This is a genomic window from Mycolicibacterium neoaurum ATCC 25795 (assembly GCF_000691525.1).
GTDB classification, from domain to species: domain Bacteria; phylum Actinomycetota; class Actinomycetes; order Mycobacteriales; family Mycobacteriaceae; genus Mycobacterium; species Mycobacterium neoaurum.
The window spans coordinates 223415-280485 of sequence record NZ_JMDW01000010.1 but is presented as its reverse complement, the minus strand read 5'-3'; the positions used below and the strand labels follow the sequence as shown (position 1 = coordinate 280485).

General features: G+C 67.4%; 54 protein-coding genes, 1 tRNA gene and 1 riboswitch (2 of these 56 running past the window's edge). Of the genes, 37 read left to right on the top strand and 18 right to left on the bottom strand.

Translation table 11 applies throughout. The features are described from left to right. Both IC40_RS0115260 and nadC read left to right on the top strand, forming a co-directional pair. Positions 1-80, top strand: the 3' end of a protein-coding gene (locus tag IC40_RS0115260; RefSeq protein ID WP_030135572.1) for an L-aspartate oxidase. The gene continues 1531 nt to the left of window position 1, outside the view; only the last 80 of its 1611 coding nucleotides appear in the window; its start codon lies beyond the left edge, outside the window; its stop codon occupies positions 78-80. Further along, positions 80-955 (top strand): carboxylating nicotinate-nucleotide diphosphorylase, encoded by an 876-nt coding sequence (gene nadC, locus IC40_RS0115255; RefSeq protein WP_030135571.1) that lies wholly within the window; start codon positions 80-82, stop codon positions 953-955. The genes IC40_RS0115260 and nadC overlap by 1 nt, the downstream gene beginning before the upstream one ends. On the opposite strand, the gene IC40_RS0115250 is transcribed toward nadC, so the two are convergent. From IC40_RS0115250 to IC40_RS0115235, 4 genes are all read right to left on the bottom strand, one after another. After that, positions 952-2049 carry a PrsW family intramembrane metalloprotease gene (locus IC40_RS0115250; RefSeq protein ID WP_090559059.1) on the bottom strand — a complete coding sequence of 366 codons (1098 nt, stop codon included), beginning with the start codon at positions 2047-2049 and terminating at the stop codon, positions 952-954. The two genes, nadC and IC40_RS0115250, sit on opposite strands and share 4 nt — an antisense overlap. After that, positions 2046-2615, bottom strand: coding sequence for a hypothetical protein (locus IC40_RS0115245; RefSeq protein ID WP_051936848.1), 570 nt, complete (start codon positions 2613-2615; stop codon positions 2046-2048). The genes IC40_RS0115250 and IC40_RS0115245 overlap by 4 nt, the downstream gene beginning before the upstream one ends. A gap of 162 nt (positions 2616-2777) precedes the next feature. After that, a complete protein-coding gene (locus IC40_RS0115240; protein WP_030135568.1) occupies positions 2778-3413 on the bottom strand; it encodes a LysE family transporter in 636 nt (211 codons plus the stop codon). Positions 3414-3461: 48 nt separating this feature from the next. Next, on the bottom strand, positions 3462-3884 hold the full coding sequence (locus IC40_RS0115235; protein ID WP_030135567.1) for a nitroreductase family deazaflavin-dependent oxidoreductase: 423 nt from the start codon (positions 3882-3884) through the stop codon (positions 3462-3464). A gap of 66 nt (positions 3885-3950) precedes the next feature. Between IC40_RS0115235 and hisD the strand changes: the two genes are divergently transcribed. From hisD to IC40_RS0115185, 10 genes are read left to right on the top strand one after another with little or no spacing between them, the layout of a single operon-like run. Next, on the top strand, positions 3951-5306 hold the full coding sequence (hisD, locus tag IC40_RS0115230) for a histidinol dehydrogenase (protein ID WP_030135566.1): 1356 nt from the start codon (positions 3951-3953) through the stop codon (positions 5304-5306). Then, positions 5303-6433, top strand: coding sequence for a histidinol-phosphate transaminase (locus IC40_RS0115225; RefSeq protein ID WP_030135565.1), 1131 nt, complete (start codon positions 5303-5305; stop codon positions 6431-6433). Before hisD ends, IC40_RS0115225 begins: the two co-directional genes overlap by 4 nt. Next, on the top strand, positions 6430-7050 hold the full coding sequence (gene hisB, locus IC40_RS0115220) for an imidazoleglycerol-phosphate dehydratase HisB (protein WP_030135564.1): 621 nt from the start codon (positions 6430-6432) through the stop codon (positions 7048-7050). The genes IC40_RS0115225 and hisB overlap by 4 nt, the downstream gene beginning before the upstream one ends. Before the next feature lie 2 nt (positions 7051-7052). Then, the gene (gene hisH / locus IC40_RS0115215) at positions 7053-7679 is read left to right on the top strand and encodes an imidazole glycerol phosphate synthase subunit HisH (protein ID WP_036460680.1); all 627 of its coding nucleotides are present in this window, start codon (positions 7053-7055) and stop codon (positions 7677-7679) included. 23 nt (positions 7680-7702) lie between these two features. Next, entirely contained in the window at positions 7703-8437 is a 735-nt protein-coding gene (gene priA / locus IC40_RS0115210; protein WP_030135562.1) for a bifunctional 1-(5-phosphoribosyl)-5-((5-phosphoribosylamino)methylideneamino)imidazole-4-carboxamide isomerase/phosphoribosylanthranilate isomerase PriA, read from the top strand. Then, on the top strand, positions 8437-9249 hold the full coding sequence (locus IC40_RS0115205; protein WP_030135561.1) for an inositol monophosphatase family protein: 813 nt from the start codon (positions 8437-8439) through the stop codon (positions 9247-9249). Before priA ends, IC40_RS0115205 begins: the two co-directional genes overlap by 1 nt. A gap of 1 nt (position 9250) precedes the next feature. Next, positions 9251-10024 carry an imidazole glycerol phosphate synthase subunit HisF gene (hisF, locus tag IC40_RS0115200; protein WP_030135560.1) on the top strand — a complete coding sequence of 258 codons (774 nt, stop codon included), beginning with the start codon at positions 9251-9253 and terminating at the stop codon, positions 10022-10024. Positions 10025-10055: 31 nt separating this feature from the next. Next, a complete protein-coding gene (hisI, locus tag IC40_RS0115195) occupies positions 10056-10400 on the top strand; it encodes a phosphoribosyl-AMP cyclohydrolase (RefSeq protein ID WP_030135559.1) in 345 nt (114 codons plus the stop codon). A gap of 35 nt (positions 10401-10435) precedes the next feature. Further along, complete coding sequence (locus IC40_RS0115190; RefSeq protein ID WP_191293424.1) at positions 10436-12055, top strand: N-6 DNA methylase; 1620 nt, start codon at positions 10436-10438, stop codon at positions 12053-12055. Further along, positions 12045-13049: a hypothetical protein gene (locus IC40_RS0115185; protein WP_030135557.1), complete on the top strand. Its 1005-nt coding sequence runs from the start codon at positions 12045-12047 to the stop codon at positions 13047-13049. Before IC40_RS0115190 ends, IC40_RS0115185 begins: the two co-directional genes overlap by 11 nt. On the opposite strand, the gene IC40_RS0115180 is transcribed toward IC40_RS0115185, so the two are convergent. Together IC40_RS0115180 and IC40_RS0115175 are read right to left on the bottom strand one after the other, a co-directional pair. Beyond that, complete coding sequence (locus IC40_RS0115180) at positions 13046-13843, bottom strand: ABC transporter ATP-binding protein (protein ID WP_030135556.1); 798 nt, start codon at positions 13841-13843, stop codon at positions 13046-13048. The genes IC40_RS0115185 and IC40_RS0115180 overlap by 4 nt on opposite strands. Then, a complete protein-coding gene (locus IC40_RS0115175; protein ID WP_030135555.1) occupies positions 13840-14511 on the bottom strand; it encodes a FadR/GntR family transcriptional regulator in 672 nt (223 codons plus the stop codon). The genes IC40_RS0115180 and IC40_RS0115175 overlap by 4 nt, the downstream gene beginning before the upstream one ends. Positions 14512-14704: 193 nt before the next feature. On the opposite strand from IC40_RS0115175, the gene IC40_RS0115170 reads away from it, so the two are divergent. Then, the gene (locus tag IC40_RS0115170; RefSeq protein WP_030135554.1) at positions 14705-16342 is read left to right on the top strand and encodes a 2-isopropylmalate synthase; all 1638 of its coding nucleotides are present in this window, start codon (positions 14705-14707) and stop codon (positions 16340-16342) included. Here IC40_RS0115170 and IC40_RS0115165 read toward each other — a convergent pair. Next, the gene (locus IC40_RS0115165; protein ID WP_030135553.1) at positions 16329-16793 is read right to left on the bottom strand and encodes a peroxiredoxin; all 465 of its coding nucleotides are present in this window, start codon (positions 16791-16793) and stop codon (positions 16329-16331) included. The genes IC40_RS0115170 and IC40_RS0115165 overlap by 14 nt on opposite strands. Before the next feature lie 52 nt (positions 16794-16845). Here IC40_RS0115165 and IC40_RS0115160 point away from each other — a divergent pair, with 52 nt between their 5' ends. The 6 genes from IC40_RS0115160 (at position 16846) to lgt (ending at position 24177) form a co-directional block, all read left to right on the top strand. Further along, on the top strand, positions 16846-18399 hold the full coding sequence (locus IC40_RS0115160; RefSeq protein WP_030135552.1) for an anthranilate synthase component I: 1554 nt from the start codon (positions 16846-16848) through the stop codon (positions 18397-18399). Beyond that, positions 18396-19043: a TIGR02234 family membrane protein gene (locus tag IC40_RS0115155; protein ID WP_030135551.1), complete on the top strand. Its 648-nt coding sequence runs from the start codon at positions 18396-18398 to the stop codon at positions 19041-19043. Before IC40_RS0115160 ends, IC40_RS0115155 begins: the two co-directional genes overlap by 4 nt. A gap of 68 nt (positions 19044-19111) precedes the next feature. Further along, positions 19112-19927: an indole-3-glycerol phosphate synthase TrpC gene (trpC, locus tag IC40_RS0115150; RefSeq protein WP_030135550.1), complete on the top strand. Its 816-nt coding sequence runs from the start codon at positions 19112-19114 to the stop codon at positions 19925-19927. 40 nt (positions 19928-19967) lie between these two features. Further along, complete coding sequence (trpB, locus tag IC40_RS0115145; protein ID WP_030135549.1) at positions 19968-21221, top strand: tryptophan synthase subunit beta; 1254 nt, start codon at positions 19968-19970, stop codon at positions 21219-21221. Then, complete coding sequence (gene trpA / locus IC40_RS0115140) at positions 21218-22006, top strand: tryptophan synthase subunit alpha (RefSeq protein ID WP_030135548.1); 789 nt, start codon at positions 21218-21220, stop codon at positions 22004-22006. The genes trpB and trpA overlap by 4 nt, the downstream gene beginning before the upstream one ends. Beyond that, a complete protein-coding gene (lgt, locus tag IC40_RS0115135; protein WP_030135547.1) occupies positions 22003-24177 on the top strand; it encodes a prolipoprotein diacylglyceryl transferase in 2175 nt (724 codons plus the stop codon). Before trpA ends, lgt begins: the two co-directional genes overlap by 4 nt. A 6-nt stretch (positions 24178-24183) precedes the next feature. Here lgt and IC40_RS26550 read toward each other — a convergent pair whose 3' ends face one another. Continuing rightward, the gene (locus tag IC40_RS26550; protein WP_042509709.1) at positions 24184-25773 is read right to left on the bottom strand and encodes a DUF222 domain-containing protein; all 1590 of its coding nucleotides are present in this window, start codon (positions 25771-25773) and stop codon (positions 24184-24186) included. A gap of 348 nt (positions 25774-26121) precedes the next feature. On the opposite strand from IC40_RS26550, the gene IC40_RS0115120 reads away from it, so the two are divergent. From IC40_RS0115120 to IC40_RS0115110, 3 genes are all read left to right on the top strand, one after another. Next, positions 26122-27540, top strand: coding sequence for a nitrate/nitrite transporter (locus IC40_RS0115120; RefSeq protein WP_030135546.1), 1419 nt, complete (start codon positions 26122-26124; stop codon positions 27538-27540). A gap of 120 nt (positions 27541-27660) precedes the next feature. After that, a complete protein-coding gene (locus IC40_RS0115115; protein WP_030135545.1) occupies positions 27661-31620 on the top strand; it encodes a bifunctional nitrate reductase/sulfite reductase flavoprotein subunit alpha in 3960 nt (1319 codons plus the stop codon). Between the two features lie 80 nt (positions 31621-31700). Further along, positions 31701-31910, top strand: coding sequence for a hypothetical protein (locus IC40_RS0115110; protein WP_019512056.1), 210 nt, complete (start codon positions 31701-31703; stop codon positions 31908-31910). 7 nt (positions 31911-31917) lie between these two features. On the opposite strand, the gene IC40_RS0115105 is transcribed toward IC40_RS0115110, so the two are convergent. From IC40_RS0115105 to ilvD, 3 genes are all read right to left on the bottom strand, one after another. Continuing rightward, the gene (locus IC40_RS0115105) at positions 31918-32925 is read right to left on the bottom strand and encodes an ABC transporter substrate-binding protein (RefSeq protein ID WP_030135544.1); all 1008 of its coding nucleotides are present in this window, start codon (positions 32923-32925) and stop codon (positions 31918-31920) included. Then, positions 32925-33707 (bottom strand): methyltransferase domain-containing protein, encoded by a 783-nt coding sequence (locus IC40_RS0115100; RefSeq protein WP_030135543.1) that lies wholly within the window; start codon positions 33705-33707, stop codon positions 32925-32927. Before IC40_RS0115100 ends, IC40_RS0115105 begins: the two co-directional genes overlap by 1 nt. A 57-nt stretch (positions 33708-33764) precedes the next feature. Then, a riboswitch (cobalamin riboswitch) is annotated at positions 33765-33950 on the bottom strand. A 7-nt stretch (positions 33951-33957) separates the two neighbouring features. Further along, positions 33958-35802 carry a dihydroxy-acid dehydratase gene (ilvD, locus tag IC40_RS0115095; protein ID WP_030135542.1) on the bottom strand — a complete coding sequence of 615 codons (1845 nt, stop codon included), beginning with the start codon at positions 35800-35802 and terminating at the stop codon, positions 33958-33960. Between the two features lie 78 nt (positions 35803-35880). Here ilvD and IC40_RS0115090 point away from each other — a divergent pair, with 78 nt between their 5' ends. Further along, the gene (locus tag IC40_RS0115090; RefSeq protein WP_030135541.1) at positions 35881-36714 is read left to right on the top strand and encodes a helix-turn-helix transcriptional regulator; all 834 of its coding nucleotides are present in this window, start codon (positions 35881-35883) and stop codon (positions 36712-36714) included. Between the two features lie 46 nt (positions 36715-36760). On the opposite strand, the gene IC40_RS0115085 is transcribed toward IC40_RS0115090, so the two are convergent. Beyond that, positions 36761-36846: transfer RNA gene (locus tag IC40_RS0115085), tRNA-Leu, on the bottom strand. Positions 36847-36948: 102 nt separating this feature from the next. On the opposite strand from IC40_RS0115085, the gene IC40_RS0115080 reads away from it, so the two are divergent. Together IC40_RS0115080 and IC40_RS0115075 are read left to right on the top strand one after the other, a co-directional pair. Then, the gene (locus IC40_RS0115080; protein ID WP_030135540.1) at positions 36949-38304 is read left to right on the top strand and encodes a M20/M25/M40 family metallo-hydrolase; all 1356 of its coding nucleotides are present in this window, start codon (positions 36949-36951) and stop codon (positions 38302-38304) included. Between the two features lie 16 nt (positions 38305-38320). After that, positions 38321-38854, top strand: a complete 534-nt coding sequence (locus IC40_RS0115075) for a YbhB/YbcL family Raf kinase inhibitor-like protein (protein ID WP_030135539.1) — start codon at positions 38321-38323, stop codon at positions 38852-38854. On the opposite strand, the gene IC40_RS0115070 is transcribed toward IC40_RS0115075, so the two are convergent. Genes IC40_RS0115070 through IC40_RS0115060 form a run of 3 tightly spaced genes read right to left on the bottom strand, consistent with a single transcriptional unit; the run spans position 38851 to position 41167 of the window. Next, a complete protein-coding gene (locus IC40_RS0115070) occupies positions 38851-39903 on the bottom strand; it encodes a quinone-dependent dihydroorotate dehydrogenase (RefSeq protein WP_042509811.1) in 1053 nt (350 codons plus the stop codon). The two genes, IC40_RS0115075 and IC40_RS0115070, sit on opposite strands and share 4 nt — an antisense overlap. An 11-nt stretch (positions 39904-39914) precedes the next feature. Then, positions 39915-40157 carry a DUF5703 family protein gene (locus IC40_RS0115065; protein ID WP_019512048.1) on the bottom strand — a complete coding sequence of 81 codons (243 nt, stop codon included), beginning with the start codon at positions 40155-40157 and terminating at the stop codon, positions 39915-39917. Then, a complete protein-coding gene (locus tag IC40_RS0115060) occupies positions 40154-41167 on the bottom strand; it encodes a YncE family protein (RefSeq protein ID WP_030135537.1) in 1014 nt (337 codons plus the stop codon). The genes IC40_RS0115065 and IC40_RS0115060 overlap by 4 nt, the downstream gene beginning before the upstream one ends. 108 nt (positions 41168-41275) lie before the next feature. Here IC40_RS0115060 and IC40_RS0115055 point away from each other — a divergent pair, with 108 nt between their 5' ends. From IC40_RS0115055 to IC40_RS0115020, 8 genes are all read left to right on the top strand, one after another. Next, a complete protein-coding gene (locus tag IC40_RS0115055) occupies positions 41276-41587 on the top strand; it encodes a hypothetical protein (protein ID WP_090559061.1) in 312 nt (103 codons plus the stop codon). Positions 41588-41639: 52 nt separating this feature from the next. Beyond that, positions 41640-42470 carry an undecaprenyl-diphosphate phosphatase gene (locus IC40_RS0115050; protein WP_030135535.1) on the top strand — a complete coding sequence of 277 codons (831 nt, stop codon included), beginning with the start codon at positions 41640-41642 and terminating at the stop codon, positions 42468-42470. A 25-nt stretch (positions 42471-42495) separates the two neighbouring features. Continuing rightward, positions 42496-43179, top strand: a complete 684-nt coding sequence (locus IC40_RS0115045; RefSeq protein ID WP_030135534.1) for a histidine phosphatase family protein — start codon at positions 42496-42498, stop codon at positions 43177-43179. Between the two features lie 33 nt (positions 43180-43212). Further along, complete coding sequence (locus tag IC40_RS0115040) at positions 43213-43800, top strand: Rv2134c family protein (RefSeq protein ID WP_030135533.1); 588 nt, start codon at positions 43213-43215, stop codon at positions 43798-43800. Next, on the top strand, positions 43784-44620 hold the full coding sequence (locus IC40_RS0115035) for an Rv2133c family protein (RefSeq protein ID WP_030135532.1): 837 nt from the start codon (positions 43784-43786) through the stop codon (positions 44618-44620). The genes IC40_RS0115040 and IC40_RS0115035 overlap by 17 nt, the downstream gene beginning before the upstream one ends. A gap of 90 nt (positions 44621-44710) precedes the next feature. Continuing rightward, a complete protein-coding gene (locus IC40_RS0115030; RefSeq protein WP_036460882.1) occupies positions 44711-45442 on the top strand; it encodes a 3'(2'),5'-bisphosphate nucleotidase CysQ in 732 nt (243 codons plus the stop codon). Between the two features lie 102 nt (positions 45443-45544). Then, positions 45545-46783, top strand: coding sequence for a cysteine--1-D-myo-inosityl 2-amino-2-deoxy-alpha-D-glucopyranoside ligase (mshC, locus tag IC40_RS0115025; RefSeq protein ID WP_030135530.1), 1239 nt, complete (start codon positions 45545-45547; stop codon positions 46781-46783). A 21-nt stretch (positions 46784-46804) separates the two neighbouring features. Continuing rightward, on the top strand, positions 46805-47683 hold the full coding sequence (locus IC40_RS0115020; protein WP_030135529.1) for an SDR family oxidoreductase: 879 nt from the start codon (positions 46805-46807) through the stop codon (positions 47681-47683). A gap of 74 nt (positions 47684-47757) precedes the next feature. On the opposite strand, the gene IC40_RS0115015 is transcribed toward IC40_RS0115020, so the two are convergent. Beyond that, the gene (locus IC40_RS0115015) at positions 47758-48627 is read right to left on the bottom strand and encodes a PAC2 family protein (RefSeq protein WP_030135528.1); all 870 of its coding nucleotides are present in this window, start codon (positions 48625-48627) and stop codon (positions 47758-47760) included. Positions 48628-49006: 379 nt separating this feature from the next. Between IC40_RS0115015 and metH the strand changes: the two genes are divergently transcribed. Further along, positions 49007-52819 carry a methionine synthase gene (gene metH, locus IC40_RS0115010; protein ID WP_081843448.1) on the top strand — a complete coding sequence of 1271 codons (3813 nt, stop codon included), beginning with the start codon at positions 49007-49009 and terminating at the stop codon, positions 52817-52819. Positions 52820-52853: 34 nt separating this feature from the next. Here the strand turns inward: metH and IC40_RS0115005 are convergent, their stop codons facing one another. Next, complete coding sequence (locus tag IC40_RS0115005) at positions 52854-53696, bottom strand: SDR family oxidoreductase (protein ID WP_030135526.1); 843 nt, start codon at positions 53694-53696, stop codon at positions 52854-52856. Positions 53697-53761: 65 nt separating this feature from the next. Between IC40_RS0115005 and IC40_RS0115000 the strand changes: the two genes are divergently transcribed. Next, positions 53762-54445, top strand: coding sequence for an HAD family hydrolase (locus tag IC40_RS0115000; RefSeq protein ID WP_030135525.1), 684 nt, complete (start codon positions 53762-53764; stop codon positions 54443-54445). Here the strand turns inward: IC40_RS0115000 and IC40_RS0114995 are convergent, their stop codons facing one another. Continuing rightward, positions 54446-55249 (bottom strand): serine hydrolase, encoded by an 804-nt coding sequence (locus IC40_RS0114995; RefSeq protein ID WP_036460704.1) that lies wholly within the window; start codon positions 55247-55249, stop codon positions 54446-54448. It abuts the gene before it with no gap. Positions 55250-55462: 213 nt separating this feature from the next. On the opposite strand from IC40_RS0114995, the gene IC40_RS0114990 reads away from it, so the two are divergent. After that, positions 55463-56932, top strand: coding sequence for a sugar porter family MFS transporter (locus IC40_RS0114990; protein ID WP_030135523.1), 1470 nt, complete (start codon positions 55463-55465; stop codon positions 56930-56932). Between the two features lie 71 nt (positions 56933-57003). Then, a protein-coding gene (locus tag IC40_RS0114985; protein WP_030135522.1) for a phosphoribosyl-ATP diphosphatase crosses the window boundary here: on the top strand, positions 57004-57071 show its start. It continues 214 nt past the right edge of the window; only the first 68 of its 282 coding nucleotides appear in the window; its start codon is at positions 57004-57006; its stop codon lies beyond the right edge, outside the window.

The window sequence follows — 57071 nt, the reverse complement described above, 5'->3', positions numbered from 1 at the left end:
ATGCCCAGGCGCACAGCGCCACCGTGCGGCTCGATGATTCCGGTGCGCCGAAAGTGGTCGCACCGCTGGCGGCAAGCTGATGAACGGAGTGCAGGTGCACGGACTGACCGATACCGAACGCGCCGAGGCGCGTGCCCTCATCGAGCGCGCGCTGGACGAGGACCTGCGCTACGGACCGGATGTCACCACCGAGGCAACGGTGCCCGCGGACGCCGTCACCACCGCGGTCATGGCCTCGCGTGAGCACGGTGTCGCCGCCGGTATAGACGTGGCCGTCCTGGTGCTCGACGCCGTGCTGGGTGCCGATGGCTACACCGTGCTCGAGCGGCTGGCCGATGGCACCCGGGTGCAGCCAGGTCAGGCGCTGCTGCGGGTGCAGGCACCCACCAGGGGACTGTTGACGGCCGAGCGCACGATGCTCAATCTGGTCTGCCATCTGTCCGGAATCGCCACCGCGACAGCCCGATGGGTCGACGCGGTGAACGGGACCGCTGCGCGAATCCGGGACACCCGCAAGACCCTGCCCGGTATGCGCGCCCTGCAGAAGTACGCCGTGCGGGTCGGTGGTGGCGTCAACCATCGGATGGGGCTCGGTGATGCCGCGTTGATCAAGGACAACCATGTCGCCGCGGCCGGTTCGGTGCTCGCCGCCCTTGCGGCGGTGCGGGCGACCGCGCCGGATATCGCGTGCGAGGTCGAGGTCGATTCGCTCGAGCAGCTCGACGACATCCTCGGTGCCGACGTCGAATTGGTGCTGTTGGACAACTTTCCGGTGTGGCAGACCCAGATCGCGGTGCAACGCCGCGACAGCCGCTCGCCGGCCACCAAACTGGAGTCCTCGGGCGGCCTTTCGCTGGAGTCGGCGGCGGCGTATGCCGCCACCGGGGTCGACTATCTTGCCGTGGGCGCGCTCACCCATTCGGTCCGGGTGCTCGACATCGGGTTGGACAGTTAGCCCGCGGACTGCACCAGTTCCAGCGCATCGTTCTGCGCCTGCCGCATCGCCTTCTTGGCGCGCCGTCCGCCGCTACGCCGAGCCTGCTTGCGCAGCCGGCGCCGCGCCTTGCCCGTCTGCAGTGAGTCGAGAACCTCATCGGGCACCGCGGCAAGTGTCCCGTCGGAGCGTCCGGCGGCGATGCGTTCGGTCACCCACTGACGTTCGAAACGCAGCAACCACAACACCGGGATCAGGAACACCACCAGGGTGACGCCGATCTTGACGAATCCGCCGCCGATGGGTGAGTCCCAGAAGAAATGCATGAAGGACGCGGTGGCCATCAGCGGTAGGGCCAGCAGCACCCGGCGGGCATAGGACCACTGCGGCGGACCGGTGAAGGTGGGCAGCAGCAGCATGACGCCCACCGCGAACAACCCCGTGTAGGCCCAGTGCGCAGGAACGGCGGTCAGCACCCGCTGGATCAGGTTCGGCATGGCACCGGCGAGATCGGAGTCCAGGCTGTAGATCGCCTCGCGGGTCGCGTAGGTCAGATCCTCCATGACATCGAAGCCGAACCCGACGAACATCCCGACCAACAGGGCGTGCGAAATCCGGTGGAACACCGACGAGCACAGCACCAGGATGACCGCGGCGCACATACCCTTGGAAGCTTCCTCGATGATCGGCGCGGTGAGAGAGGCTTCCCAGGCGGCCATCGTCTCCGGCGACAGATACCGCGACCAGACGCCGGCGAGTGCGGCGTTGCCGTTGACGGCCATCACCAATGCGGTGGTGCCCCCGAGTGCGGTTCCGGCGAGCAGCGCCTGCGGGTAGCGCCGCGCACTGCGGTACGGGTCGAATTTGAACATCAACCAGAACAGCACGACGATGAAGGCGATCCACAGGGGCGCCAGCCAGAGCTGCGCATCCAGCACCATGCCGAAGGCGCTGCCGTCGGCGCTCAGCAGCAGGTAGGTGCTCAGCACCAGGGTGATCACGTACAGCCAGAACACCGCCGACCGCGGCCGGTACACCACCGGTACCCGGGCCGGTCCGATGGGTCCCGGGGCGACGTTCGGTGCGGACGTGGCGGGGGCCTCGGTCTGGGTCACTGCTGCGTCTCCCTGCTGATCAGGCCGGCGATGGTTTTGATGTCGGGGCCCTGGCTGTCCGGGCCGGTGAGGGCGATCACCGATACGACGACATCGTCGTCGTACAGGAAGGCGCACGTCCCGGTGGTGTCGGTGGTCACCGCGACGCAGGTATCGCCGGAGAGTGTGGAGTCGGTGCCGCTGATCACCCCGCCGTCGAGTGCGGCGCTGACCCCTTCGAGACGGTTGGCCCGCATCAGGCGCTGGGCCACCGCTGCGGGGTCGCGGTCCATCCGGTCATAGGCCTGGATCATGACGACGCTGCCGTCAGCGTGCATCACCACCGACGATCCGCTGTCGATGATCTGCCAGCCGTCCATGACGTCGACCGCGACCTGTTCACCGCCGTCGGTGGTCAACTCCACCGGCGTGACCTCCTCGGCATCGGCCGACCAGTCCCGTTCTGGGAGGACCGCATTAGCTGTCACCGGTATCAGAGGCACCGCGAGGATGCCGAGCCCAAGCGCAAAGGCGGCTGGTTTCTGGGTCAATCGGCGCCGGCGAGGCGGCGCAGTGGGATCGGCCATGCGCCAGAAGTTACGGCACACCAGCGGTTTCTGCGTGTATTTACGGTGTTGTCAGTTTAGAGCGTGCGGAGTCCATGGAGTGGGTGTCATCGCTGTCGCGATTCATCGGCGCGGAAAAGGCTTCCTCGGACAAGAAAATGCGCCCAAATGGGATTTGCTGACTCAGGCGGGCGTGGCCCGGCGGACCAGTGACAGCACGACGGCGGCCAGGGCGAACATCGTCGAGATGGCGCGGTTGAGGAGGGTCTGCTGCCGAGCGTTGTGCAGCCAGCCGACCATCCGCCCGGCCAGACCGGTATAGATGCCCATGACCACGATGTCGACGGCGAGCATCGTCATCCCGATCGTCAGATACTGCGGCAGTAGCGGCATGCCCGGGTCGACGAACTGCGGGAGTGCGGCCAGGAAGAACACCAGCCCCTTCGGGTTGGTCGCGTTGACCAGAAATCCGCGCAGTAGCAGACCGCGCCGGCTGCCCGGCGCCGCGGCCTCCATCTCGTCGCGCAGATCCCTTGGTGCTGTGCGCCATTGCCGGATCGCCAGGTAGGCCAGGTAGGCCACGCCGAGCCATCTGACGATCGTGAACGCGACCGCCGAACCCGCGACGACGGCACCGACACCGGCGGCGACCAACACCAGTTGCAGCATCAGGCCGATCTGCAACCCGAGCACGCTGTACCAGCCGCGCCGCAGCCCCTCGGACATCCCGGTGGCCATCGACTGCACCGCGCCGGGGCCGGGAACGATGCTGATCGCGATTGCTGCGCCCAGGAACGCCAGCCATACCTGCCAGGTCATGACCTGGAATTGTCCCAGGCGGGTGCAACCGGGTTCGGCCGACCGGACTCAGGCGATATCGGCGACGAACACCCCGGTCTTGCGCAGCATCACCCGGGCGAGGAACGGCAGCGATCGGTCGACCGTGCCTGCGGGCAGGACCCGTGGGTTGACCACGTGCAGATCCTTGCCGGATACCTTGATGTCCGCCGAGCCGGCGGCCAGCACGTTCTTGACCCAGTTGGTCTTGCCGTGGATCAGTCCGATGGCCAGGACATCGCCCTTGCGATAGGCGGTGACCGGCGTCTCATAGGCGGTGCCGGAGGTGCGGCCGGTATGCCGGATGACGCTCATCCCGGGCAGCTTGCGGCTCAGCGGTGTCATCAGCGGGTTGATGTACTTGATCTGGAAGTTCTCCAGCGCGGGCGGCACCAGCATCGGCACGCCGACGGCATTGTTGGGATGTTCTTTTCGTGACGGTGACGCGGACATGACGGCTCCCGAATTCGATTTGGCCTGCTCTGGGACAATAGTCCTGTGACGTCATCAGGATCGCTCATGTCCCGCATCGACCTGCGTGGTGCGGACCTTTCCGTGGCCCGGCTGCGCAGCACCCTGCCGCGCGGTGGGGTCGACGTCGACGCCGTGGTGCCCACGGTTCGTCCGATCGTCGACGATGTCATGGCCCGCGGCGCCGTGGCCGCGCTGGAATACGGTCAGTCGTTCGACGGCGTACGCCCCGACACCGTCCGGGTGCCCGCCGAGAAATTGGACGAGGCGCTCCGGCTCCTGGATGCCGATGTGCGGGCCGCCCTCGAGGTCGCCATCGAGCGCACCAGGGTCGTGCACGCCGATCAGCGCCGCACCGACACGACGACGACGCTCGGTCCCGGTGCCGTCGTCACCGAACGCTGGGTGCCCGTCGAGCGTGTGGGGCTCTATGTGCCCGGTGGTAACGCCGTCTACCCGTCGAGCGTGGTGATGAACGTCGTGCCGGCGCAGACCGCCGGTGTCGACTCGCTGGTGATCGCGAGCCCGCCGCAGGCGTCGAACCCGCCGGCCTTCCAGGGTCTGCCGCACCCGACCATCCTGGCCGCGGCCGCGCTGCTGGGCGTCGACGAGGTGTGGGCGGTCGGTGGCGCGCAGGCGGTGGCGCTGCTGGCCTACGGCGGCGCTGGGGCGAGCGGAGCGACGGGGACTGGTATCGACACCTCGGGTGAAGAGCTGGCCCCGGTGGACATGATCACCGGGCCCGGCAACATCTACGTCACCGCGGCCAAACGGATCTGCCGCTCCCAGGTCGGTATCGACGCCGAGGCCGGCCCCACCGAGATCGCGATCCTTGCCGATCACACCGCCGACCCGCGGCACATCGCGGCGGATCTGATCAGCCAGGCCGAGCATGACGAGATGGCCGCCAGCGTGTTGGTCACCGACAGCGTCGCCCTGGCCGACGCCGCCGATGCCGAGGTGCGGGCGCAACTGGAGACCACCGTGCATCGCGAGCGCGTCACCGTCGCGCTGACCGGAAAGCAGTCGGCCATCGTGCTGGTCGATGACGTCGAGGCCGGGTTGAAGGTCGTCAACGCTTACGCCGCCGAGCATCTGGAGATCCAGACCGAGGATGCCGCGGCGGTCGCTGCCCGGGTGCGCTCGGCCGGTGCGATCTTCGTCGGGGCGTGGTCCCCGGTGAGCCTCGGTGACTACTGTGCCGGATCGAATCACGTGCTGCCCACCGCGGGGTGTGCCCGGCACTCCAGCGGATTGTCGGTGCAGACGTTCCTGCGCGGTATCCACGTCGTCGAATACGACGAGGCCGCACTCAAAGATGTGGCCGGTCATGTGATCACGTTGTCCAAGGCGGAAAATCTGCCCGCTCACGGCGAGGCCGTCCGGCGGAGGTTCGAACAGTGAGTGCGGCCAAGATCACCCTCGACGACCTGCCGTTGCGCGACAGCCTGCGCGGCAAATCCCCCTACGGCGCACCACAACTGGCGGTGCCGGTGCGGCTGAACACCAACGAGAACCCGCATCCGCCGACCCAGGCGCTCGTCGACGATGTCGCCGAGTCCGTGCGTGATGCGGCTGCCGAACTGCACCGCTACCCCGATCGCGACGCGGTGGCCCTGCGCACCGATCTGGCGGAGTACCTGCGCACCCAGACCGGCGTCGAGGTCGGCGTCGACAACGTCTGGGCGGCAAATGGTTCGAATGAGATCCTGCAGCAGTTGCTGCAGGCGTTCGGCGGTCCTGGCCGGCGCGCCATCGGTTTCGTGCCGTCCTATTCCATGCACCCCATCATCTCCGACGGCACGCAGACCCAGTGGCTGGAGGCGGCCCGCGCCGAGGACTTCGGCCTGGACACCGACCGTGCCGTCGCGGCGATCACCGAGCACCGGCCCGATGTGGTGTTCTTGGCCAGCCCGAACAATCCCTCGGGTCAGAGCGTCACACCGGACGAGCTGCGCCGGGTGCTCGACGCCGCGCCGGGTGTGGTCATAGTCGACGAGGCATATGGCGAATTCTCTTCCCAGCCCAGCGCCGTCGGGCTGATCGCGGACCATCCGGCCAAGCTCATCGTCACCCGCACCATGAGCAAGGCGTTCGCCTTCGCCGGCGGCCGGCTGGGTTACCTGATCGCCGATCCCGCTGTGATCGACGCGATCCTGTTGGTCCGGCTGCCGTATCACCTGTCCGCGCTGACGCAGGCCGGAGCGCGCGCGGCGCTGCGTCATGCCGACGAAACCCTGGGCAGTGTGCAGACACTGATCGCCGAGCGCGGCCGGATCGCGTCGGCGTTGACGGACATGGGGTATCGCGTCATCCCCAGTGACGCCAACTTCGTGCTCTTCGGCGGCTTCGCCGATGCCCCGGCCGTCTGGCAGCGCTATCTCGATGCCGGCGTGCTGATCCGCGATGTCGGCGTGCCCGGCCACCTGCGGACCACCGTCGGCCTCGCCGAAGAGAACGATGTCTTCCTCGATGTGAGTGCCACGATCGCCGAATCCGGCGTCCTAACGCAGAACCAAGGAGTCTCATGAGCCGCCGGGCCAAGGTCGAACGCAAGACCCGCGAATCGGACATCGTCGTCGAGATCGACCTGGACGGCACCGGCCAGGTCGACATCACCACCGGCGTGCCGTTCTTCGACCACATGCTGACCGCGCTGGGCAGCCATGCCAGCTTCGATCTCACCGTGCACGCAAAGGGCGACACCGAGATCGAGGGGCATCACACCATCGAGGACACCGCCATCGTGCTGGGCCAGGCGCTCGGTCAGGCCCTAGGCGACAAGCGGGGTATCCGCCGCTTCGGGGACGCCTTCATCCCGATGGATGAGACGCTGGCCCATGCCGCGGTGGACGTGTCGGGCCGACCGTATTTCGTGCACACCGGCGAGCCGGATTACATGGTGGAGTTCACCATCGCCGGATCCGGCGCCGGTTCGACCGCGCCGTATCACACCGTCATCAACCGGCACGTGTTCGAGTCGCTGGCCTTCAACGCGCGCATTGCGCTGCACGTGCGCACCCTCTACGGTCGCGATCCGCACCACATCACCGAGGCCGAGTACAAGGCCGTCGCCCGCGCGCTGCGCCAGGCGGTCGAATTCGATCCGCGGGTCACCGGTGTGCCCTCGACCAAGGGCACGTTGTAATCGTGGGACTTTCGAAGAAGGTCACCGTTCTCGACTACGGTTCGGGGAACCTGCGCTCGGCGCAGCGTGCCCTGGAGCGCACCGGCGCCGAGGTCGAGGTCACCGCCGATCCGGCCGCGGCGCTGGAGGCCGACGGTCTGGTGGTACCGGGTGTGGGCGCGTACGAGGCATGCATGGCCGGCCTACGCGCGATCGACGGTGAGCGACTGATCGCCGAGCGCGTGTCGGCCGGGCGGCCGGTACTGGGGATCTGCGTGGGAATGCAGATCATGTTCACCGAGGGCGTCGAGTTCGGGGTGCAGACCCGCGGGTGCGCTCAGTGGCCGGGTGCGGTGACGCGCCTGGATGCTCCCGTCATCCCGCACATGGGGTGGAACACCGTCGCCGCGCCATCGGACAGCACGCTGTTCAAGGGCCTCGACACCGATACTCGGTTCTATTTCGTGCACTCGTATGCGGCACAGAGCTGGACCGGCGCCGCCGACGCGACGCTGACCTGGGCAACGCATGAGGTGCCTTTCCTGGCCGCCGTCGAGAACGGCGCGCTCTCTGCCACCCAATTCCATCCGGAGAAGAGCGGCGACGCCGGTGCAACGCTGTTGCGCAACTGGGTCGACAGCCTCGTTTGAGACGACAAGTAAGGTAACCGCACGTGTCATTGATTCTTCTTCCCGCCGTCGATGTCGTCGAGGGCCGGGCGGTACGCCTCGTGCAGGGCGTGGCCGGCAGCGAGACCGAGTACGGATCGGCCCTGGATGCGGCATTGGGCTGGCAGCGCGACGGTGCCGAGTGGATCCATCTGGTCGATCTGGACGCGGCCTTCGGCCGCGGTTCCAATCGTGAACTGCTCGCCGAGGTCGTCGGAAAGCTCGACGTTGCGGTGGAACTGTCCGGTGGTATCCGGGACGACGAGTCGCTGCGGGCCGCGTTGGACACCGGGTGCCGACGGGTGAACCTCGGGACCGCCGCGCTGGAGAACCCGCAGTGGTGCGCCGCGGCGATCGCCGAGCACGGTGACAAGGTCGCCGTCGGTCTCGACGTGAAGCTGGAGAACGGTGAGTACCGGTTGCGCGGACGCGGCTGGGAAACCGACGGCGGCGACCTGTGGCCGGTTCTGGATCGCCTTGTCGGCGAGGGCTGTTCGCGCTTCGTCGTCACCGATGTCACCAAGGACGGCACCCTCAACGGCCCCAATCTCGAGCTGCTGGCATCGGTGACCGAGCGTACCGATGCGCCGGTGATCGCCTCCGGCGGCGTGTCCAGCCTCGATGATCTCCGGGCCATCGCCACCCTGACCGATCGTGGGGTCGAGGGCGCCATCGTCGGAAAGGCGCTCTACGCCGGGCGATTCACCCTTCCCGAGGCACTCAGCGCGGTCAGCGGCTGATGCTCGAACCCGGTCAGCTGGCGGGCCTGGTCACGATGGCCGCCGAGATCCTCGACGAGGCGTCGGGCCCGTTCGTGGCAGGCCACCGTGCCGACTCGGCGGTGCGCAAGCAGGGCAACGATTTCGCCACCGAGGTGGACCTGGCCATCGAGCGGCAGGTGGTGGCCGCGCTGACCGAGCGCACCGGCATCGGGGTTCATGGCGAGGAATTCGGCGGGGAATCATTGGATTCCGAGCTCGTCTGGGTGCTCGACCCGATCGACGGCACGTTCAACTACGCGGCAGGCTCACCGATGGCCGCGATCCTGCTCGGGCTGCTCCATGAGGGAACTCCGGTTGCCGGGCTGACCTGGCTGCCGTTCGTCGGCAACCGGTACACCGCCATGGTCGGAGCGCCGTTGCGCGACAACGGCATCGAGCTGCCCGCCCTGGGCAACACCGGGCTGGCCGAATCCATCATCGGTATCCAGACCTTCAACATCGACTCGCACGGCCGGTTTCCCGGCCGCTACCGCGTCGAGGTGCTTGCCAACCTGAGTCGGGTGTCCTCGCGGATCCGCATGCACGGCGCCACCGGGGTCGATCTGGCCTATGTGGCGGCCGGAATTCTGGGCGGGGCAATCAGTTTCGGTCACCATGTCTGGGACCACGCGGCCGGTGTCGCGTTGGTGCGGGCGGCCGGTGGGATCGTGACCGACCTGGCCGGACAACCCTGGACCATCGAATCGAAATCGGCGTTGGCCGCCGCGCCCGGTATCCATCAGGACATCCTGGAGTTGGTGGCCGCCGCCGGGGCACCGGAGGATTACTGACATGGCCATCGCAGTCAGGGTGATCCCGTGCCTGGACGTCGATGACGGCCGCGTGGTCAAGGGTGTCAACTTCGAGAACCTCCGGGATGCCGGTGATCCGGTTGAGCTGGCTTCCGCCTACGACGCCGCCGGGGCCGATGAGCTGACCTTCCTTGACGTCACCGCCTCCTCGTCGGGACGTAGCACCATGCTCGAGGTGGTGCGTCGTACCGCCGAGCAGGTCTTCATCCCGCTGACCGTCGGTGGCGGCGTCCGGTCGGTCGCCGATGTCGACATCCTGCTGCGCGCCGGTGCGGACAAGGTCTCGGTCAACACCGCCGCGATCGCACGCCCGGAACTGCTTGCCGAGTTGTCCCGCCAGTTCGGTTCGCAGTGCATCGTGCTGAGCGTGGATGCCCGCACGGTGCCCGAGGGCGAACCGCCGACTCCGTCTGGCTGGGAGGTGACCACCCACGGTGGACGCCGGGGCACCGGTATCGACGCCGTCGAATGGGCCCGCCGCGGCGCCGAGTTGGGGGTGGGGGAGATCCTGCTGAACTCGATGGACGCCGACGGCACCAAGGCCGGTTTCGACCTGCCGATGTTGCACGCGGTCCGCGAGGCCGTCTCGGTGCCGGTGATCGCCAGCGGTGGCGCGGGAGCGGTGGATCATTTCGCGCCCGCGGTGCACGCCGGTGCCGACGCGGTGCTCGCCGCCAGCGTCTTCCATTTCGGCGAGCTGACCATCGGTGAGGTGAAGGCCGCGATGGCCGCCGACGGCATCGAGGTGCGATGAGCGCTTGCGCGAAGAGCCGAGGACTGAGCTGATGGCTCTCGACCCCGCGATCGCATCGCGGCTCAAACGCAACGATGCCGGATTGTTCACCGCCGTCGTCCAGGAGCGTGGCAGCGGTGACGTCCTGATGGTGGCCTGGATGGACGACGATGCGTTGGCCCGCACGCTGGAAACCCGCGAGGCGACCTACTTCTCCCGCTCGCGCGGCGAGCAGTGGGTCAAGGGTGCCACGTCCGGTCACACCCAGTACGTGCACTCGGTGCGGCTGGATTGTGACGGCGACAGTGTGCTGCTGGAGGTCGACCAGGTGGGCGGCGCGTGCCACACCGGTGACCACAGTTGTTTCGACGCCGACCAACTGCTCGGGGACGGCTGACCGGTTTTGTCGGTGCCATCGTTGAGAATGACGGGGTGACCGAAGACAGCGCTGCCGCACGTAAGGCGCGCGGTGCGTTCTTCACCCCGCCGTCGATCACCCGCTACCTGGCCGACTGGGCCGTCCGTGAGCCCGCGGACACGGTGTTCGAACCTTCCGCCGGTGATGCGGCCTTCCTGGTCGCGGCCACCGAACGGCTGCGCAGCCTGGGGGTCGAAACCCCCGAGCTGCACGGTGTCGAGATCCACGCCGCCAGCGCGGCCACCGCCCGCCGCCGGGTGGCCCAGGCCGGGGGCAGGGCGACGGTTCGCACCGCTGATTTCTTCGATGTCGCCCCGCGGCCCACCTACACCGCGGTGCTGGGCAATCCGCCCTATATCCGTTATCAAGACTTCCGCGGTAAGCAGCGGGCCCAGTCGCGCCGCGCGGCGCTGCATGCGGGGGTGACCCTCTCGGCTTTGGCGTCCAGCTGGGCCGCATTCACCGTGCATTCCGCGCTGTTCCTGACCCCCGGCGGCCGGATGGCGTTGGTGCTGCCCGCCGAACTGCTCAGCGTCAACTATGCCGCCGCGGTCCGCAAGTTCCTGTTCGACCGGTTCGCCAGCGTCGAGCTGGTGATGTTCGACGAGCAGGTCTTCCCGGGGGCCGAGGCCGATGTGGTGCTGCTGCTGGCCGACGGGTTCGACGCGGGTCCCTCCGGGCATGCCGTCATCCACCGTGCCCGCAACGCGGATTCGCTGGATGCCGAACTGGTACAACGGCACTGGTCGCCCTCCGATCCATCGGACAAATGGGTCAGCGGGTTGATAGGGCAACGCCCGGTCGAGGTCCTGCACGGCCTGCAGGCCGCGGGTCGGTTCGACGTGCTGGAACGCTGGGGTGAGACCACGCTCGGCATGGTCACCGGTAACAACGGCTATTTTGCGTTGTCGCCGGAGCGTGTCGCCGAACTCGGTCTCGACGACGGTGACCTGCTGACGTTGTCGCCGCCGGGCAGCGCCCATCTGCGCGGGCTGGCACTCTCGGCCCAGCAACTCGGCGCCCTCGGCGCCGAAGGACGTGCGGTGCACCTGTTCCGGCCCGGTGATCGTCCCTCGTCCGCCGCGCGGCGGTACATCGCGGCGGGCCAGGCCGCCGGGGTGCACCTGGCCTACAAATGTCGCGTCCGCACACCGTGGTACCGGGTTCCGTTGCTGGCCCCGGCGGACCTGCTGCTGACCTGTATGAACGCCGATACACCGCGACTGGTCACCAATCGCGCGCACGCCCATCACCTGAATTCGGTGCACGGGGTGTACCTGCGCGCCGAGCACGCCGCGCTCGGCCGTGACCTGTTACCGCTGGCCGCGCTGAACTCGGTGACGGTGTTGCACGCAGAGATGGTGGGGCGTGCCTACGGCGGCGGGGTGCTGAAAATCGAACCGCGGGAAGCGGATCGCTGGCTGGTACCCGCACCCGAGGTGGTGGCCGACCGGGCGCCCGCGTTGCGCGCGACACGGCGCGGTGTGGCCGGTCTGCTCTCGCGTGGCCGACTGCTCGATGCGGTGGCGCTCGTCGATGATGCGCTGGGTCTGGACGCCGATCTGGAATCCGTTCGGGCGGCTCGTCATTCGCTGGCATCGCGGCGGGCGGTAAGGTCGCGCCGTGCCCGCTGAACCGTCCACGAAGGCCACCGCGTGGGCCATCTTCGACCGGATCGTCGCCGATGCGGCACCCGGCGGCCAGCACACCAACCCGTGGGTCCGCACCGGTGATGTGCTGAGCTTCGAGCCGGATTTTCGGGTGTTGCGCAAGCTGCTGGGCGTGCCGCTGTATCTGGGTGCACCCTCGACCACCGGCGTACCCGCCCTGGCGCTCGACGTGTGGATGTCCTACGAGCTGCGCCGTGCCGGTTTCGATCCCGACGCGGTGTGGCCGCGTCCGACCGACCCGCGCATCATGCCCGGTGCAATCTCCCATCTACTTCAAGCGCTGCCGGTGCGAGAGCGCCAGCTGATCGAGCAGCGGCTCCGGCGCTCGATGAAGGGTGTATCCGCTTCCAGCGCCAGTGTCTTGGGCAAGCACTATATGAAGCAGGTCGACGTCATCATGTCCGACTGGGACACCGGTCCCGAACTGCTGATCAGCACCAAGCGGATGGATTCCAGCTTCGGCAAGAACGCCGCGAACCGCGTCGAGGAGAGCTACGGCGATGCCAAGAACCTGCGGCTGCGCCACCCGCTTGCCGCCCTCGGGTTCGTCTACGGTTTGCGCTCGACCATCCTGACCTCCGAACCGGACAAGGCGGAATGGATGGTCGACCTGCTCGGCAAGCTCGGTACCGAGGATGACGCGTACCACGCGGTCGCGTTGGTGATGATCGACTATGACGACGGCGTGGCCGATATCGGGGAGATCGCCGACGACGAGGTCGACAGCGTCGAGAAGGCGGACCCGGACACCTTGTTCGAGATCGTCGATGTCGAAACGGCGGCCGTCGATCAGGCCTTGGCGGCGCTACCCAATGTGGTGATCCGCCATGACGCCGTGCCTGCCAACCTGCAGCCCGCGCGCTTCCTGGCGACGATGGCCCATCGGGTCATCGACACCGCGCCCGTGACGCGGCACCGTGAGGCGCGGCGCCGCCGCAATGCGGCGGCGCAGAACTAGCTTCGCGCCTGTCCGCGGGTGGCCCGCGCGCTCCACCGGCCGTCCTCGAACCCGACGGTCACCGGATGCCGGAATGCCGCGCTGACGTGCTCGGTGGTCACCGTCGTGACGGCAGGCCCGCTGGCCACGGTGCGACCCTGACCGATCAGCACGGCGTGGGTGGTGCTGATCGGCAGTTCCTCGAGGTGGTGGGTGACGAGGATCGACGCCATCTCCGGATGCGTGTGGGCCAGTGTGTCGATGGTGTCCAGCAGCTGTTCGCGCGCCGCGACGTCCAGTCCGGTGCTGGGTTCGTCGAGCAGCAGGAGCTTCGGATCGGCGATCAGGGCACGTGCGATCAAGGTGCGGCCGCGCTCACCGTGGGACAGCGTGGGCCACACCGCGTCGGCGCGAGCGGTGAGCCCGACGGTATCGATCAGCTCATCGGCGCGCCGGATCTGTTCGGCACTCGGGGTCCAGCGCGCCGCGGTGTCGACGGTGGCGGTGACACCGGTCAGCACCACCTCACGCACGGTCAGCGGGTACTGCAGCCGGTGCCGGGGGTTGACGTGACCGATCGAGCGGCGCAGCACCGTCAGATCGGTCGTGCCCATCCGCGCGCCCAGGATGGTGACCGTGCCGCTGCTCGGAAACGTCACTGCCGCACAGAAACCCAGCAGGGTGCTCTTACCGGCCCCATTCGGACCGAGCAGTGCCCACTGCTCGCCGGCCTGCACCGTCAGCGAGATGCCGTCGATGATCTGCTTGCCGTCCCGGCGGAACGTGACATCGGCGAGCTCGAGGACGGGCGTCATGAGAAGGTCTCCTGCAGTGTGCTCAGGTGGGTTCGGCTGGCCGCGGACGCGGCAGCGGGGGAGCGTGCGGTGATGGCGTCGGCCAGTTCGCGGTGGCAATCGTGGTCGGCGGCCGCACTGGCCACGGGTGCGATCCTGAGCATGTCGATCATGGCGGCACGCAAGCGCGGCAGGAAGGCGTCGAACAGGCCCAGGAGCACCTCGTTGTGTGCGGCCGCGATCACCGCGCGGTGAAACGCCATATCGGCGTCGACGTGGTCGGGGATCGAGCGGCCTTCCACGCCGCGAGCGGCCAGCGTGCGGCGGATCTCCCGCAGATCCGCCGGTGTCCGACGACCGGCGGCCAGCGCAGCCGCCTCGGACTCGATCGCGATGCGCGCCTCCACGACTGTCGCGATGGTGGCGCGGCGCAGGACGACGTCCCAGTCCTCGGCGGTGTCCAGTGCGGTGACGAACACACCGGCACCCTGCCTGCTTTCGAGGACACCACGGCCGGCGAGTTCTCGGATGGCCTCGCGCACGGTTGAGCGCCCCACGCCCAATTGGGCGGCAAGCGTTGTCTCACCGGGTATCCGATGCCCGAGCGGCCATTCACCGTCGCGGATCCGGTTCAACAGCAGTTCGGCGGCTTGTGCCGCCAGCGGGTGTCGTTGCACCTGAATCACCATCTGTGGCGACCTCTCTACTTGTCTGAGGAGTCGTGTACAGTCTAGCCATCATGACGCGCCAGCTTCTCCTTCGTCGCCTCGACAGGGTCTGACTGACCGGCCCCCTGTCGTGGGGCTTCGTCGCGCCGGTCGGAACTCTGACCGACCGACAAGGAAAACGCTCGTGAACTGGAACCGTCAACAACCGTCTCCGATGCCGTGGCACCGCTACACCGATATCTACGATCGTGTGGAAGTTCCATTGCGGCAACGTCACTGGCCCGATGCCAGACTCGTCGAAGCGCCGCTGTGGGTGCCGGTCGATCTGCGCGACGGCAATCAGGCGCTCGCCGAACCCATGGACCCCGCGCGCAAGAAACGGTTCTTCGAACTGCTGGTCGCCATGGGGTACAAGGAAATCGAGGTGGGGTATCCGTCCGCGTCGCAGACCGATTACGACTTCGTCCGACTCATCGCCGAATCCGATATCGCACCGTCGGACGTCACCATCGTGGTGTTCACCCCGGCCAGGCGTGACCTCATCGAGCGCACCGTGGAATCGGTACGCGGTATCGGCAACGATGTGGTCATCCACCTGTACACCGCGACCGCCCCGACGTGGCGGACCGCAGTGCTGGGCAAGGACCGTGCCGAGCTGCGTGAGCTGATCCTCGCCGGCGGTCGCGATGTGCTCGAGCTGGTCGGAGAGCGCCCCGGTATCCGCTTCGAGTTCTCCCCTGAGGTCTTCAACCTGACCGAACCGGACTACGTCCTGGAGATCTGCGATGCCATGACGCAGCTGTGGTCGGCGACTCCCGATCGACCGGTGATCCTGAACCTGCCGGCGACCGTCGAGGTTGCCTCGCCCAATGTCTATGCCGATCAGATCGAATACATGCACCGCAACATGGCCCGCCGGGACAGCGTCATCCTCTCGGTGCACCCGCACAACGATCGCGGAACCGGGATTGCCTGTGCCGAACTCGCGGTACTGGCCGGCGCGCAGCGGGTCGAGGGCTGCGTTTTCGGCAACGGCGAACGGACCGGCAATGTCGACATCGCCACGCTGGCGCTGAACCTTTATGCCCAGGGCGTCGACCCGAAGATCGACTTCTCCGATATCGACGAGGTTGCCCGCACGGTCGTCCACTGCACCCGGATGCCGATTCACGAGCGACACCCATATGTGGGCGATCTGGTGCACACGGCGTTCTCCGGCACCCACCAGGACGCCATCAAGAAGGGGCTGGCCGAGCATCGGGCCAGGGCTGCGGCGACCGGCCGTCCAGAAAGCGAAATCGACTGGCGGGTCCCATATCTGCCGATAGACCCGGCCGATATCGGGCGCACCTACGAGGCCGTGATCCGGGTCAACTCACAGTCCGGCAAGGGCGGTATCGCCTATCTGCTGCAGGCAGACCACGGGCTGGACCTGCCGCGCCCGCTGCAGATGGATTTCGCTCGACGCGTGCAGGCACGCACCGAACAGAGCGGGGTCGAGATCGACTCCACTGAACTGCTGGCGCTGTTCGAAGGTGCCTACCTGGCTGCGGACGGTCCGGTACAGCTCAAGGATTGGCACACCGGCGCCGACGGGACCACCGAGATCACCCTCGTCGTCGACGGGTGCATCCACACCGGCGCGCACCATGGCATCGGGCCGGTCGAGGCGCTCACCCGGACGCTGGCCACCGCCGGGCGTCCCGTCGAGATCTTGAGTCTCACCCAGCAGTCGGTCGGTGCCACCGCCGTCAGCTATCTGGAGCACCGGGCCGGCTGGTCGTGTGGGCGCAGCGATTCGGTGCTCGGTGCGTCGATGGCGGCGGTTCTGCACGCGGTCAACGCGACCTGAGGACCTCGAGTGCCTTGTCGGCGTGGGTGTCCATGCTGAGCTCGCTGGAGATGACGTCGAGGATCCGGCGGTCGGTGTCGATCACGAACGTCGTGCGCTTGACCGGCATGAACTTGCCGAGCAGGCCGCGCTTGACGCCGAAGGCGCCGGCGACGGCGCCGTCGGCATCAGAGAGCAGCGGGTAGTCGAAACGCTGCTGCTCGGCGAACTTGGCCTGCTTGTCTACCGGATCGGTGCTGATGCCGACCCGGGAGGCGCCGACGGCGGCGAACTCACCCGCCAGGTCGCGGAAGTGACAGGCCTCCTTGGTGCACCCCGGTGTCATGGCCGCGGGGTAGAAGAACAGCACGATCGGACCGTCCGCCAGCAACGCGGTCAGGCTGCGGGGTGTGCCGGTCTGGTCGGGCAGTTCGAACTCGGCCACCTGGTCGCCGGTCTTCAGAAGAGTCACGGCTGCCCACGCTACGCCCGGCACGGGTTCGGCGTCTGGGAGGATTGGCCGCGTGCAACGACCAACGCCCGCCGACACCCTGGCCGTCACGACCGCGCGCGCGGACTTCCGGGACCTCGCCGCCGGCCATCGTGTGGTGCCGGTGACCCGCAAGGTGCTCGCCGACAGCGAAACCCCGCTGTCGGCCTACCGGAAGCTGGCCGCCAACCGGCCGGGCACGTTCCTGCTCGAATCGGCGGAGAACGGCCGCTCCTGGTCGCGCTGGTCGTTCATCGGTGCCGGCGCACCGTCGGCGCTGACGGTGCGCGACGGCGAGGCAGTCTGGCTGGGCACCACACCGCAGGGGGCGCCGTCGGGCGGCGACCCGCTGGCCGCGCTGCGGACGACGCTGGACCTACTCGCCACCGCCGCGCTGCCCGGCTTGCCGCCGCTGTCCTCCGGCCTGGTCGGGTTCTTCGCCTATGACCTGGTGCGGCGGTTGGAACGGCTACCCGAGTACGCCACCGACGACCTCGGCCTGCCGGACATGCTGCTGTTGCTGGCCACCGATATCGCCGCCGTCGACCACCACGAGGGCACCATCACCCTGATCGCCAACGCGGTGAACTGGAACGGCACCGACGAACGCGTCGACGATGCCTATGACGATGCGGTGCGGCGCCTCGACGTGATGACCGCCGCGCTGGCCGAGCCGCTGGGATCCAGCGTCGCCACCTTCAGCAGGCCGGTCCCGCAGTACCGGGCGCAACGCAGCGTCGAGGAGTACACCGCCATCGTCGAGAAGCTGGTCGGCGATATCGAGGCCGGTGAGGCCTTCCAGGTGGTGCCCTCGCAGCGTTTCGAGATGACCACCACCGCAGACCCGCTCGACGTCTACCGGATGCTGCGCGCCACCAACCCCAGCCCGTACATGTACCTGCTCAATGTGCCCGACGCCCAAGGCGGACTTGACTTTTCGGTGGTCGGGTCCAGTCCGGAGGCGCTGGTCACCGTCGTCGACGGCAAGGCGACCACCCATCCGATCGCCGGTACCCGGTGGCGCGGGGACACCGAGGAAGAGGATCTGCTGCTGGAAAAGGAACTGCTCGCCGACGAGAAGGAACGCGCCGAGCACCTGATGCTGGTGGACCTTGGCCGCAATGACCTGGGGCGGGTGTCGGAACCCGGCACGGTCCGCGTCGAGGACTACAGCCATATCGAGCGCTACAGCCACGTCATGCACCTGGTGTCCACGGTCACCGGGCAGCTCGCCGAGGGCAGCACCGCGCTCGACGCCGTCACCGCGTGCTTCCCGGCGGGCACCCTGTCCGGTGCGCCCAAGGTGCGGGCCATGGAGCTCATCGAGGAGGTCGAGCTGACCAGACGCGGCCTTTACGGCGGGGTACTCGGATATCTCGATTTCGCCGGCAACGCCGATTTCGCCATCGCCATCCGGACCGCGCTGATGCGCAACGGCACCGCCTATGTCCAGGCCGGCGGGGGAGTCGTCGCCGACTCCAACGGCCCTTATGAGTACAACGAGGCCACCAACAAGGCCAAGGCGGTGCTGGCCGCCGTTGCCGCTGCCGAGACGCTGCGCGAGCCGCTGCAGACCGAGACGTCATGATCAGGGCCGCGCAGGGGTTGCTGGTTCTCGGCGCTCTCGCACTCTGGGTGGCCTCCCGGTTGCCGTGGGTGCAGATCAATTCGGCCGACGGTCTCGGCCAGCCGAAGACCACGACGCTCAATGGCGCCGCCTGGTCGACCGCACTGGTGCCACTTGCACTGGTGCTGCTGGCCGCCGCCGTCGTCGCACTGGCGGTGCGGGGACGGTTGCTGCGGGCGGTGGCCGTGTTGGTGGCCGCGTGCAGTGCCGGGATCGGATATCTGGGTGTCAGTCAGTGGGTGGTTCACGACATCGCGGTGCGCGCCGCAGGGCTGGCGGGGGTGCAGGTCGCGGACCTGGTGGGCTCGCAGCGGTTCCATGCCGGCGCGGGCACAGCGCTGCTCGCGGCGGTGATCACGCTGGTCGCAGCGGTGATCTTGATGCGTTCGGCGGGTACCGGCACGACGGCCGGGGCGCGCTACGCGGCGCCGGCAGCGCGCCGTGAGGCGGTACGCGGTGAGACTGCCGACGTTACGGCGGGCATGTCGGAGCGGACCATGTGGGATGCCATCGACGAGGGGGCCGATCCCACGGTGGAACCGGCACCGGCGTCGGCGGATGAGCAGAGGGAACCGGGTGGCGAACCGGACAACAAGGGTCGGTGATGGCAGGTGCAGCGATGGCGACTAACCTTCATGGGAACGCTCCGACCGATCGCAAAGGACCAAGGCCAATGACGGCGACCGTGCTCGACTCCATCATCGAAGGAGTCCGCGCCGACGTTGCCACCCGGGAAGCCGCGGTCAGCTTCGCCGATATCAAGCAGCGGGCCAAGGATGCGCGCCCCGCGCTGGATGTGATGGCGGCCCTGCGGGCTCCCGGCATCGCAGTGATCGCCGAGGTCAAGCGGGCCAGCCCTTCGCGCGGCGAGCTCGCCTCGATCGCGGATCCGGCGCAGCTGGCGACGGCCTATGAGGACGGTGGCGCCCGCATCATCAGCGTGTTGACCGAGGAGCGACGTTTCCACGGATCGCTCGATGATCTGGACGCGGTCCGTGCCGCGGTGTCGATCCCCGTGTTGCGCAAGGATTTCATCGTCGGGCCGTATCAGATCCATGAGGCGCGCGCCCACGGTGCGGACATGCTGCTGCTGATCGTCGCGGCGTTGGAACAGCGGGCGCTGGAGTCGATGCTCGATCGCACCGAATCGCTCGGGATGACCGCCCTTGTCGAGGTGCACACCGAGGACGAGGCCAACCGAGCGCTCGACGCCGGGGCAACCGTCATCGGTGTCAATGCCCGCGACCTGAAGACCCTCGAGGTCGACAGGGATTGCTTCGCCCGGATCGCCCCCGGTCTGCCGACCGACGTGATCCGGATCGCCGAATCAGGTGTCCGCGGTACCGCCGATCTGCTGGCCTATGCCGGTGCGGGTGCCGATGCGGTCCTGGTCGGCGAGGGCCTGGTGACCAGTGGCGACCCGCGCGGGGCGGTATCAGAGCTGGTCACCGCGGGTGCGCACCCGTCATGCCCGAAACCTGCCCGCTGACTCAACCGATGAGCCGCGCACTCGAAGAGGCGATGTGAACATGGGCGATATCTCCGGATTGCCGAACACCAGTGCTGCACTGGCCGAACCGACCAGCCACGATCCCGATGCCAGAGGGCATTTCGGTGCCTACGGGGGCCGGCTGGTACCCGAGGCGCTGATGGCCGTCATCGAGGAGGTCACCGCCGCGTATGAGAAGGCGCGCAGCGATCAGACCTTCCTCGATGAGCTGGACCGGTTGCAGCGTCATTACAGCGGACGTCCCTCGCCGATGTACGAAGCGGAGAACCTGAGCCGCCACGTCGGTGGTGCGCGGATCTTCCTGAAGCGAGAAGACCTCAACCACACCGGATCTCACAAGATCAACAATGTGCTCGGGCAGGCACTGCTGGCCCGTCAGATGGGCAAGACCCGGGTGATCGCCGAGACCGGAGCCGGTCAGCACGGTGTCGCGACCGCGACGGCATGTGCGCTGCTGGGGTTGGAGTGCGTCATCTACATGGGCGCGGTTGACACCGCTCGGCAGGCACTCAACGTGGCTCGGATGCGATTACTGGGTGCGCGAGTGGTGGCGGTGGAGTCGGGTTCGGCCACGCTCAAGGACGCCATCAACGAGACGTTCCGTGACTGGGTGGCCAACGCCGACAACACCTACTACGCGTTCGGCACCGCCGCCGGACCGCACCCGTTCCCGCTCATGGTTCGCGATTTCCAGCGGATCATCGGTTTGGAGTCCCGGGTCCAGATCCAGGAGCAGGCCGGCAGGTTGCCCGACGCGATCGCCGCGTGCGTCGGCGGCGGGTCCAACGCCATCGGCATCTTCCACGCCTTCATCGATGATCCGGGTGTCCGGTTGATCGGTTTCGAGGCCGCCGGTGACGGTGTGGAGACCGGTCGGCATGCGGCGACCTTCACCGGCGGTTCACCCGGTGCGTTCCAGGGATCGTTCTCCTACCTGCTGCAGGACGAGGACGGTCAGACCATCGAGTCGCACTCGATCTCCGCGGGCCTGGACTATCCGGGCGTGGGGCCCGAGCACGCGCTGCTCAAGGATGTCGGACGCGCCGAATACCGGCCGATCACCGATACCGAAGCGATGGACGCCTTTTCGCTGTTGTGTCGCACCGAGGGGATCATCCCGGCCATCGAATCGGCCCACGCGGTGGCCGGTGCGGTCAAGCTTGCCGCCGAGCTGGGTCCGTCGGCGATCATCCTGGTGAATGTGTCGGGCCGCGGTGACAAGGATGTCGAGACGGCCGCCAAATGGTTCGGGTTGCTGGGGGATGACGCGTGAGCCGATTGTCGTCGGTGTTCGAGACCTGCCGCACCGAGGGTCGTGCGGCACTGATCGGTTATCTCCCGACGGGATTCCCCGATGTGGACACCTCGATCGAGGCGATGACGGCGCTGGTCGAATCCGGTTGTGACATCGTCGAAGTCGGCGTGGCGTACTCGGATCCAGGGATGGACGGACCGACGATCGCCCGCGCCACCGAGGTGGCCTTGGCCGGCGGCGTGCGTGTGCACGATGCGTTGCGGGCCGTCGAGGCGATCAGCAGTGCCGGTGGTGCCGCGGTGGTGATGACCTATTGGAATCCGGTGCTGCGCAAGGGCGTCGACGCATTTGCCCGCGATCTGGCCAACGCCGGCGGGCTCGGTTTGATCACCCCGGACCTGATTCCTGACGAGGCCGATGACTGGATCGCGGCATCGGAGTCCAACGGTTTGGACCGTATCTTTCTCGTGGCGCCGTCCTCGACCCCGGAGCGGCTGGCCGCGACCGTGCAGGCCTCGAGTGGATTCGTCTACGCCGCCTCGACGATGGGCGTCACCGGCGCGCGTGACGCGGTGTCCAACGCCGCACCGGAGCTCGTGAGTCGGGTCAAGGCCATCTCGGATATCCCGGTGGGGGTCGGGCTCGGCGTGCGGTCGGGACAGCAGGCGGCCGAGATCGCGTCCTACGCCGACGGTGTCATCGTCGGCTCGGCCCTGGTGTCGGCATTGGACGACGGTGTCGATGCGCTGCGGACACTGACCACCGAATTGGCCGATGGCGTGCGGCAGGCGGTTCGCGCATGACGGTGACCACGCTGGCCTATATCCCCAGTCCGGATCAGGGTGTGTGGTTCATCGGCAGCGTGCCGCTGCGGGCGTATGCGCTGTGCATCATCGCCGGCATCGTCGCCGCGCTGGTGATCGGTGATCGCCGGTGGGCGGCCCGCGGTGGTGAACGTGGAGTGATCTACGACATCGCGCTCTGGGCGGTGCCGTTCGGTCTGGTCGGTGGGCGGCTCTATCACGTGATGACCGACTGGCCCACGTACTTCGGTGAGGGTGGCGCCGGTCTGGTCGCCGCCTTCCGCATCTGGGACGGCGGCCTGGGTATCTGGGGTGCGGTCGCGTTGGGTGCGGTGGGCGCGTGGATCGGCTGCCGGCAGCGCGGGATCCCGTTGCCGGCGTTCGGTGATGCGATCGCACCGGGCATCATCCTGGCCCAGGCCATCGGCCGGCTCGGCAACTACTTCAACCAGGAGCTGTACGGCCGCGCGACGACCGTGCCGTGGGGCCTGGAGATCTACGAACGCCGTGATGCGGCCGGGTTCCGCGACACGCTGAACGGTGTCTCGACCGGGCAGGTCATCGGTGTTGTGCACCCGACGTTCCTCTACGAACTGTTGTGGAACCTGTTGGTGTTTGCGCTGCTCATCTGGGCAGACCGGCGGTTCAACCTCGGCCATGGCAGGCTGTTCGCACTGTATGTGGCCGGGTACTGCGTCGGACGGTTCTGCGTCGAGTTGTTGCGCAGCGATACCGCGACGTTGATCGCCGGGATCCGGATCAATTCGTTCACCTCGACGTTCGTCTTCATCGGTGCGGTGGTCTACATCATGGTCGCGCCCAAGGGCCGCGAGGCGCCCGAGACTTTGGCCGGTAAACAGGCACAGCAGGTCAGCGTGGACGATTTGGATACCGCGGTGATCGCGACGACCGGTGCCGCGAGCGGTGCCGCCGCCGCGGGGGCGGTGGCGGTGGCAGATCCGCCGGACACGAAGGTGAACCTCGACGAGCAAGAGGCCGAGGTCGCCGAAGCGGCCGATCGTGCCGATGTCGATGAGGTGGCCGTCGAGACCGCGGTGTTGGAGATGGCCGAGTCCGACGGTGAGCCGGAACCGACCGGTGACGAGGTCGAGGGCGAAGAGGTCGAGGGCGAAGAGGTCGAGGGTTCTGCCGAGGCTGAAGCGGCCGATGAGTTCGAGGCCGAGGCTGCCGCCGAGCCGGTTTCCGAGCCCGCCGACGAGGGCGATTCCGCGGCCGAGGCAGCTGCCGATGATGACGCAGCTGCCGATGAAGGCGATGCGTTGGCGTCCGGTCCGGAGGCCGAGCTGCTGGCGGTGACCGATGTCGAGCCCGATGCTGCGGGTGAGGGCGAGGTTGGCGACGAGGCTGAGGGAGCCGAGGACGGTGAGTCTGAGGCGGAGGCGGCTGCCGATAAAGTCGCGGCTGCCGATGAAGGCGATGCGTTGGCGTCCGGTCCGGAGGCCGAGCTGCTGGCGGTGACCGATGTCGAGCCCGATGCTGCGGGTAAGGGCGAGATTGGTGAGGTCGAGGGTGCCGACGAGGCTGAGGCTGAGGCGGTCCAGTCCGATTCCGCGGTTGAGCCGGCTTCCGAGCCCGCCGACGAGGGCGATTCCGCGGTCGAGGCAGAGGCCGATGACGACGCAGCCGCCGATGAAGGCGATGCGTTGCCGTCCGGTCCGGAGGCCGAGCTGCTGGCGGTGACCGATGTCGAGCCCGATGCTGCGGGTGAGGGCGAGATTGGTGAGGTCGAGGGTGCCGACGAGGCTGAGGCTGAGTCGGTCGAGACTGCTGAGGACGAGGAGTCGGAGTCCTCGGAGTCCGAGTCGGCGGAGTCTGATTCCACCGCTGAACCGACTTCCGAGGCTGTGCAGGACAGCGAGCCCGCCGATGACGACGCAGCCGCCGACGAAGACGACGCGTTGCCGACCGGTCCGGAGGCCGAGCTGCTGGCGGTCCAAGGGATCGAACCGGCTGCTGAGTCCGAGGAATCGGTTGAAGCCGAGGAAAGCGAACAGCCGGAATCCGAGGAAACTGCCGAAACCGAGGACACTGCCGAGGCCGACGACAGCGCTGAAACCGAAGCTGCCGCAGCGTCGGAGCACACTCCTTTTTCGACAACTCCACTCACAGCTCGCGAACCCCGCAAGAGGTTCTGGCAGCGGCGGCGCTGAGAGCACCTAACGCTGCTCGCCGGAGTCGTCCTCTCGACGTCGGAGGAGTTCTTCGGGATGGTGGTAGTGGTTGACGGTGTCCTGTCCGGTGTCGAGTAGCGGTGGCGGGTGCCAGTGCACGCGACCGTCCGGGCCGATGCTGGTGGTCCACCCGGTATCGAAGGCCAACTGATTATCTGCCGCACAACCCAATCCGAGTCCGGTGATATCGGTCTGCCCGCCTGCGCTCCAGTCTTGTTCGGCGTGCATGCCCTGGCAACCGGCTCCACTGACCGGGCAGTTGGGCATGGTGCACCCTCGGTCGCGGCTGATCATGACCAGGCGTTGAGCTTTGGAGGCCACGCGTTTGGAACGGGCGAGGTAGAGCGGTTCGGCGGTGTGCTCGCGGTAGATCAGCAGGTAGTGGTGCGCATGCGCGGCGAGGCGGATGAGGTCGCGCATCGGCATCGTGGTGCCGACCGAGGTGTGCGCGATCCCCGCCGCGGCGTGTAGCTCGGCCAAGGTGGTGGACACCACCACCGTGACCGGTAACCCGTTGTGCTGGCCCAATTCTCTGGACATCAACGCGTTGCGGACGACTGCCTTGAGTGCATCGTGATAGCGCTGGGAGGCGCCACGGGTATCGCGACCGGCCGCGCTGCGGGGGTCGACATCCAGAGCGGCGCGGCGCCCCTGCAATTCCTCGAACGGTACCGGCGCGGGGTTCGGATCGGCCAACGCTGCATCCAGTGCGGTGCGGCGATGCTCGAACGGTTCGGCCGTGGGCGCAACGGCCGGCGTCTCGGGCTGAACGGGCACAGCAGGTGCCGGTGCGGGCAGACCGTCTGCATGGTCCAACGGGTTCGGCGAGGGATTGGACACCGGCGCTTCGTCGGCGGGATTGTTGATCCCCGGAGCGCCCCACACCTGATTCACCGTCTTGAGGTATGCGCCCAGTTCCGGATCGACCCACCCGGAGATGCGGATCAGCCCGTCGGGGTCCTGGCGTCCCAACGTGATTCCGCGCTCATGCGCGGCGATATCAGGACTATCGCCATCGGGGTTGAGCACAGACAGCGCGTAGTCGGCGACCTCGCGCAAGGTACGCGGAGTGATCCGGGTGGCCGCCTCGACCAAATCGGCCTCCAGTTGGCCGCACCGCTGTGGCTCGGCGTAGCGGCCCGCCCGCTCCACCGCGGTGCGGATCTCGTGCACATGCTCGAGGTTGATGGTGCCCTCGGCCAATGCCGCGGCACATGCGGGCAGTGTCGGATCCAACACCTGCCCGTCGAGGCTCTGGCGTGGACCCAGATCGGCAGCATCGCGCAACCGGCGGGCGGCTTCGGCCTCCGAGATCCGCAGCCGGATGGTCAGGATCTGGGCCCAGGTGCGGGCACCGATCTCTTTGGGCGTGCTCTGGGCCTGTAGCGCGGCCAGGATGCGGTGGTCGAGCACGGCGGTGGTGCGGGCGTGGTGCTCGCGCTGAGATTGCAGCGTCAACAGATCAGCCGGCGACAGGCGGGTGACGTCGAGGGCGGCCAGCTGCTCACAGGCGGAGTCGTAGGCATCGAAGACCGCCAACACGGCCTCTCGATCCGCCACTCCGTTCGCCAACATGTTCGAATTCTAGCGCCGTGGTCTGACATGACAGGGCGTTGTCCACAGGCCGCGACGCCATCCACAGATTCAAAAAAACTATTGGTGCCCAATCGGTTTCAGGGGTACAAGCAAACCTTTCGGCGCGTCAATCGCGCCGGCGGCATCGCGTGCGACAGGTCACCGAGAACACACGTCGATTGTTACCGCTCCGTTTCGTCGATGCTGCGGTCGTGAATCTCCGGGCGCACCAGCACCATCGGACCCGATGTGAGTAGGTGTTGACAGCCCCGACATGGTGGGGCAACCGGTGCGGAATGGCCGAGCCATAACTTCTGTCTCAACCGTTTCCATTGCTGGGAGGAATCCGTGCTCAACACACGCCGCAATCGCGATATCGCGCACTGGGATGCCGAAGACGCCGACGCCTGGGAATCCGGCGGGAAAGACATCGCCAAGCGCAACCTGATCTGGTCGATCTTCGCTGAGCACGTGGGCTTTTCGGTGTGGTCGATCTGGTCGGTGATGGTGTTGTTCATGCCGCAGGATGTCTACGGCATCGACGCCGCGGGCAAGTTCTATCTGGTGGCGATGCCGACACTGGTCGGCGCCTTCATGCGCATCCCGTACACCATCGCCCCGGCCCGCTTCGGCGGGCGCAACTGGACCATCGTCAGCGCCCTGCTGTTGCTGATCCCGCTGACGCTGACGCTGTGGGTGATGTCGCAGCCCGGCACATCCTACACCACGTTCATGCTGGTGGCGGCGTTCGCCGGCCTGGGCGGTGGCAACTTCGCCTCCTCGATGACGAATATCAACGCGTTCTATCCGCAGCGTCTCAAGGGATGGGCGCTCGGACTCAACGCCGGCGGCGGCAACATCGGCGTACCGGTCATCCAGCTGATCGGCCTGTTGATCATCGCCACCGTGAGCAACACGGCGCCCTACCTGGTCTGCGCGATCTATCTGGTGCTCGTCGGCCTCGCGGCCCTCGGTGCCGCGTTCTTCATGGACAACCTCGGCAACCAGCGTTCCAATCTGGGCGCGATGGTCGAGGCCATGCGATTCAAGCACTCCTGGGTGATGAGCTTCCTCTACATCGGCACGTTCGGCTCGTTCATCGGATTCAGCTTCGCATTCGGCCAGGTGCTGCAGATCAACTTCCTGGCCGGTGGTGACACTCCCGCCCAGGCATCGCTGCACGCCGCGCAGATCGCCTTCCTCGGCCCGCTGCTCGGATCCATCTCGCGCCCGTTCGGCGGCAAGCTCGCCGACAAGATCGGCGGGGGAAAGATCACGCTGTACGTGTTCGTCGCCATGATCTTCGCCGCCGGGATCCTGGTCGCCGCAGGCGTTCTCGACGACAGCACGGCCGGTGCACCCACCGGTGGCCAGATGATCGCCTATGTGGCCGGATTCATCCTGCTGTTCATCCTGTCGGGACTGGGCAACGGTTCGACGTACAAGATGATCCCGTCGATCTTCGAGGCGAAGGCCCAGGGCCACGACGAGTGGAGCCGTGAGGAGAAGGCGGCCTGGTCGCGGAGCATGTCCGGTGCCCTCATCGGCTTCGCCGGCGCGGTCGGCGCACTGGGTGGGGTGTTCATCAACATCGTGCTGCGGATGTCCTATGTCAGTGATGCGAAGTCGGCGACCAACGCCTTCTGGGTCTTCCTTGGCTTCTACGTGATCTGCGCCATCGTCACCTGGTTCGTGTTCTTGCGGTTGTCCTCGTCGAAGGCCGCGGCCAGTCCGGCGGCGCTACCGGAATCGGTGGCCACCGCGTAATCGGACGAACTCGGCCTCACGAGGCGCTCACCGCGGGGATGGGCGTCTTGTGAGGTCGAGTTTTCCTTGCCATAACGTCGCCTCAAAGGAGCCGGAACAGTGCCAGCACACGATGGTGGCATGTCGGTGACCACGCGGACCGCCTGCTCGTACTGCGGTGTGGGCTGCGGTATCGAGGTCACCACCGAGACCGATCAGGTCACCGGGCTGCCGGTGATCGCCAAGGTCAGCGGCGACAAGCTGCATCCGACCAACCGCGGCAGATTGTGCACCAAGGGCGCCACCCACGCCGAGCTGATGGCCGCAACCGAGGGCAGGATGACCACCGCGCTGGTGCGCCCCGAGCGCGGTACGCAGCCGGTGGAAACGCCGGTCGAAGAGGCCGTGGCGCAGGCTGGGAACCGGCTGCGGGCCATCGTCGAGGAACACGGGCCCGACGCGGTCGCGTTGTACGTATCGGGCCAGATGTCGCTGGAGGCGCAGTATCTGGCGACCAAGCTGGCCAAGGGTTACCTGCGTACCGTGCACATCGAATCGAACTCTCGGCTGTGCATGGCCAGCGCGGGCACCGGCTACAAACAATCCCTCGGCGCGGACGGTCCGCCCGGCTCGTACACCGATTTCGATTCGGCCGACCTGTTCTTCGTCATCGGCGCGAACATGGCCGATTGCCATCCGATCTTGTTTCTGCGCATGGCCGACCGTCTCAAGGCCGGCGCCAAGATGATCGTGGTGGACCCGCGGCGCACCGCCACCGCCGACAAGGCCGACCTGTACCTGCCGATCGCACCGGGTACCGACCTCGCACTGCTCAACGGGCTGTTGCATCTGCTCGTCGTCAACGGCGACATCGACGAGGAGTTCATCGCCGAACACACCGAGGGCTGGCAGGACATGCCGGCGTTCCTCGCCGACTATCCGCCGGCCCGGGTGGCCGCCATCACCGGATTGGACGAGGCCGACATCCGCACCGCGGCATCCATGATCGCCGCGGCAGGGGAGTGGGTGACGTGTTGGACCATGGGCCTGAACCAGAGCACCCACGGCACCTGGAACACCAACGCGATCTGCAACCTGCATCTGGCCACCGGTGCGATCTGCCGGCCGGGTAGTGGGCCGATGTCGTTGACCGGACAGCCCAACGCGATGGGTGGCCGCGAAATGGGGTACATGGGACCGGGTTTGCCCGGCCAGCGGGTGGTGCTCTCCGCCGAGGACCGGGCGTTCTGTGAGGAACAGTGGGGCCTGGAGCCGGGCAGCATCCGTTCCGAGGTCGGCCCGGGCACGGTGGCCATGTTCGAACAGGCCGCCGCCGGTGAGATCAAGGCCTGCTGGATAATCTGCACCAATCCCGTTGTCTCCGTGCCGAACCGAGCAACCGTCATCGCCGCTCTCGAAGCGGCCGACCTCGTCATCACCCAGGACGCCTACGTCGACACGGCGACGAACCGTTACGCCGATATCGTGCTGCCGGCCGCACTGTGGTCCGAGAGTGATTCGGTGATGGTCAACTCCGAACGCAACATCACCCTGCTGCAACAGTCCGTCGCGCCGGTGGGTCAGGCGCGGCCGGACTGGGAGTTGATCTGCGGTGTCGCCGAGCACTTGGGTTTCGGTGACGATTTCGCCTACAAGTCCAGCGCGCAGATCTTCGACGAGATCCGTCGCTTCGCCAATCCCCGCACGGGATACGACCTGCGCGGGGTCAGCTATGACCGGCTGCGCGAGACGCCTGTGCAGTGGCCCTGTCCGCCCGCCGATCCCGACGACCGCCACCCCATCCGGTACGTGAACGACGGTGTGTCGCAGACCCTGCACGTCGACGCCGACGGGCACCGGCCCCGGCTGGCATTTCCGACACCGTCGCGGCGGGCGCAGTTCCTGGCCCGTCCGCACATGGACCCGCACGAACTGCCCGACGACGATTATCCGATGGTGCTCAACACCGGTCGGCTGCAACATCAGTGGCACACCATGACCAAGACCGGTCGGGTCGCCAAACTCAACAAACTCGACAGCTCGCCGTTCGTCGAGATCCACCCCGATGATGCGGCGGCGCTCGGCATCACCGCCGCCCACCATGTCGAGCTCACTTCCCGCCGCGGTCGTGCCGTGCTGCCCGCAGCCATCGCCGACCGGGTGCGTAGGGGCAGCGTGTGGGCGCCGTTCCACTGGAACGACGAGCACGGTGAGTACCTCGCCGTCAACGCCGTCACCAACGACGCCGTCGACCCGGACTCCCTGCAACCCGAACTGAAAGTCTGTGCCGTACGGCTACGTCCCATCGAGGTGGCCGCTCCCGATCCGCTCGATCTGCGCACGGCCGCACCGCAGTTCACCGAGGACGAGAAGCTCTACCTGTCCGGGTTCTTCACCGGATTGGACGCGACACCGGGCGGGGTCCCGGTCCTGCCGCCCTCGGCGCCGGTCCGCCCGGCGGTCCGTCTGTGGGTCGACGGTCTGCTGGCGGGCACCTACTCACGTACCCGCGAGCAACCCGCCACCGGACCACTGGTGCTGTGGGCCTCCCAGACCGGCAACGCCGAGGAGTTCGCAACCGGGCTGGCCGCACGGATCACCGGCGCCCGATCGGTCACCATGGACGAGGCATCGTTGGACGATGTCGCCGCGGCAACCGAGGTGTTGGTGATCACCAGCACATTCGGTGACGGCGGGCCACCGGACAACGGCGCGGACTTCTGGGACCGGCTGTGCAGCGCCGACGCGCCGCCGCTGACCGGGGTGCGTTATGCGGTGCTCGGGATCGGGGACAAGGCGTACGCCAACTTCTGTGGTCACGCCAAATCCCTGGATGCCCGTTTGGCGGAGCTGGGTGCGGTCCGGGCACACGAACTGGTCGAATGCGAGTCGCACGACGCGGCACCGATGGCCGCCTGGGCTGACGCGGTCACCACGGCATCAACCGACACCGCACCCGAACACACGCGAACAACCACACCCGCGCCACCGCTGACCCGCGGCAATCCACTGGTGGCCGCGGTGGGCCGCAATATTCGCCTGACCCCGGTGGCGGCCGCCAAGGAGGTGCGCCAGATCGGGTTCGACATCACCGAACACGTCGCCGAACACGGCGTGAGCTATGCCGCCGGGGATTCCCTAGGGGTGTTCGTCGGCAACGCTGCCGACTCGGTGCGGGCCTGGCTGTCGGCCACGGCGCTGTCCGGAGACGAGATCGTCGAGGTCGACGGCGCCGAGGTCGATCTGCGCACCGCCCTGACGCATTCCTATGACCTGTGCAAGGTGACCCCGAACCTGCTCGGGTTCGTCACCGAGCGGTGCCCGCAGGCGAAGGTGTTGCGACGGTCCGGTGCAAAACTCGACAGCTGGCTGGCCGACCGCAACGGGTTGGACATCGTCGAGGAGTTCGCCGTCCGGGCCGACCCCGCCGAATGGCTGGATGCGCTCGTCCGGCTGACACCGCGGCAATACTCCATCTCGTCGAGTCCGTTGGTGAGCCCACACGAGGTGCAGCTGACGGTCTCGGTGCTGCGTTACCGCACTACGCGGGGCAGCGCGCGCGGCGGCGTCGCGTCCACATTCCTGGCCGATCGGGCGCAGGCCGCCCCGGTGTTCGTGCAACGCTCGCCCAACTTCCGCCCGCCCGAGGACTCGGCCACACCGATGATCATGGTCGGCCCGGGTACCGGGATCGCACCGTTCCGGGCGTTCCTGCAGGAACGTCGCGCCCTGGGCCACCGCGGCCGCAACTGGTTGTTCTTCGGTGACCAGCACCGCGACCAGAACTTCTACTACCGCGAGGAGGTGCAGGCCATGGTCGACGACGGTTTCCTCAGCCGGCTGGACCTCGCCTTCTCGCGCGATCAGTCACGGCGGGTTTATGTGCAGCACAAGATGACCGAACGCGGTGCCGACCTGTGGCGCTGGCTACAGGACGGTGCGCATTTCTACGTCTGTGGTGATGCGACCCGGATGGCCGCCGATGTCGACGCGGCGCTGCTGGCGATCATCCGCAAGCACGGATCGCTGTCCGCCGAAGCCGCCAACGACTACAAGAAGGAGCTCGTCGCCACCAAGCGATACGTGCGAGACGTGTATTGATCGATCACCGTGAATAAAAATCCACTCACCGGCGTTGCATCTGGCGTACGAACCAGAACTTGGATCAGGAGACACGCAACATGAGTTGGCAGACCGGTGACTTTGTGACCGCCAGCCGCGAGATCGACGAGATGGATGTTCAGACGGTGCCGGAAGGTGCCGTCGGCACGGTGGCCGAGACCACGGTCTTCGGGAAGCCCAAGGTGGTCTGCTTCACAGTGCCCACGGTGTGGGGGCCCAAGCGGGCCTGCGTGCATGTGCACCGCGGCGATGTGGAACTGGCAGGCTGACGCCCGGTCAGCTGTCCTGACGCAGGGCGCCGGCGATCATCTCGACGGCGTCGACATTGCGCAGTGACGGGTCCAAGGCAGTACCGGGCACCACGACATAACGCTGTTCGCGGACGGCGGTGAGCTGGCGGGCCAACGGATCGCTCTCCAGGAACGCGATCTTGGCGGCCGCAGTATCACCGTCGTCACCGCGGGTCAGATCCGCGAGCACCAGCACGTCGGGATCACGGTCCAGAATCGCCTCCCACGAGGTTTCCGGCCAGAGCTGGCGGCTGTCGGCGAACGCGTTACGTGCGCCAACGGCATCGGTGATCATCCCCGGGGCGCCGCAGCACCCGGCGATATAGGGCGCCCGGGTGGCCGAGTACCAGTACATCAGGCTGGTGTCGGAGGTGCTCAGGCCGGCGGTCGCGGACCGTACTCGATCCTTCAGGGACCTGGTGAGTCGGGCCGCTTCGTCGTCGACCCCGAATATCCGCGCTATATCCCCGATTTCGGTATAGATGTCCTCGAACGTCAAGGCGCGGTGCTGATCTGCCTGCTGCCCGCTGCACTCGCTCGATGACAGGTAGGTGGGAATGCCCAACTCGGCGAAACGCTCGCGTGACGCAATGCCCTGGTCGGAGAACGTGTAGGCGAACGTGGCATAGACGAAGTCGGGTTCGGTGTCCAGAACGGTTTCCAGCGACGGGAAATCGGCCGCCAGTTCGGGAACCTTCGCATTGGCCTCCACCAGGTGCGCAGGCACCGGTTCGTTCCACGATGCGGTGCCGACCATCCGATCGGCCAAGCCCAGAGTGAGCATCAGCTCGGTCGCGGGTTGATTGACCGAGATGGCGCGTGCCGGCGCGGCGGCCATCTCGACGTCGATACCGCAGTTCTGCAGTGCGACCGGGAATCCCGCGCCGGCGGGCGGTGTCGCCGAGGTGCCGACCGGGTCGGGAGTCCGGGTGCCACATCCTGCGACCAACATCGACACCGCGCCCAGAGCGCCGATGACACGCTGCCACGGCATCACTTGACCCCCATGACCACGTAGTCGTCGAGCAGTTGCCAGACCGTGCCCACCTCGGAAAAGCCGGCCTGTGCCAATGCGGCGAGATGGAAGTCCACCGCGGTGGTGGGCGGCGGGTTTCGATGCGTGAACCGCTGATCACGCAGCGCCGCAAGGTCCGCGACGCCGTCGCGGGCCGTCGCCGCGGCCCACCACTGATCCCAGGTGGGCGATCCCGCGGCGTATGCCCGCGACTGGGTGGCGGCGTCGTGTGCGGCGGACAGTCTGCGCAGGGTCGGCTGCCGCCCGTCGAATCGGAAATGGTCGCCATTGAGCAGGAGGCCGTTGTCGGACAGCATCTCTGCCGCAGCGGTGTACACGCCCAACAAGGTCTGCGGGGTCAGCCAGTGCAGCGCGGTGGTGGAGACGAAGGCCGATATCGGCGTCCCTGCCGTGGCGGCTGCTACCGCATCCGGCCACGTGTCCTCGGCAAGGTCGGCCTCGACCACACCGAACCGGTGGTGGGCGCCGAGCGTTCGGCCGGCCAGGTCGAGCAGCAGCGGGTCGAAATCGAGGGCGATCACCCGGGCACCGGGAAGTGCGTCGAGGATGCGGGCGCTCAACGATCCCGGCCCGCAGGCAAGATCGACGACCACGGGCTCGTCGCCGCAGGCCAGTCCGATGATGTCGGTGATGGCGCGAAAGCGGGATTCACGGCCCGCGATATAGGCCGATTGTTGTTCGTCCCACGCCCGTACGAGGGCGTCGGGATCGGCGAGATCGCCTTGCAGAGATGCGGACATGAGGGATTCCTTCGGCATCAGGGGCCTGATCAGCGAGACCCGGTGACAAGCCGCGACACACCGTCGCGGATGCCAGCAGGTATTCGGACTCGGGGGTCGTCCTCGGCGGGCCGCCTTCCCGGGAGCATGCGCTCCCAGTGGCACGTGGCCCGCCTCGTCATCCCCTCACCGCTGCGCGTCAGTCCCGGATTCACACCGGGTTCCCTACTCCCTGCGGAGGTGACTGGCCCGCACAGGCTAGCAGGGTGAGTTACACCGCATCGATGTCTCGGGCCGCACCCTTGTCTGCCGAGAGCGCCAACGCGGCGTACGCACGCAATGCCGCCGACACCGTGCGCCGCCGATCCGTGGGCCGGTATCCGCCGGCTGCCTCCAATGCCGCGCGTCGGCGCTCCAGTTCTTCGAGCGGCACATCGACCTCGATGCTGCGGCGCGGGATGTCGATGGTGATCAGGTCACCTTCGGCCACCAGCGCGATGGTGCCACCGGCGGCCGCCTCGGGGGAGACGTGGCCGATGGACAGACCCGACGTACCGCCGGAGAACCGACCGTCGGTCACCAGCGCGCATTGCGTGCCCAGCCCACGGCCCTTCAAATAGGCAGTCGGATAGAGCATTTCCTGCATGCCCGGCCCGCCCCTCGGTCCCTCGTAACGGATCACCACCACATCGCCGGGCTGCACCCGGCCGGACAGGATGGCGTCCACCGCGTCCTCCTGCGATTCCAGCACCACGGCCGGACCGGAGAACGTCCAGATGGACTCGTCGACGCCGGCGGTCTTGACGATGCAACCGTCCACCGACAGGTTGCCGCGCAACACCGCCAGCCCGCCGTCGGCGGAATAGGCGTGGGCCACATCGCGGATGCAGCCGTTCTCGGCGTCGGTGTCCAGGCTGTCCCAACGCTCGGACTGCGAGAACGCGGTCGCCGAGCGCACACATCCCGGTGCCGCGTGGAACAACTCGACGGCCTCATCGGTCGGTGACCCGCCGCGAATATCCCAGGCCCGCAGCCACTCCGCCAACGAGCCGGCATGCACGGTGTGCACCGTCTCGTGCAGATGACCGCCACGCCACAGCTCACCCAGGATGGCCGGGATGCCACCGGCGCGGTGTACATCCTCCATCAGATAGTGACCATTGGGGGCGACCTTGCACAGGCACGGGATCAGCCGGCTGCGCTTCTCGATGTCTTCCAGGGTGTAATCCAGCTCGGCCTCCCGGGCGGCGGCCAGCAGGTGCAGCACGGTGTTGGTCGACCCGCCCATCGCGATATCGAGTGCCATGGCGTTGTCGAATGCGTCGCGCGTGGCGATGTTGCGGGGCAGGACCGAGGCGTCATCACCGTCGTAGTAGGCCCGCACGATGTCCATCACCGTGCTGCCCGCCTTTTCGTAGAGGGCGCGCCGCGCGGTGTGGGTGGCCAACACCGAACCGTTGCCGGGCAGGGCCAGCCCGAGTGCCTCGGTGAGGCAGTTCATCGAGTTGGCGGTGAACATGCCCGAGCATGAGCCGCAGGTCGGGCAGGCGGCTTCCTCGATCCGCGTGATGTCGGCATCGGATACATCGGTGTTCACCGCATCGGCGATGGCCGACACCAGATTGAGCCGGGTCTTGACCGTGCCGTCGACGAGGACGGCGGTGCCACCCTCCATCGGACCGCCGGAGACGAAGACGGTCGGAATGTTCAGGCGCAGTGCGGCCATCAGCATGCCGGGAGTGATCTTGTCGCAGTTCGAGATACACACCAATGCATCCGCGCAGTGCGCGTTGACCATGTACTCCACCGAGTCGGCGATGAGCTCGCGGGACGGCAGCGAGTACAGCATTCCGCCGTGGCCCATCGCGATGCCGTCGTCGACGGCGATGGTGTTGAACTCGCGCGGCACCCCGCCGGCGGCCGAGATGGCCTCGGAGACGATGCGGCCGACGGGCTGCAGGTGCGTGTGCCCCGGCACGAACTCGGTGAAGCTGTTGGCCACCGCCACGATGGGCTTGCCGATATCGGCACCGGCGACGCCGGCGGCCCGCAGCAGCGAGCGTGCGCCGGCCATGTTGCGACCGTGGGTGACCGTGCGGGACCGCAGTTCTGCCATAACACACAGCGTGGCAGCAAGGGCGTCTACGTGGGTAGACGGTCTTCATGCTAGTACTGGCACTACTACCATCGCAGGATGAACACACGCAGCAGGCAGCGCCGGGCGTTGGGGGAGTTCCTGCGGGCTCGCCGGGAGGCCGCCGCCCGCGCCGACCTGGGCTATGCGCCGATGCCACGGACGCGGACCAGCGGCCTGCGGCGTGAGGAGGTCGCGATGGCGGCAGGGGTGAGCGTCACCTGGTACACCTGGCTGGAGCAGGGCCGCGAGATCAACCCCTCGCGCCAGGTTCTCGACGCCATCAGCGCGGCGCTGCGGCTGACCCAGGCCGAACGTGACTACGTGCGCAGCCTCGGCGGCCATGCCCCGGACCCGGTTCCGGCGGACGTGGAGACGCCCGCGCACGTCCAGCGCTTCCTGGACGCACTGGGCGGGTACCCGGCGTTCGCGATCGGGCCGTTCTGGGATATCACCGCGTGGAACAGCGCCTATGCCGCGCTGTATCCGAACATCGCGGTGACCGCCGAGGCCGACCGTAACCTGCTCTGGCTGATGTTCATGGACCCCGCGATCCGGGAGTTGTTGCCGGACTGGGAAAACGACAGCAGCCGCTTCCTGGCCGAGTTCCGGGCAGAGGCGGGATCGCGGGCCGGCGAACCTGCCTACTCGACCTTGGTCGACAGGCTTCGCGCGGCCAGCGGGCATTTCGAGTCGCAGTGGCGCCGGCGCAGCGTGCAGCGGTTCACCTCGCGGGAGCGGCGTTTCTTTCGCGCCGGGATCGGGGAGATGCGCCTGGAACACCATCAGTTGGCGCCGGTGGATGTGCCGAACATCCAGATCGTGGCGTACCTGCCGGTGCCCGACAGCGGGGCGGCCGAACGGCTGGCCGCGCTGGTTGCCGGCGCCGGATGAACCGATACGACCCCGGTCGAGCAACCGGGGTCGTATCGAGAAACTGTGTCCGAGGGGGGACTTGAACCCCCACGCCCGTTAATAGGGCACTAGCACCTCAAGCTAGCGCGTCTGCCATTCCGCCACTCGGACATTCTCCGCGCCGTCGGCGAGGAGCGACTAAGGCTAACGGATGGGGGCGGTCGGACCCAAACCAGCCCGTCGGCGCCGGTGCGCCACCCTGTCCGGGCGGGCATGGGCGATGGTACGAATGGGGTTGTGACCGTCCAGCCCAGCGCCGCCGACGAGGTGGTCGACCTCGTCAGCACCCTCATCCGTTTCGACACCTCCAACACCGGAGATCCGGCGACCACGCGGGGCGAGGCGGACTGCGCGCAGTGGGTGGGCGACCGCCTCCGTGAAGTCGGCTACAGCACCGAGTACGTCGAAGCCGCCCCCGGCCGCGGCAACCTGTTCGCCAGGTTGCCGGGTGCGGACCGGTCACGCGGCGCCCTGCTGATCCACGGCCATCTGGACGTCGTGCCCGCCGAGCCCGCCGACTGGAGCGTGCACCCCTTCTCGGGAGCGGTGAAGGACGGCTATGTCTGGGGTCGCGGCGCGGTCGACATGAAAGACATGGTCGGCATGATGATCGCCGTCGCCCGCCACTTCAAACGTGCGGGCATCGTGCCCCCGCGTGATCTGATCTTCGCCTTCGTCTCCGATGAGGAGCACGGCGGCACCTACGGTGCACAGTGGCTCGTCGACAACCGGCCCGATCTCTTCGACGGCGTCACCGAGGCGATCGGTGAGGTCGGCGGTTTCTCGCTGACCGTGCCCTCGCGGCACGGCGGTGAGCGCAGGCTCTATCTGGTGGAGACCGCCGAGAAGGGCATCGCCTGGATGCGGTTGTCGGCGCGCGGCCGCGCCGGGCACGGCTCGATGGTGCACCAGGACAACGCGGTCACCGCGGTGGCCGAAGCCGTCGCCAAGCTCGGCAGACATCAATTCCCGCTGGTGCTCACCGAGCCGGTGGCGCAGTTCCTGGCGGCGGTCGCCGAGGAGACCGGCTACGAATTCGACATCGACTCACCCGACCTTGACGGCACCATCGCCAAACTCGGTGATATCGCCCGCATCGTCGGGGCCACGCTGCGCGATACCGCCAACCCGACGATGCTCAAGGCCGGTTACAAGGCCAACGTGATCCCGGCGAACGCCGAGGCCGTCATCGACTGCCGGGTGCTCCCGGGGCGCCGGGAGGCCTTCGAACGCGAGGTCGACGCGCTCATCGGCCCCGACGTGGTGCGCACCTGGGAACGCGATCTGCCGTCGGTGGAGACCACCTTCGACGGTGATCTCGTCGACGCGATGAACGCCGCGCTGCTGGCCGTCGATCCCGAGGCGCGGATCGTGCCGTACATGCTCTCCGGTGGCACCGATGCAAAAGCATTCTCACGGTTGGGGATTCGCTGCTTCGGCTTTGCCCCGCTGCGGTTGCCGCCGGATCTGGACTTCGCCGCGTTGTTCCACGGCGTCGATGAACGGGTACCCGTTGACGCACTACAGTTCGGCACCGAGGTGCTCGAGCATTTCCTCACCAACTGCTGACCAGAAGAGGGGCGATATGACCGCAACACCCGCAGATCCCTACGCCAACCTGCCGAAGCTGCCGACCTTCGAGCTGACCTCGGAGACCTTCACCGACGGCCAGCCCGCAGGCAACGATCAGGTCAGCGGCATCATGGGTGCGGGCGGCAAGGATGTTTCACCCCAGCTGAGCTGGTCGGGCTTCCCCGAGGAGACCCGAAGCTTCGCGGTCACCGTGTACGACCCGGACGCCCCGACACTGTCTGGGTTCTGGCACTGGGCCGTCGCCGATCTGCCCGCCACGGTCACCTCCTTGCCCGCCGACGCCGGTAACGGCGATCCGTTGCCCGGCAACGCGGTGACGCTGACCAACGATGCGGGACTCAAGCGCTTCCTCGGTGCCGCCCCGCCCGCCGGACACGGCCCGCATCGCTACTACGTCGCCGTACACGCGCTGCCGGTGGAGTCACTGGAGCTACCCGAGGGCGCCACGCCGGCCTTCCTCGGGTTCAACCTCTTCGGCCAGGCCATCGCTCGGGCCGTGCTGCATTTCACCTACGAACAGAACTAGAAGCGGGTCTCCGCGCCGACTGCCTCCGACAGCGAGGCGAATCCGCCCTCGTGCAGTCGGCGCGCCAGACCGTCGTGGATCTGCTTGGCGTACAGCCCACCGCCGTAGACGAACCCGGTATAGCCCTGCAACAGCGAGGCGCCGGCCAGGATGCGCTCCCAGGCGTCCTCGGCGGTCTCGATACCGCCGACGCTGATCAGCACCAGTTGATCACCCACGCGCGCATAGAGCCGGCGCAACACCTCGAGAGCACGCCGGGCGACCGGCGGACCGGACACCCCGCCGGCGCCGAGCTCGTCCACACCTGGGGTCTGTAAGCCGTCCCGGGAGATCGTGGTGTTGGTCGCGACGATGCCGGCCAGGCCCAATTCGACGGCCAGATCGGCGATATCGTCGATATCGGAGTCCGACAGATCGGGCGCGATCTTGACCAGCACCGGCACCGTGACGACCTCGCGAACGGCGGTCAGAATTGGCCGCAGCGACTCCACCGCCTGCAGATCGCGCAGCCCAGGGGTGTTCGGTGAGCTGACGTTGACCACCAGATAGGAGGCCAGCGGGCCGACCAGTCGCGCGCTGGTGACGTAATCGTCGACCGCCTGCTCGGCGGGCGTGGTCTTGGTCTTGCCGATGTTCACCCCGATCGGGACATCGGATTGGTGCGTGCCGAGCTGCCGTGCCAGCGCCGCCGCCCCGCGGTTGTTGAAGCCCATCCTGTTCAGCAGACCGCGGTCGGCGGGCAGCCGGAACATCCGTGGTGCCGGATTCCCCGGTTGCCCCTGCGCCGTGACCGTGCCGATCTCGGCATACCCGAAGCCCAGCGCGCCCCAGATCGGTAATCCGTGACCGTCCTTGTCGAAACCCGCGGCCAGCCCGAGCGGCGCCGGAAAGCGCACGCCGGCGACCGTGCTGGCCAGGATCGGGTCCGCCGCACCCAACTTGGCCGACAGGACGCGACGGCTCCACCCGGTCGAGGTCGCCAGCCGCAATATCGCGAACACGACGGCATGAATGCGTTCGGGCGCGACGAGGAAGAACGCGCGCCGCATCAAGCGGTAGATCACAGGGCCGGCTGCTCTCCGAGTGCGGTCTTCTTGCGGCGCAACAACACGCGCCTGCTCCCGTCGGTATAGAGCCGCACCTTGGTCAACTCCCAGCCGCGATACTGCGCCTCGATGGACAAACGCACCGACGCCGACAGACGCGTGACATCGGGGGGCAGGCGCAGCGGCACCCATTCGTAGTCCTCGGAAAGGTCACCGGCCCAGCCCGCGGGCATCCGGCTGCGTGCCACCGTCGTCATGACCTACTCGCCCCCTCGATCACCTGCACCCCGGCGCCGGAACCGGAGACCACGTACAGGGTGTCGCCGGCATCGTCGAAGGCCAGGGTATTGGGTTGCTGCACAGTCCTATAACGCACCTTTTCAACGGGTATTCCGGTAGCCAGATCGTAGCCAATGACGGTGTTGGTCGCCGTCTGTGACACCCAGGTCATCTTGGCCGACCCGGTCACGCCATAGGGCGCCTCGCCAACCGGGTAGCGCTGCCGCAGGATCAGCGGGTCGGTGCCGAAGACCAGCAGCGCGCCGCCGCGGGTATCGGTGACGAGCACCCGTCCGGCGGGGTCGACGGTCATCGAGGTCGCCCCCTCGCCGGCACGCAACGCCTGCTCGGGCTTGGTCCCGCCCTCGTCGATCTCGGTGACCGAGGTCTGGCCGCGGTCCAGCACGATCAGCGAATCATCATGGGTGACAAGGGCATCGACTCGTGCGAAGTTCTTCAGACTCGCGCCGACCTCGGTATCGGAGCGCAGCGTGAACACCGTGCCGTCGGCACTGCCGAGCACCAGCGCCCCCTCGGAGTTGCGGCCGATAGCGGTGAAGTCGGTGTCCGCATGGTCCTTGACCTCCACCGGCGTGGCGGCGCCGGCGGCGACGTTCGCTCGCACATAGCCACCGCGGATGGACAACCAGACCTCCCCAGAACCGTCGCCGGTGATCGCCGTGGCCGCCGCGGGCAGTGCGATGGTCCGCGCGGGCCCCTCGGCGGGCACCACCGTCAGGCGATCGGCGGGGCCCAACACGACCACCGAGGAGGTGCGGATATCGAAGACGGCGGCGATTCCCGGCGCGGGAAGTGGCGTCACGACGCCGTCGACGTCACCACTGACCTGTGGCGACACGGCCGGTGTTGCGACCGGGATGGTCGGTGGTGGCGAATCGGCAGGTGTCGACGAGCACGCGGAGGCGACTCCGACCGCCAGCGTCAATACCGACAGGACGCGCAGCCGGAATGCGGTTTTCGTGGTCATGGGCTTTCTGAACTCCTGATTCCGCATTCGGCCTGCGTCCGTGTTCGCAGTTTGCGCAAAGTTTGCCAATGGGGACGTAACCGTCAATTTGTGGGTATGGTGCGAGCTATGGCACTGGCTCCGGAGACCGAACTGTCGGCAGGCGAGTTCGCCATCGAGCACGTCTCGACCGGCGTGCACGCCAGCGGGTTCGGGACCCTCGGTGATGGCCGCAGCTTCTCCTTTCACGTCGAGGACCGGCAGAACCTGGTCGTCGAGGTGTACCGGCCCCGGCTGAGCGGGCCCGTCCCGCAGAGCGAGGACATCATCGCCCGCACGTCCCGCAGTCTGAAAGATATCGATCTCGCCGATGAGCGCAGCGTAGCGGCCACCGTGCGCGATGCCGTCGCCGGAGCGGAGCCGGTGCGCGCGACGCGTTGACCCGATCCCCACGGTACGGTCGTCCGCGTGATGAGAGATGCCCATGCCTGAGATGTCCTGGTTGCAGGTCGTCGTGCTTGCGGTCGTCCAGGGGCTGACCGAGTTCCTTCCGGTGTCCTCGTCCGGTCACCTCGCGATCGTGTCCGAGGCGTTCTTCGGCGCCGACGCCGGCGCGTCGTTCACCGCCGTGGTGCAGATCGGTACCGAGGTGGCCGTCCTGCTCTATTTCGCCCGCGATATCGGGCGCATCGTGACGGCCTGGTTCGGCGGATTGCGGCACCCCGACCGGCGCACGCCGGATTACTGGCTGGGCTGGTGGGTGATCATCGGCACCATCCCCATCGGGATCTTCGGTTTCACGTTGCAACATTTCATCCGCGATGACGTCCGCAATCTGTGGGTCATCGCCACCGCGCTGATCGTGTTCTCCTTCGTCATCGCCGCGGCGGAGTATTTCGGGAAACAGACCCGTCCCATCGAACAGTTCACGCTGCGCGACAGTCTGCTCATCGGTTCGGCTCAGGCGCTCGCGTTGATCCCGGGCGTCTCTCGTTCGGGCGTGACGATCAGCACGGGACTCTTCCTGGGCCAGAAACGCGAGGCCGCGGCGCGCTTCGGTTTCCTGCTGGCCATCCCGGCGGTACTCGGCTCCGGGCTCTACGAACTGAGCCATGTGTTCGAGCCGGGGGATACCGGTATGAGCGCCACCGTCGCGCAGATCGTGGTCGGCACCGTCATCGCCTTCGTTGTCGGGTATGCCGCCGTCGCGTGGTTCCTGAAGTTCCTGGTCAACCACAGTATGTACTGGTTCGTCGGGTACCGGATCACCCTCGGCGTCGTGGTGATGATCCTGCTGGGCACCGGGGTCCTCGCCGCGAAATGACCCCGCCGACCAGAAGGGCCCATCCGTGACCGTCATCCTGCTGCGGCACGGCCGCTCCACCTCGAACACCGCGCATACCCTGGCCGGCCGTTCCGCGGGCGTCGACCTCGACGACACCGGGCGCGAGCAGGCCGAGGCGGTGGTCGCCCGGATCGGATCACTACCGGTCAAGGCGATCGTGCGCTCACCGCTGCTGCGGTGTGCGAACACCGTGGCACCGCTGGCCGCCGCTCTGGGTATCGAGCCGGTGGTCGAGGACCGGATCACCGAGGTGGACTACGGCGCCTGGACCGGGCGCAAGATCGCCGAACTGTTCAAAGAGCCGCTGTGGAAGGTGGTGCAGGCGCAACCGAGCGCGGCCGTCTTCCCCGACGGTGAAGGTCTGGCGCAGGTGCAGGCCCGCGCCGTCGCGGCGATCCGCGAACACGACCAGCAGCTGTCGGAAACGCATGGCGGCGATGTGTTGTGGATCGCCTGCACTCATGGCGATGTCATCAAATCGGTGCTCGCCGATGCGCTCGGCACCCACTTGGACAGCTTCCAGCGCATCACGGCCGACCCCGCGTCGATGAGCGTCATCCGCTATACCGAGATGCGGCCTTTCGTGCTGCATGTCAACCACACGGGCGACGGATTGACCGCCGCGCTGAGCACCAAGCCGGCCGCCGCCCCCGCCGGTGACGCGGTCGTCGGTGGCTCCACCGATTGAGTCCGGCCGCTACCGGCTATTTTGAAAGGTGCCATGGCCCGCGCAATTCACGTCTTCCGCTCACCCGACCGTTTCGTGGCCGGGACCGTCGGGCAGCCCGGGAACCGCACGTTCTACCTGCAGGCCGTCCACGACAAGCGCATCGTGTCGGTGATGCTGGAGAAACAGCAGGTGGCCGTGCTCGCCGAGCGGATCACCGCGCTGTTGGTGGAGATCAATCGCCGGTTCGGCACCCCGATCCCGCCCGATACCGGCGAGATCGACGACCTGCAACCCCTCGAGATGCCCGTGGACGCGGAGTTCCGGGTGGGCACGATGGGACTGGGCTGGGATGCCGAGGCACAGACCGTGGTGGTCGAACTGCTCGCGGTCTCCGACACCGAGTTCGACGCCTCGGTGGTGCTCGACGATGCCGAGGAGGGTCCCGACGCGGTCCGGGTCTTCTTGAGCCCGGAATCGGCACGGGAGTTCGCGACCCGGTCCAACCGGGTCATCTCGGCCGGTCGACCACCGTGCCCGCTGTGTGACGAACCGCTCGATCCCGAAGGCCACATCTGCGTGCGCACCAACGGATATCGGCGCGGTGCCTTCGGCGGGACAGATGATGAACCGCCCTTCTGATGCCGATCTCGCGGAACTGCTGAGCACCGGCGAACTGAACGTTCTCGGGCGTATCCGCTCGGCGAGCAACGCGACGTTCCTGTGCGAGTCCACCCTCGGTGAGCGGACCGTGCATTGCGTGTACAAGCCGGTCGCCGGCGAGGCGCCGCTGTGGGACTTCCCGGACGGCACACTGGCGGGCCGCGAGCGGGCGGCCTATCAGATCTCGGCGGCACTCGGTTGGGATATTGTGCCGCACACCGTCATTCGTGGCGGTCCTGCCGGTATCGGCATGGTGCAGGTGTGGGTCGACCAGCCCGGCGACGGATTGACCGACGACCCATCCGAGGGCGACGGCGACGATGGTCTGGATCTGGTCGATCTGGTGCCTGCGGGCGAGGTGCCCGCCGGTTATCTGCCCATCCTGCAGGCCTATGACCAGTCCGGTGACGCCGTCCTGTTGGTGCACGCAGACGACGACCGACTGCGGCGGATGGCTGTGTTCGATGTCCTGATCAACAACGCCGACCGCAAGGGCGGGCACATCCTCGCCGGTGTGGACGGCCGGGTCCGCGGTGTCGACCACGGTGTGACCCTGCACACCGAGGACAAGTTGCGCACGGTGCTGTGGGGGTGGGCGGGCAAACCCGTCGAGGACGACGCGTTGCGCGCCATCGACCAGTTGCGAGTCCGGTTGCACGACGGGTTGGGTGAACAGCTGCGCGAATACCTGACCCCCGCCGAAGTGGCCGCACTCGATGCGAGAATCACTGCACTGCTTGACGATCCGGTGATGCCGTCACCGGATCGGCACCGCCCGATCCCATGGCCTGCCTTCTGACCGCGGGTACCCGACCCGCCGTCGCCTCGGCCCCACCGCGATACTTGTCCGGTGACTCTCGCCGCGCATACCGACGCCGAGGTGGCCGCGATGGTGGCCGCCGAAGCCGGGGAGCTGCTGCTGGCCGTCCGCGAGGAGGTCGGTTTCTACGACTCCTACGAACTCGGTGACGCCGGCGATCGCCGGGCCAACACCTTCATCTTGAAGCGCCTGGCCGAGCTGCGCCCGGGTGACGCCGTGCTTTCCGAGGAGGCCGTCGACGACCTGTCGCGGGTGCATGCCGACCGGGTGTGGATCGTCGACCCTGTCGACGGCACCCGCGAGTATTCGATGGCCGGGCACGCCGACTGGGCTGTGCACATCGCACTGTGGCAACGCAACGGCAGTCCGGAGGGCGCCATCACCGACGCCGCCGTCGCCCTGCCCGCGTTGCGCCAGGTGTACCGCACCGACACCGTCACCCCGCCGCCACCGCGACGCGACGGGCCCATCCGGATCACCGCCAGCACCTACCGACCACCGGCCGTGCTGTGGTGGTTGCGCGAACAGATGGACATCGAGGTCGTCCGGATCGGCTCGGCCGGCGCGAAGGCGATGGCCGTGGTGCGCGGCGATGTCGACGCCTACATCCATGCCGGCGGCCAGTGGGAGTGGGATTCGGCCGCCCCTGCCGGGGTTCTCTGGGCCGCCGGCCTGCACGCCACCCGGTTGGGCGGGGCGCCGCTGGTCTACAACCGGCGCGATCCCTACCTGCCGGATCTGCTGATGTGCCGCCCCGAGCTGGCAGGCCCGCTGCTCGACACCATCCGCTCGGCCTTCTGAGGATGGGTTCGGGGAATGAACCGGCCTTACTACTTGTCGGTTCCTGGCGAAAGGCAGATCCAACGGAGGGCACCGGTGAGCCAACAACCTAGAGTCGACGTCATGCAGTCCTGGCCGGCGCCGACCGTTCCCACGTTGCCGGGCGCCGGTGTCGCGCTGCGGCTCTACGACACCGCCGACCGCCAGGTGCGCCCGGTTTCGCCCGGTCCCACGGCGACGATGTACGTCTGCGGGATCACCCCCTATGACGCCACCCACCTGGGGCACGCCGCCACCTATCTGACCTTCGACCTGGTCAACCGGGTGTGGCGGGACGGCGGACACGACGTGCATTACGTCCAGAACATCACCGATGTCGACGACCCGCTGTTCGAGCGGGCCGAGCGCGACGGTATCGACTGGCGCGAACTCGGTGATCGCGAGACGCAGCTGTTCCGCGAGGACATGACAGCCCTACGGGTGCTGCCGCCGCGCGATTACGTGGCGGCCACCGATGCCATCGCCGAGGTCGTCGAACTCGTCGAGAAGATGCTGGCGTCCGGGGCCGCCTACGTCGTCGACGATCCGCAGTATCCCGATGTGTACTTCCGTGCCGATGCGACCCGGCAGTTCGGCTACGAGTCCGGCTATGACCACGAGACCATGTCCCGGCTGTTCGCCGAGCGCGGTGGTGACCCGGACCGCGCAGGCAAGGTCGATCCGCTCGACGCGCTGCTGTGGCGTGCCGAACGTCCCGACGAGCCCAGCTGGCCGTCACCGTTCGGCGCGGGCAGGCCCGGTTGGCATGTGGAGTGCGCCGCGATCGCGCTGACCCGCATCGGTACCGGCCTCGACATCCAGGGCGGTGGGTCGGACCTGATCTTCCCGCACCACGAGTACTCGGCCGCACACGCCGAATCCGTGAGCGGCGAACGGCGCTTCGCCCGGCATTATGTGCACTCCGGGATGATCGGCTGGGACGGCCACAAGATGAGCAAGAGCCGCGGCAACCTGGTGCTGGTCTCGCGGTTGCGGGCCGAAGGGGTGGATCCCTCCGCGGTGCGGCTGGGCCTGTTCGCCGGTCATTACCGGCAGGACCGGTTCTGGAGCGATGACGTCCTGTCCCAGGCTCAGACACGGCTGCAGCAGTGGCGGGCAGCCACCGCGCTGCCGGCAGGTCCCGATGCCACCGATCTGCTCGGCCGCGTCCGCGGTTACCTCGCCGATGATCTGAATACCCCGAAAGCCCTTGCCGCCGTCGATGGTTGGTGTACCGATGCGTCGACCTACGGCGGCAGCGACCCGACGGCGCCGGGATTGGTCAGGGACCTGGTCGATGCATTGCTGGGTGTGCGGTTGTAGCCGCCGAGTAGGTTGACGGCCATGAGCTCACTGCACGGCAAGGTCGTCTTCATCACCGGGGGAGCGCGCGGTGTGGGTGCCGAAGTGGCCCGCAGACTGCGTCGCAAGGGCGCCCGGCTGGTGCTCACCGATCTGGACGAGGCGCCGTTGGCGGAACTGGCCGAGGAACTCGGCGGGCCTGCGCACGTACTGACCGCCCTGGCCGACGTTCGTGACCTGCCCGCCATGCAGCGGGCGGCCGATGCCGCGGTGGACCGATTCGGCGGCATCGACATCGTGGTCGCCAACGCCGGGATCGCCAGCTTCGGTTCGGTGCTGCAGGTCGATCCCGAGGCGTTCCGCCGCGTCATAGACGTCAACATCGTCGGCGTGTTCAACACGGTCCGGGCCACCCTGCCCGCCGTCATCGAACGCCGCGGTTATGTGCTGGTGGTGTCCTCGCTGGCGGCGTTCACCTCCGCTCCCGGGCTGGCCGCTTACCACGCCTCCAAGGCCGGTGCCGAATACTTCGCCAACACCCTGCGCCTGGAGGTCGCCCACCGCGGGGTTGATGTCGGTTGTGCGCACATGAGCTGGATCGACACCCCGCTGGTCCAGGACGCCAAGGCCGACCTGTCCACGTTCCGCGAGATGCTCAGGCGCATGCCGGGGCCGCTGAAGAAGACGACGACGGTCGCCGAGTGCGGTGCGGCGTTCGTGAAGGGCATCGAGGGACGCAAGAAGCGCATCTATTGCCCGAACTGGGTCGGGGCCTTCCGCTGGGTCCGCCCGGTGGTCTCCACCGCACCCGCCGAAAGCGATATCCGCACGTTCACCCCGGAGCTGCTGCCGCAACTCGACGCCGAGGTTGCCGCGCTCGGACGGTCACTCAGCGCCCGCACCGAGGCCTTGGAGGACTGAACCCTGCCGAAGGGTCGGTTATTGCACGCGGAAGGCGAGAACGCGTGTCATAGGTGGCCACTGGGCCGAGAGAATCAACGGCCGCGCCGGCGCAGGTACCGCTCGAACTCCGCGGCCAGCGCATCCCCGTCGATCTTGCCCAGCGCGTCGTTCATATCGACCTCGGCGTCCCCGCGTTCCTCAAGGGACTGCACGTACTCGGCGATCTCGTCGTCCTCGGCGGTCATCTCGGTGACGGCTTGCTCCCACTCCTCGGCCGCACTCGGCAGGTCGGCCAGCGGCACCTCGATATCGAGCACGTCTTCCACCCGACGCAGCAGCGCCACCGTGGCCTTGGGGTTCGGCGGCTGCGACACGTAGTGCGGCACCGCCGCCCAGAACGTCACCGCGGGTATCCCGGCCTGCACGCAGGCGTCCTGGAACACCCCGGCGATCCCGGTCGGCCCCTCGTAGCGAGTCTCTTCCAGCCCGAAGAACTTGGCCGAGTCGGCGGAGTATGCGGCGCCGGAGACCGGGACCGGACGGGTGTGCGGGGTGTCGGCCAGCAGCGCGCCCAGGATCACCACGGTGTCGACGTTCAGCTTGTCGGCGATCGCCAGCAATTCTGCGCAGAATGTGCGCCACCGCATATTGGGTTCGACCCCGTGCATGAGCACGATATCGCGGTCGCTACCGGGCGGGCGGCAGTGCGAGATGCGCATCGAGGGCCAGACCAGCTCCCGGGTCACCCCGTCGATCTGCCGGATCACCGGACGATTGACCTGGTAGTCGTAGTACGTCTCGTCGTCGATCTCGACGATGGTCTCGGCCTCCCAGATGGAGTCGAGGTGTTCGAGCGCACCGCTGGCCGCATCACCGGCGTCGTTCCAGCCCTCGAAGGCCGCGACGACGACCGTGTTCTGCAGGTTCGGCAGGCGGGGGCCAATCGCATCCGACGGTGTCACTCTGCCAGCGTAAGCCCTGACCGGTGGTCATGAGTCCTGCCGGGCCGCGTGGCGAACGGGCGTCGGCGGGCGGCGTGCGCTCGGGCGGTGGCCGAACCCGGTTGACGGGCCCGATTACCCTGTTCTCATGGTTGCCGACACCGTCGTCGGCGAGCCCGTCGAGACGAAATATGTTCGGCGGCAATCGGGTTGATCATGATTGCCGCGTGGTTGCCGACAAGGCCCTGGTCAGGGTCGGTGCCGGCGACATCATGGGCGTCCGGACGTCGGTTGGGGGACGACGTAGACTTTTCTCCGTCGAGAGGCGTTGCAACGGCTACCAGTGGGCAAATAGCTCCGGTATCCGCCACGCTCGGCAGAGTCAAGGACGCCTTCCGTCATGGAAGGAGTGCATGTGACCGCTGCGACATCTGGCACCTCGGCGACGCCGACCAGCACCGGAGCGACCGGCACTGGAGCGACCGAGTTCACACCGAACATCCGGCCCGACTGCACAGCCGAACTGACGGCCGCACTCGATGAGCGGATCCTGGTCATCGACGGCGCGATGGGCACGGCGATCCAGCGTGACCGCCCCGACGAGGCCGGATACCGCGGCGACCGGTTCACCGAATGGCCGACGGCGCTGCAGGGCAACAACGATCTACTCAACCTGACCCAGCCGCAGATCATCGAGGGAATCCACCGCGAGTACCTGGAGGCGGGTGCGGACATCCTCGAGACCAACACCTTCAACGCCAACGCGGTCTCGCTGGCCGATTACGACATGGCCGATCTGGCCTACGAGCTCAACTACGCCGGCGCCGCGCTGGCGCGGGCGGCCGCAGACGAGTTCAGCACGCCCGAGAAACCGCGCTATGTTGCCGGCGCCGTCGGGCCGACGACCCGGACCGCGTCGATCTCACCGGACGTCAACGATCCCGGTGCCCGCAATGTCTCCTACGACCAGTTGGTCGCCGCGTACCTCGAAGCCGTCAACGGCCTGGTCGACGGCGGCTCCGACCTGCTCATCGTCGAGACGATCTTCGACTCGTTGAATGCCAAGGCCGCGGTGTTCGCCATCGAGACCCTGTTCGAGCAGCGTGGGCGCCGCTGGCCGGTGATCATCTCCGGCACCATCACCGATGCCTCCGGACGCACCCTCTCCGGTCAGGTCACCGAGGCATTCTGGAACGCTATCCGGCACGCCAAACCGCTGGCGATCGGTCTGAACTGCGCGCTGGGCGCGCCCGAGATGCGGCCCTATATCGCCGAGATGGCGCGTATCGCAGACACCTACGTGTCCTGCTATCCCAACGCCGGCCTGCCCAACGCCTTCGGTGAGTACGACGAGTCCCCGGAGCGTCAGGCCGGCTATATCGCCGAATTCGCCGACGCCGGACTGGTGAATCTGGTCGGGGGCTGCTGCGGTACCGCGCCGCCGCATATCGCCGAGATCGCCAAGACCGTCGACGGCAAGCCGCCGCGTGAACTGCCGAAGATCGAGGTCGCCACCCGGCTGTCGGGCCTGGAGCCGCTCAACATCACCGATGATTCGCTGTTCGTCAACATCGGCGAGCGCACCAACATCACCGGGTCGGCGCGATTCCGCAACCTGATCAAGGCCGAGGACTACGACACCGCGCTCTCGGTCGCCCTTCAGCAGGTCGAGGTCGGTGCCCAGGTCATCGACATCAACATGGACGAGGGCATGATCGACGGCGTCGCCGCGATGGACCGGTTCACCAAGCTGATCGCGGCCGAGCCCGATATCAGCAAGGTCCCGGTGATGATCGATTCCTCGAAGTGGGAGGTCATCGAGGCGGGCCTGAAGAACGTGCAGGGCAAGCCGATCGTGAACTCGATCTCGCTGAAGGAGGGCGAGGAGAAGTTCATCCGGGAGGCGCGGCTGTGCCGCAAATACGGCGCCGCCGTGGTCGTGATGGCCTTCGATGAGCAGGGCCAGGCCGACAATCTCGAGCGCCGCAAGGAGATCTGCGGACGCGCCTACCGGGTGCTCACCGAGGAGGTCGGCTTCCCCGCCGAGGACATCATCTTCGACCCGAACTGCTTTGCGCTGGCCACCGGCATCGAGGAGCACGCCACCTACGGGATCGACTTCATCGAGGCCTGCGCCTGGATCAAGGAGAACCTGCCCGGTGTGCACATCTCCGGGGGCATCTCCAACGTGTCGTTCTCGTTCCGCGGTAACAATCCGGTGCGCGAGGCGATCCACGCGGTGTTCCTGTTCCACGCCATCAAGGCCGGCCTGGACATGGGCATCGTCAACGCCGGGGCGCTGGTGCCCTACGACTCGATCGACCCCGAACTACGGGACCGGATCGAAGACGTCGTCCTCAACCGGCGCGAGGATGCCGCCGAACGACTGCTCGAGATCGCCGAGCGGTTCAACAAGACCGAGAAATCCGAGGATCCCGCTGCGGCCGAGTGGCGGTCACTGCCGGTCCGCGAGCGCATCACGCACGCGCTGGTGAAGGGTATCGACGCGCACGTCGACGCCGACACCGAGGAGCTGCGCGCCGAGATCGAGGCTGCCGGCGGGCGTCCGATCGAGGTGATCGAGGGACCGCTGATGGATGGCATGAACGTCGTCGGCGACCTGTTCGGGTCGGGCAAGATGTTCCTGCCTCAGGTGGTGAAGTCCGCACGCGTCATGAAGAAGGCCGTGGCGTACCTATTGCCGTTCATCGAGGCCGAGAAGGAGGCCAACGGCACCTCCTCCAGCAAGGACACCAACGGCACCATCATCATGGCGACCGTCAAGGGCGATGTGCACGATATCGGCAAGAACATCGTCGGAGTTGTATTGCAGTGCAACAACTTCGAGGTGATCGACCTGGGCGTGATGGTGCCCGCCCAGAAGATTCTCGACGCCGCAAAGGAACACGACGCGGACATCATCGGGTTGAGCGGTCTGATCACCCCGTCGTTGGACGAGATGGTCAACTTCGCCGTGGAGATGGAGCGCGAGGGCCTGGAGATCCCGCTGCTGATCGGTGGTGCGACGACCTCGCGCGCGCACACCGCCGTCAAGGTGGCGCCACGCCGCAAAGGTCCGGTGGTGTGGGTCAAGGACGCCTCCCGCTCGGTGCCGGTGGCCGCCGCACTACTCGACGACAAGCAGCGTCCGGCGCTGCTGGAGGCGACCGCGGCCGACTACGCCTCGCTGCGGGAGCGGCACGCCCAGAAGAACGAACGGCCCACGTTGACCCTGGAGAAGGCGCGGGCCAACCGCACTCCGATCGAGTGGGAGGGCTACACGCCGCCGGTGCCTGCCCAGGGCCTCGGTGTTCGCGAATTTCTCGACTACGACCTGGCCGAGCTGCGGGAGTACATCGACTGGCAGCCGTTCTTCAACGCCTGGGAGATGAAGGGCCGATTCCCGGACATCCTCAACAACCCGGCATCGGGCGAGGCCGCCCGCAAGCTATACGACGATGCACAGCAGATGCTCGACACGTTGATCAAGGAGAAGTGGCTGACCGCCAACGGTGTCATCGGGTTCTTTCCCGCCAACGCCGTCGGTGACGATGTCGAGGTCTATACCGATGAGACCCGCAGCGAGGTGCTCACCACGCTGCACAACCTGCGCCAGCAGGGCGAGCACCGCGACGGCATCCCGAACCGGTCCCTGGGCGATTTCATCGCGCCCAAGCAGACCGGCCTGGCCGACCACGTCGGCGCCTTCGCCGTGACGGCGGGCCTGGGCAGCGCGGACAAGATCACCGAGTTCAAGGCCGATCACGACGACTACAGCGCGATCTTGCTGGAGTCGCTGGCCGACCGGCTGGCCGAGGCGTTCGCCGAACGCATGCACCAGCGGGTGCGCCAGGAGTTCTGGGGTTACCAGCCCGACGAGCAGCTCGACAACCAAGAGCTGATCGGGGAGAAGTATGTCGGTATCCGCCCGGCTCCGGGCTATCCGGCGTGCCCCGAGCACACCGAGAAGACGACGCTGTTCGAGCTGCTGGACGTGACGAAGCGGACCGGTATCGAGCTGACCGAGTCGATGGCTATGTGGCCGGGTGCGGCGGTCAGCGGGTGGTACTTCTCGCACCCGCAGTCGCAGTACTTCGTGGTCGGCCGGCTGGCACAGGACCAGGTGGCCGACTACGCCAAGCGCAAGGGGTGGACGCTGGCCGAGGCGGAGCGCTGGCTGGCGCCGAACCTGGGCTACAACCCGGAGGACTGAAACCCGCAGGACTGACCTCCGCAGTCGGCCGAGATCAGACGAACACCTCGCGGTTGCGGGCGGCCCACTGGGCCATCGACTCCGCGGGAATGCCGGTGAGCCGCTCGACGTGGTCGTTGGCCGGCTGGCCGGTGACGATCTGGTCGCGAGCGAATTGCTCCTCGGCTCCCTGCGGGTCGGCCGCACGGTCGAAGAGGTCGAGGTACCAGTCCACACCATCGCCCATGAGGGGGCGCAGCAAGGCGTCTGCCTCGGCACGACTGCAGCGCCGCATCTCGACGTCGATGCCGACCCCGATGCCGATCTCACGGGCGATCTCGGCACGGGTGAGCGCACGTGGTCCGGTCAGTTCGTACATCTTGCCCAGATGGGAGTCCTGCGGATCGGCGAGCAGATGAGCGGCCACCCGGGCGATATCGCGCATGGACACCGGAGATTGCACCGCGTCGGGCGCGATGTCGTGCACCACCCCGGTCCTGATCTGGGGTGCCCACATGGTGAAGTTGTCGCTGAACTCGCCGGGACCAAGTTGGGTCTGGCCGAGACCGGAGGCGGTGACGGCATCGGCATGCTGCTGCCAGTGCGCGCCGCCGGTGAGTGCCACCACGTAGCGCACCCCCGCATTCGTGAGGTGCTCCAGGGTCGCCGCCAGTGTCGGGGGATGCGGTGCCAGATAGACCCGCTCGACACCGTTCAAGGCGGCGGGTAACGAATCAGGCTTTCCCAGGTACCCGGTGACCGCGGTCACCGAATCGGGCAGTGCGGCCTTCGTCGGATTCACCGTCAGCGCCCGGATATCGTTGACGCCCAGCGCGATCAACTCGGCGACCACCTGCCTGCCGATATTGCCGGTTGCGCCCGTCACGAGAATCGTCATACCGACACCGTAGCCACGGGCTCCGACAATTCGGGCCGCATCGGCGTCGATGAGACACTGGGTTCATGCGTGCGGTGTTGTGGGATATGGACGGAACGCTCGTCGACTCCGAAAAGCTCTGGGACATCGCGATTCAGGACCTGTACCGCAAGCACGGTCGTGAACTCACCGCCGAGGTGCGCACCAGCACGATCGGCGGGTCGAGCGAGAACGTCCTGGCGATCGTCTACGCCGACCTGGGATTGCCACTGGATCCCGAGGACATGGCGCGCACCGCGGACTGGATGCACGATTACGTCGGTGAGCTCTTCGCCGACGGTCTGCCGTGGTGCGCCGGGGCCCGGGAGCTGCTCGACGCGCTCGCGGCCGCCGACGTCACGATGGCGTTGGTGACCAACACCCGTCGCGTGCTCACCGAGAAGGCTCTCGACAGCATCGGACGGGGCTATTTCGCGGTGACCGTATGTGGTGATGAGGTGCCCAGCGGTAAGCCCGCGCCGGATCCCTATCTGCGCGCCGCCACACTGCTGGGCCTCGATCCGGCCGCATGCCTGGCCGTCGAGGACTCTGTCACCGGGGCTGCCGCGGCCGAGGCGGCCGGCTGCGCGGTGTTGGTCGTACCGAACGAGGTCACCGTGCCCGGTGGGCCGCGGCGGCGGCAGGCCGATTCGCTGTCGGACCTCGATGTGGAGTCTCTGCGAGCGATCCACACCGAACTGGGCGAGCTCAGCGACGAGCGGAGCGCCTGATCACGGCGTCCCCGACGGGAACACGGTGCGCACGGCGCGCGTCATGGTGTCCCTGGCGCTGGCTGCTCCGTTGGGATCCAGCGAGCTGATCGCCATCACATAGCGGCGGTCGGCGCCGACGATGCCGGTGGAGACGTGGAGCTGGTTGCCCCCGTTCCAGCAGCAGAACCACCCCTGCTTGACCGCCAGCGGTGTGCCCGCCAACCCGTCGGGCAGCCCGAACCGCTGTGGGTAGCCATCGGCTCCCGCCGGGGTGAAACCGGCCAGGTTGCCGACGATGATCTCGGTCTGTTCGGGCGGCAGCCCACCGGAACCGTTGAGCAGCATGTCGTAGTACTGCACCAGATCGGCGGCCGTGCTCTGGGTGACGTCCCAGCGCCCGTTGGCAGGGGCGGTGGTCGCCGCCAGCCCGTATCGCTGTTTGACCCGGGCGATCACGGCGTTACGGCCACCGCGGTCCCAGAACATCTGGGCTGCACCATCTTCGGACGACCGCAACATCGCGTCCAGCGCGGCGTGGTCGGACTCGGACAGTGTCGACGATCCTGTTGCCTCGCCGAAAAGCGCGTCATCGGCGATGAACAATTTCACCACCGACGCGATGGGAAACGCGCTATTGCCGTTGCTGACGAGTCGGCCGGTGCCCCGGTCGAGCACCGCGAGCTCAAGATCGGCGCCGGAGGAGGCGGCTTCGGTGGTCGCCAGCCGTACCCGCGCGTCGATATCGTCGGGCTCGGCCCTGGCCGGACTCAGCGGGACACACACCAGTGCGGCGAGCGCGATGAGCGACAGTTTGCCAAACATGGGTCTCCCTGCGAGCGGATTCGAATCGAGCTGGATTCGGCCCGCAGTACCCCCGATGCGGCAACGCTAATCGGATCTCGTTCGAGATCACCCTGACCGGCGTCCGGCCGCTTACCGCCGCGCGGCGAAACACCGCGTATTAACGGCCCGGCGCGGCCACGTCTGTGCCATCGTGAAGCGACACGCATCACGGTGCCGGGGAAGGACGATTCGATGACGCACGGTCCGGTCGGGGGCGACGACGCCTCGTTGTTCGACGACGACGCGAGTTTCAATTCCGGCCGCACGGCGGTGCGGATCGCCACGGTGGCCGCCCTCGGTGGCCTGTTGTTCGGCTACGACAGCGCGGTGATCAACGGCGCGGTGAGCTCGATCCAGGAAGATTTCGGGATCGGGAACGCCGAACTGGGATTCGCCGTCGCCTCGGCGCTACTCGGCGCCGCGGTGGGCGCGATGACGGCCGGTCGCATCGCCGATCGGATCGGCCGTATCGCGGTCATGAAGATCGCCGCGGCGCTCTTCTTGATCAGCGCGTTCGGTACCGGCCTGGCTCACGACGTGTGGACGGTGGTGCTGTTCCGCATCGTCGGTGGCATCGGGGTCGGTGTGGCCTCGGTGATCGCACCGGCCTATATCGCAGAGACCTCACCGCCGCAGATCCGGGGCCGGTTGGGTTCGCTGCAGCAGCTGGCCATCGTGTTGGGCATCTTCGCCTCGTTCGTCGTCAACTGGCTGCTGCAGTGGGCCGCCGGCGGACCCAACGAGGTGCTGTGGCTCGGCCTGGACGCGTGGCGCTGGATGTTCCTCGCGATGGCCGTGCCTGCCGTGCTCTACGGTGCGTTGGCCTTCACCATCCCGGAATCGCCGCGCTATCTCGTTGCCAGCCACAAGATTCCGGAAGCGCGCCGGGTCTTGAGCATGTTGCTCGGCCAGAAGAACCTGGAGATCACCATCACCCGCATCCAGGACACCCTGGAGCGGGAGGACAAACCGTCGTGGCGAGATATGCGCAAACCCACCGGCGGGGTCTACGGCATCGTCTGGGTCGGTCTGGGCCTGTCGATCTTCCAGCAGTTCGTCGGCATCAACGTGATCTTCTACTACTCCAATGTGCTGTGGCAGGCAGTCGGATTCAGCGCCGACGAGTCGGCGGTCTACACCGTGATCACCTCGGTGATCAATGTGCTGACGACCCTGATCGCCATTGCTCTGATCGACAAGATCGGCCGCAAGCCGCTGCTGCTCATCGGGTCGGCAGGGATGGCGGTGACCCTGGCGACCATGGCGGTCATCTTCGCCAACGCGACGGTCAACCCCGACGGCACCCCCAGCCTGCCCGGCGCCTCCGGCGTGATCGCGCTCGTCGCGGCCAACCTCTTCGTGGTCGCGTTCGGCATGTCCTGGGGGCCGGTGGTCTGGGTGTTGCTCGGTGAGATGTTCCCCAACCGCATCCGGGCCGCTGCTCTAGGCCTTGCCGCGGCCGGTCAATGGGCCGCCAACTGGGCGATCACCGTGACATTCCCGGAGCTTCGCAACCACCTGGGGCTGGCCTACGGCTTCTACGCGTTGTGCGCGGTGCTTTCCTTCGTGTTCGTGTCCAAGTGGGTGCGTGAGACCAAGGGGGTCTCCCTGGAGGACATGCATGCCGAACTGTTGAGTACCGACGAAGCGGTGGGCAAGTGAGCGTTCGGCGCTGATCCGCGAGGCGTCCGGCGCCGCCGCGACGGAATCCCATTGGGTCTTGTGTTCGGCGCATGAAACAATCGCTGTCCGTGAAGACCTTCGACGCCCTGTTCGCCGAGCTCAGTGAGAAAGCCCAGAC

Coding starts and splice junctions, on each gene's coding strand:
- nadC (WP_030135571.1), top strand. CDS start 80: ATGAACGGAGTGCAGGTGCACGGACTGACCGATACCGAACGCGCCGAG.
- IC40_RS0115245 (WP_051936848.1), bottom strand. CDS start 2,615: ATGGCCGATCCCACTGCGCCGCCTCGCCGGCGCCGATTGACCCAGAAA.
- IC40_RS0115240 (WP_030135568.1), bottom strand. CDS start 3,413: ATGACCTGGCAGGTATGGCTGGCGTTCCTGGGCGCAGCAATCGCGATC.
- IC40_RS0115235 (WP_030135567.1), bottom strand. CDS start 3,884: ATGTCCGCGTCACCGTCACGAAAAGAACATCCCAACAATGCCGTCGGC.
- hisD (WP_030135566.1), top strand. CDS start 3,951: ATGTCCCGCATCGACCTGCGTGGTGCGGACCTTTCCGTGGCCCGGCTG.
- hisB (WP_030135564.1), top strand. CDS start 6,430: ATGAGCCGCCGGGCCAAGGTCGAACGCAAGACCCGCGAATCGGACATC.
- IC40_RS0115205 (WP_030135561.1), top strand. CDS start 8,437: ATGCTCGAACCCGGTCAGCTGGCGGGCCTGGTCACGATGGCCGCCGAG.
- hisF (WP_030135560.1), top strand. CDS start 9,251: ATGGCCATCGCAGTCAGGGTGATCCCGTGCCTGGACGTCGATGACGGC.
- hisI (WP_030135559.1), top strand. CDS start 10,056: ATGGCTCTCGACCCCGCGATCGCATCGCGGCTCAAACGCAACGATGCC.
- IC40_RS0115180 (WP_030135556.1), bottom strand. CDS start 13,843: ATGACGCCCGTCCTCGAGCTCGCCGATGTCACGTTCCGCCGGGACGGC.
- IC40_RS0115175 (WP_030135555.1), bottom strand. CDS start 14,511: ATGGTGATTCAGGTGCAACGACACCCGCTGGCGGCACAAGCCGCCGAA.
- IC40_RS0115170 (WP_030135554.1), top strand. CDS start 14,705: ATGCCGTGGCACCGCTACACCGATATCTACGATCGTGTGGAAGTTCCA.
- IC40_RS0115155 (WP_030135551.1), top strand. CDS start 18,396: ATGATCAGGGCCGCGCAGGGGTTGCTGGTTCTCGGCGCTCTCGCACTC.
- trpC (WP_030135550.1), top strand. CDS start 19,112: ATGACGGCGACCGTGCTCGACTCCATCATCGAAGGAGTCCGCGCCGAC.
- trpB (WP_030135549.1), top strand. CDS start 19,968: ATGGGCGATATCTCCGGATTGCCGAACACCAGTGCTGCACTGGCCGAA.
- lgt (WP_030135547.1), top strand. CDS start 22,003: ATGACGGTGACCACGCTGGCCTATATCCCCAGTCCGGATCAGGGTGTG.
- IC40_RS26550 (WP_042509709.1), bottom strand. CDS start 25,773: ATGTTGGCGAACGGAGTGGCGGATCGAGAGGCCGTGTTGGCGGTCTTC.
- IC40_RS0115115 (WP_030135545.1), top strand. CDS start 27,661: ATGTCGGTGACCACGCGGACCGCCTGCTCGTACTGCGGTGTGGGCTGC.
- IC40_RS0115110 (WP_019512056.1), top strand. CDS start 31,701: ATGAGTTGGCAGACCGGTGACTTTGTGACCGCCAGCCGCGAGATCGAC.
- IC40_RS0115105 (WP_030135544.1), bottom strand. CDS start 32,925: ATGCCGTGGCAGCGTGTCATCGGCGCTCTGGGCGCGGTGTCGATGTTG.
- IC40_RS0115100 (WP_030135543.1), bottom strand. CDS start 33,707: ATGTCCGCATCTCTGCAAGGCGATCTCGCCGATCCCGACGCCCTCGTA.
- ilvD (WP_030135542.1), bottom strand. CDS start 35,802: ATGGCAGAACTGCGGTCCCGCACGGTCACCCACGGTCGCAACATGGCC.
- IC40_RS0115090 (WP_030135541.1), top strand. CDS start 35,881: ATGAACACACGCAGCAGGCAGCGCCGGGCGTTGGGGGAGTTCCTGCGG.
- IC40_RS0115080 (WP_030135540.1), top strand. CDS start 36,949: ATGGGCGATGGTACGAATGGGGTTGTGACCGTCCAGCCCAGCGCCGCC.
- IC40_RS0115075 (WP_030135539.1), top strand. CDS start 38,321: ATGACCGCAACACCCGCAGATCCCTACGCCAACCTGCCGAAGCTGCCG.
- IC40_RS0115070 (WP_042509811.1), bottom strand. CDS start 39,903: ATGCGGCGCGCGTTCTTCCTCGTCGCGCCCGAACGCATTCATGCCGTC.
- IC40_RS0115065 (WP_019512048.1), bottom strand. CDS start 40,157: ATGACGACGGTGGCACGCAGCCGGATGCCCGCGGGCTGGGCCGGTGAC.
- IC40_RS0115060 (WP_030135537.1), bottom strand. CDS start 41,167: ATGACCACGAAAACCGCATTCCGGCTGCGCGTCCTGTCGGTATTGACG.
- IC40_RS0115055 (WP_090559061.1), top strand. CDS start 41,276: ATGGCACTGGCTCCGGAGACCGAACTGTCGGCAGGCGAGTTCGCCATC.
- IC40_RS0115050 (WP_030135535.1), top strand. CDS start 41,640: ATGTCCTGGTTGCAGGTCGTCGTGCTTGCGGTCGTCCAGGGGCTGACC.
- IC40_RS0115040 (WP_030135533.1), top strand. CDS start 43,213: ATGGCCCGCGCAATTCACGTCTTCCGCTCACCCGACCGTTTCGTGGCC.
- IC40_RS0115035 (WP_030135532.1), top strand. CDS start 43,784: ATGAACCGCCCTTCTGATGCCGATCTCGCGGAACTGCTGAGCACCGGC.
- IC40_RS0115030 (WP_036460882.1), top strand. CDS start 44,711: ATGGTGGCCGCCGAAGCCGGGGAGCTGCTGCTGGCCGTCCGCGAGGAG.
- mshC (WP_030135530.1), top strand. CDS start 45,545: ATGCAGTCCTGGCCGGCGCCGACCGTTCCCACGTTGCCGGGCGCCGGT.
- IC40_RS0115020 (WP_030135529.1), top strand. CDS start 46,805: ATGAGCTCACTGCACGGCAAGGTCGTCTTCATCACCGGGGGAGCGCGC.
- metH (WP_081843448.1), top strand. CDS start 49,007: ATGGAAGGAGTGCATGTGACCGCTGCGACATCTGGCACCTCGGCGACG.
- IC40_RS0115005 (WP_030135526.1), bottom strand. CDS start 53,696: ATGACGATTCTCGTGACGGGCGCAACCGGCAATATCGGCAGGCAGGTG.
- IC40_RS0115000 (WP_030135525.1), top strand. CDS start 53,762: ATGCGTGCGGTGTTGTGGGATATGGACGGAACGCTCGTCGACTCCGAA.
- IC40_RS0114995 (WP_036460704.1), bottom strand. CDS start 55,249: ATGTTTGGCAAACTGTCGCTCATCGCGCTCGCCGCACTGGTGTGTGTC.
- IC40_RS0114990 (WP_030135523.1), top strand. CDS start 55,463: ATGACGCACGGTCCGGTCGGGGGCGACGACGCCTCGTTGTTCGACGAC.